The sequence below is a fragment of the Pleomorphomonas sp. JP5 genome, assembly GCF_023721815.1.
In the GTDB taxonomy this organism is placed as follows: domain Bacteria; phylum Pseudomonadota; class Alphaproteobacteria; order Rhizobiales; family Pleomorphomonadaceae; genus Pleomorphomonas.
Window position 1 is genome coordinate 56186 of sequence record NZ_JAMDLI010000001.1, and the last position, 57671, is coordinate 113856.

49 protein-coding genes and 1 pseudogene (1 of these 50 cut by a window edge) are annotated in these 57671 nt (G+C 61.8%); 25 read left to right on the plus strand and 25 right to left on the minus strand.

Going from position 1 to position 57671, the window contains the following annotated elements; all coding sequences use genetic code 11:
• Positions 1-630, plus strand: the end of a protein-coding gene (locus M4J40_RS00275; protein ID WP_251751629.1) for a ribonuclease J. 987 nt of this gene lie to the left of the window's left edge; 630 of the gene's 1617 nt are visible here — the last part of the coding sequence; its start codon lies off the left edge, out of view; the stop codon is at positions 628-630.
• Between the two features lie 246 nt (positions 631-876).
• Entirely contained in the window at positions 877-2169 is a 1293-nt protein-coding gene (locus M4J40_RS00280; RefSeq protein ID WP_251751173.1) for a TadE/TadG family type IV pilus assembly protein, read from the plus strand.
• Positions 2170-2389: 220 nt separating this feature from the next.
• On the opposite strand, the pseudogene M4J40_RS00285 reads toward M4J40_RS00280, so the two are convergent.
• Together M4J40_RS00285 and M4J40_RS00290 are read right to left on the minus strand one after the other, a co-directional pair.
• Positions 2390-2584: pseudogene (locus M4J40_RS00285) on the minus strand (helix-turn-helix domain-containing protein); the annotation flags it as partial.
• A 39-nt stretch (positions 2585-2623) separates the two neighbouring features.
• Positions 2624-3475: an AEC family transporter gene (locus M4J40_RS00290; protein WP_251751174.1), complete on the minus strand. Its 852-nt coding sequence runs from the start codon at positions 3473-3475 to the stop codon at positions 2624-2626.
• 170 nt (positions 3476-3645) lie between these two features.
• Between M4J40_RS00290 and M4J40_RS00295 the strand changes: the two genes are divergently transcribed.
• From M4J40_RS00295 to pncB, 6 genes are all read left to right on the plus strand, one after another.
• Positions 3646-4536, plus strand: coding sequence for a lysophospholipid acyltransferase family protein (locus tag M4J40_RS00295; RefSeq protein ID WP_251751175.1), 891 nt, complete (start codon positions 3646-3648; stop codon positions 4534-4536).
• Between the two features lie 805 nt (positions 4537-5341).
• Positions 5342-6442 (plus strand): OmpA family protein, encoded by a 1101-nt coding sequence (locus tag M4J40_RS00300; protein WP_251751177.1) that lies wholly within the window; start codon positions 5342-5344, stop codon positions 6440-6442.
• Positions 6443-6544: 102 nt separating this feature from the next.
• Positions 6545-7285 (plus strand): DUF2182 domain-containing protein, encoded by a 741-nt coding sequence (locus tag M4J40_RS00305; RefSeq protein WP_251751178.1) that lies wholly within the window; start codon positions 6545-6547, stop codon positions 7283-7285.
• A 140-nt stretch (positions 7286-7425) separates the two neighbouring features.
• Positions 7426-8160 carry a phosphatidylcholine/phosphatidylserine synthase gene (locus tag M4J40_RS00310; RefSeq protein WP_251751179.1) on the plus strand — a complete coding sequence of 245 codons (735 nt, stop codon included), beginning with the start codon at positions 7426-7428 and terminating at the stop codon, positions 8158-8160.
• 82 nt (positions 8161-8242) lie between these two features.
• The gene (locus M4J40_RS00315) at positions 8243-8965 is read left to right on the plus strand and encodes a TerC family protein (protein ID WP_251751180.1); all 723 of its coding nucleotides are present in this window, start codon (positions 8243-8245) and stop codon (positions 8963-8965) included.
• Between the two features lie 312 nt (positions 8966-9277).
• Positions 9278-10582 carry a nicotinate phosphoribosyltransferase gene (gene pncB, locus M4J40_RS00320; RefSeq protein WP_251751181.1) on the plus strand — a complete coding sequence of 435 codons (1305 nt, stop codon included), beginning with the start codon at positions 9278-9280 and terminating at the stop codon, positions 10580-10582.
• 71 nt (positions 10583-10653) lie between these two features.
• Here pncB and accC read toward each other — a convergent pair whose 3' ends face one another.
• From accC to M4J40_RS00345, 5 genes are all read right to left on the minus strand, one after another.
• Positions 10654-12006, minus strand: a complete 1353-nt coding sequence (gene accC / locus M4J40_RS00325) for an acetyl-CoA carboxylase biotin carboxylase subunit (RefSeq protein WP_251751182.1) — start codon at positions 12004-12006, stop codon at positions 10654-10656.
• 8 nt (positions 12007-12014) lie between these two features.
• The gene (gene accB / locus M4J40_RS00330) at positions 12015-12497 is read right to left on the minus strand and encodes an acetyl-CoA carboxylase biotin carboxyl carrier protein (protein ID WP_251751184.1); all 483 of its coding nucleotides are present in this window, start codon (positions 12495-12497) and stop codon (positions 12015-12017) included.
• 26 nt (positions 12498-12523) lie between these two features.
• Entirely contained in the window at positions 12524-12967 is a 444-nt protein-coding gene (aroQ, locus tag M4J40_RS00335) for a type II 3-dehydroquinate dehydratase (protein ID WP_251751185.1), read from the minus strand.
• Positions 12968-13125: 158 nt separating this feature from the next.
• Positions 13126-13890 (minus strand): DsbA family protein, encoded by a 765-nt coding sequence (locus M4J40_RS00340; protein ID WP_251751188.1) that lies wholly within the window; start codon positions 13888-13890, stop codon positions 13126-13128.
• A 35-nt stretch (positions 13891-13925) separates the two neighbouring features.
• Positions 13926-15284, minus strand: a complete 1359-nt coding sequence (locus M4J40_RS00345) for a M48 family metalloprotease (protein ID WP_251751190.1) — start codon at positions 15282-15284, stop codon at positions 13926-13928.
• A gap of 148 nt (positions 15285-15432) precedes the next feature.
• On the opposite strand from M4J40_RS00345, the gene M4J40_RS00350 reads away from it, so the two are divergent.
• Positions 15433-16581, plus strand: coding sequence for a pyridoxal phosphate-dependent aminotransferase (locus tag M4J40_RS00350; protein WP_251751191.1), 1149 nt, complete (start codon positions 15433-15435; stop codon positions 16579-16581).
• A gap of 219 nt (positions 16582-16800) precedes the next feature.
• Here the strand turns inward: M4J40_RS00350 and M4J40_RS00355 are convergent, their stop codons facing one another.
• On the minus strand, positions 16801-19437 hold the full coding sequence (locus tag M4J40_RS00355) for a ribonuclease E/G (protein WP_251751192.1): 2637 nt from the start codon (positions 19435-19437) through the stop codon (positions 16801-16803).
• A gap of 832 nt (positions 19438-20269) precedes the next feature.
• On the opposite strand from M4J40_RS00355, the gene M4J40_RS00360 reads away from it, so the two are divergent.
• The 3 genes from M4J40_RS00360 to prfB all read left to right on the plus strand — a co-directional run bounded on the left by M4J40_RS00360 (position 20270) and on the right by prfB (position 25511).
• Positions 20270-21505, plus strand: a complete 1236-nt coding sequence (locus M4J40_RS00360) for an N-acetylmuramoyl-L-alanine amidase (protein WP_251751193.1) — start codon at positions 20270-20272, stop codon at positions 21503-21505.
• 222 nt (positions 21506-21727) lie between these two features.
• Positions 21728-24205, plus strand: a complete 2478-nt coding sequence (locus M4J40_RS00365) for a penicillin-binding protein 1A (protein WP_251751195.1) — start codon at positions 21728-21730, stop codon at positions 24203-24205.
• 174 nt (positions 24206-24379) lie between these two features.
• Positions 24380-25511, plus strand: a protein-coding gene (prfB, locus tag M4J40_RS00370) for a peptide chain release factor 2 (protein WP_251751197.1) whose coding sequence is annotated in 2 segments (ribosomal slippage) — positions 24380-24448 and positions 24450-25511 — 1131 coding nt in all. Because the reading frame shifts where the segments join, the coding sequence is not laid out codon by codon here.
• Between the two features lie 90 nt (positions 25512-25601).
• Here prfB and M4J40_RS00375 read toward each other — a convergent pair.
• From M4J40_RS00375 to M4J40_RS00400, 6 genes are all read right to left on the minus strand, one after another.
• The gene (locus M4J40_RS00375) at positions 25602-26903 is read right to left on the minus strand and encodes a peptidoglycan DD-metalloendopeptidase family protein (RefSeq protein ID WP_251751198.1); all 1302 of its coding nucleotides are present in this window, start codon (positions 26901-26903) and stop codon (positions 25602-25604) included.
• A 129-nt stretch (positions 26904-27032) separates the two neighbouring features.
• Positions 27033-27494: a peroxiredoxin gene (locus tag M4J40_RS00380; RefSeq protein WP_251751199.1), complete on the minus strand. Its 462-nt coding sequence runs from the start codon at positions 27492-27494 to the stop codon at positions 27033-27035.
• Positions 27495-27660: 166 nt separating this feature from the next.
• Positions 27661-28065, minus strand: coding sequence for a hypothetical protein (locus tag M4J40_RS00385; RefSeq protein WP_251751200.1), 405 nt, complete (start codon positions 28063-28065; stop codon positions 27661-27663).
• 135 nt (positions 28066-28200) lie between these two features.
• Entirely contained in the window at positions 28201-29265 is a 1065-nt protein-coding gene (gene fba / locus M4J40_RS00390) for a class II fructose-bisphosphate aldolase (protein ID WP_251751202.1), read from the minus strand.
• Between the two features lie 217 nt (positions 29266-29482).
• Positions 29483-30439, minus strand: a complete 957-nt coding sequence (gene pfkB / locus M4J40_RS00395) for a 1-phosphofructokinase (protein ID WP_251751203.1) — start codon at positions 30437-30439, stop codon at positions 29483-29485.
• 105 nt (positions 30440-30544) lie between these two features.
• A complete protein-coding gene (locus M4J40_RS00400; protein WP_251751205.1) occupies positions 30545-30967 on the minus strand; it encodes a helix-turn-helix domain-containing protein in 423 nt (140 codons plus the stop codon).
• Between the two features lie 214 nt (positions 30968-31181).
• On the opposite strand from M4J40_RS00400, the gene M4J40_RS00405 reads away from it, so the two are divergent.
• The 5 genes from M4J40_RS00405 (at position 31182) to M4J40_RS00425 (ending at position 38813) form a co-directional block, all read left to right on the plus strand.
• Positions 31182-32447, plus strand: a complete 1266-nt coding sequence (locus M4J40_RS00405) for a TIGR03808 family TAT-translocated repetitive protein (RefSeq protein WP_251751206.1) — start codon at positions 31182-31184, stop codon at positions 32445-32447.
• Positions 32448-32752: 305 nt separating this feature from the next.
• Complete coding sequence (gene guaA, locus M4J40_RS00410) at positions 32753-34327, plus strand: glutamine-hydrolyzing GMP synthase (RefSeq protein ID WP_251751207.1); 1575 nt, start codon at positions 32753-32755, stop codon at positions 34325-34327.
• Between the two features lie 224 nt (positions 34328-34551).
• Positions 34552-36333, plus strand: coding sequence for an SLC13 family permease (locus M4J40_RS00415; RefSeq protein ID WP_251751208.1), 1782 nt, complete (start codon positions 34552-34554; stop codon positions 36331-36333).
• A 186-nt stretch (positions 36334-36519) separates the two neighbouring features.
• Positions 36520-38145: an ABC-F family ATP-binding cassette domain-containing protein gene (locus M4J40_RS00420; protein ID WP_251751209.1), complete on the plus strand. Its 1626-nt coding sequence runs from the start codon at positions 36520-36522 to the stop codon at positions 38143-38145.
• 155 nt (positions 38146-38300) lie between these two features.
• A complete protein-coding gene (locus M4J40_RS00425) occupies positions 38301-38813 on the plus strand; it encodes a GNAT family N-acetyltransferase (RefSeq protein WP_251751210.1) in 513 nt (170 codons plus the stop codon).
• Between the two features lie 113 nt (positions 38814-38926).
• Here M4J40_RS00425 and recQ read toward each other — a convergent pair whose 3' ends face one another.
• Complete coding sequence (gene recQ / locus M4J40_RS00430; RefSeq protein WP_251751211.1) at positions 38927-40729, minus strand: DNA helicase RecQ; 1803 nt, start codon at positions 40727-40729, stop codon at positions 38927-38929.
• Positions 40730-41030: 301 nt separating this feature from the next.
• Here recQ and M4J40_RS00435 point away from each other — a divergent pair, with 301 nt between their 5' ends.
• On the plus strand, positions 41031-42440 hold the full coding sequence (locus M4J40_RS00435; RefSeq protein ID WP_251751212.1) for a DUF2254 domain-containing protein: 1410 nt from the start codon (positions 41031-41033) through the stop codon (positions 42438-42440).
• A 197-nt stretch (positions 42441-42637) separates the two neighbouring features.
• Here M4J40_RS00435 and M4J40_RS00440 read toward each other — a convergent pair whose 3' ends face one another.
• A complete protein-coding gene (locus M4J40_RS00440; protein WP_251751213.1) occupies positions 42638-43093 on the minus strand; it encodes a MarR family winged helix-turn-helix transcriptional regulator in 456 nt (151 codons plus the stop codon).
• A 421-nt stretch (positions 43094-43514) separates the two neighbouring features.
• On the opposite strand from M4J40_RS00440, the gene M4J40_RS00445 reads away from it, so the two are divergent.
• The gene (locus M4J40_RS00445) at positions 43515-44534 is read left to right on the plus strand and encodes an MBL fold metallo-hydrolase (RefSeq protein ID WP_251751214.1); all 1020 of its coding nucleotides are present in this window, start codon (positions 43515-43517) and stop codon (positions 44532-44534) included.
• A 9-nt stretch (positions 44535-44543) separates the two neighbouring features.
• Here the strand turns inward: M4J40_RS00445 and M4J40_RS00450 are convergent, their stop codons facing one another.
• Both M4J40_RS00450 and M4J40_RS00455 read right to left on the minus strand, forming a co-directional pair.
• Positions 44544-44750: a hypothetical protein gene (locus M4J40_RS00450; RefSeq protein WP_251751216.1), complete on the minus strand. Its 207-nt coding sequence runs from the start codon at positions 44748-44750 to the stop codon at positions 44544-44546.
• Positions 44751-44822: 72 nt separating this feature from the next.
• Positions 44823-45080 carry a hypothetical protein gene (locus tag M4J40_RS00455; RefSeq protein ID WP_251751217.1) on the minus strand — a complete coding sequence of 86 codons (258 nt, stop codon included), beginning with the start codon at positions 45078-45080 and terminating at the stop codon, positions 44823-44825.
• Between M4J40_RS00455 and M4J40_RS00460 the strand changes: the two genes are divergently transcribed.
• On the plus strand, positions 45079-45291 hold the full coding sequence (locus M4J40_RS00460; RefSeq protein ID WP_251751219.1) for a hypothetical protein: 213 nt from the start codon (positions 45079-45081) through the stop codon (positions 45289-45291). The genes M4J40_RS00455 and M4J40_RS00460 overlap by 2 nt on opposite strands.
• Positions 45292-45329: 38 nt before the next feature.
• Here M4J40_RS00460 and M4J40_RS00465 read toward each other — a convergent pair whose 3' ends face one another.
• On the minus strand, positions 45330-46046 hold the full coding sequence (locus M4J40_RS00465; protein WP_251751220.1) for a DUF4396 domain-containing protein: 717 nt from the start codon (positions 46044-46046) through the stop codon (positions 45330-45332).
• A 179-nt stretch (positions 46047-46225) separates the two neighbouring features.
• Positions 46226-47140: a LysR family transcriptional regulator gene (locus tag M4J40_RS00470; protein ID WP_251751222.1), complete on the minus strand. Its 915-nt coding sequence runs from the start codon at positions 47138-47140 to the stop codon at positions 46226-46228.
• 93 nt (positions 47141-47233) lie between these two features.
• Between M4J40_RS00470 and M4J40_RS00475 the strand changes: the two genes are divergently transcribed.
• The gene (locus M4J40_RS00475; protein ID WP_251751223.1) at positions 47234-48076 is read left to right on the plus strand and encodes an NAD(P)H-dependent oxidoreductase; all 843 of its coding nucleotides are present in this window, start codon (positions 47234-47236) and stop codon (positions 48074-48076) included.
• A gap of 66 nt (positions 48077-48142) precedes the next feature.
• Here the strand turns inward: M4J40_RS00475 and M4J40_RS00480 are convergent, their stop codons facing one another.
• Entirely contained in the window at positions 48143-48925 is a 783-nt protein-coding gene (locus tag M4J40_RS00480; protein WP_251751225.1) for an SDR family oxidoreductase, read from the minus strand.
• Positions 48922-49245 carry a nuclear transport factor 2 family protein gene (locus tag M4J40_RS00485; RefSeq protein WP_257235000.1) on the minus strand — a complete coding sequence of 108 codons (324 nt, stop codon included), beginning with the start codon at positions 49243-49245 and terminating at the stop codon, positions 48922-48924. Before M4J40_RS00485 ends, M4J40_RS00480 begins: the two co-directional genes overlap by 4 nt.
• 74 nt (positions 49246-49319) lie before the next feature.
• Between M4J40_RS00485 and M4J40_RS00490 the strand changes: the two genes are divergently transcribed.
• Positions 49320-49715, plus strand: coding sequence for a helix-turn-helix domain-containing protein (locus M4J40_RS00490; RefSeq protein WP_251751226.1), 396 nt, complete (start codon positions 49320-49322; stop codon positions 49713-49715).
• Between the two features lie 69 nt (positions 49716-49784).
• On the opposite strand, the gene M4J40_RS00495 is transcribed toward M4J40_RS00490, so the two are convergent.
• Positions 49785-50492 carry a glutathione S-transferase gene (locus tag M4J40_RS00495; RefSeq protein WP_251751227.1) on the minus strand — a complete coding sequence of 236 codons (708 nt, stop codon included), beginning with the start codon at positions 50490-50492 and terminating at the stop codon, positions 49785-49787.
• A gap of 190 nt (positions 50493-50682) precedes the next feature.
• The gene (locus M4J40_RS00500) at positions 50683-51597 is read right to left on the minus strand and encodes a LysR family transcriptional regulator (RefSeq protein ID WP_251751229.1); all 915 of its coding nucleotides are present in this window, start codon (positions 51595-51597) and stop codon (positions 50683-50685) included.
• Between the two features lie 142 nt (positions 51598-51739).
• On the opposite strand from M4J40_RS00500, the gene M4J40_RS00505 reads away from it, so the two are divergent.
• Genes M4J40_RS00505 through M4J40_RS00515 form a run of 3 tightly spaced genes read left to right on the plus strand, consistent with a single transcriptional unit; the run spans position 51740 to position 55788 of the window.
• Entirely contained in the window at positions 51740-53260 is a 1521-nt protein-coding gene (locus M4J40_RS00505; protein ID WP_251751230.1) for an aldehyde dehydrogenase family protein, read from the plus strand.
• A gap of 4 nt (positions 53261-53264) precedes the next feature.
• Complete coding sequence (dapB, locus tag M4J40_RS00510; protein WP_251751232.1) at positions 53265-54062, plus strand: 4-hydroxy-tetrahydrodipicolinate reductase; 798 nt, start codon at positions 53265-53267, stop codon at positions 54060-54062.
• 58 nt (positions 54063-54120) lie between these two features.
• Complete coding sequence (locus M4J40_RS00515; protein ID WP_251751233.1) at positions 54121-55788, plus strand: thiamine pyrophosphate-binding protein; 1668 nt, start codon at positions 54121-54123, stop codon at positions 55786-55788.
• A gap of 60 nt (positions 55789-55848) precedes the next feature.
• Here the strand turns inward: M4J40_RS00515 and M4J40_RS00520 are convergent, their stop codons facing one another.
• On the minus strand, positions 55849-57519 hold the full coding sequence (locus tag M4J40_RS00520) for an MFS transporter (RefSeq protein WP_405030701.1): 1671 nt from the start codon (positions 57517-57519) through the stop codon (positions 55849-55851).
• Between the last annotated feature and the right edge of the window lie 152 nt (positions 57520-57671).

Genomic DNA, 57671 nt, shown 5'->3' on the forward strand with positions numbered 1-57671 from the left:
AAGTTGGTCGAGCAGGGCGTCGAAATCGTCACGGACGGAGATGCACTGGTCCACACTTCGGGCCACCCTCGCCGCGACGAAATGATGGAGCTCTATCGCCTCGTCAAGCCGAAGGTGGCTGTGCCGGTGCATGGCGAGGCTGTCCATCTTGCCGCGCACGAAAGGCTCGCCCGCGAGGCTGGCGTGCCGAGCGTCGCGCGCACCAGGAACGGCGAGATGCTGCGCCTCCTGCCCGGCGACGAGCCGAAGGCCATCGGCCACGTGCCTTTCGGCATTCTGGTCAAGGACGGAAATCTCGTCCGCGATCCCGAAGGCTCGGGTGTCGTCGAGCGGCGCAAGATGAGCTTTGCCGGCGTCGTGGTCTGCACCCTGCTGATGAGCGGGCGCGGCGATATTCTCGGTGAGTACGGTCTTAACTGCTTCGGCCTGCCGGAGACCGATAACAAGGGCGAGGATTTCGAGGACGTGCTGGCCGCCGCGGTTGACGGTTGCCTGGCTTCGATCCCCAAGGCGCGCCGCAAGGACGAAGATCTCGTCGCGGAGGCGGTGCGCCGCTCGATCCGCGCCGCCGCCAACGAACGCTGGGGCAAGAAGCCGATCACCGAGGTAACGGTCCTGAGGGTGGACTGAGCTGAGAGGGCGGGTGCGAACGATTGGGTCTTGTGACCGAGACATTCGCACCCGCCTGATACGAGCTTCGGTGTAAATGTCTCTGTCATGAGGATCACTGGTCGTTAGCGGTACTAGCGTCTGCTGTGGCGAGAAAAGCCGGCAAACGGTGGCGAACTTCTTCACATCGTCTTAAATGCTCACTACTCCCGCAACCTGCTGTTAGGGCAACCAGCGCTAACCTGTGGTCCTGGAGGGACCATGGGAATGCGTCGGTTTTTGGCCTGTCAGGACGGCAACGTAGCGATAATCTTCGCCGTCTGTCTGGTGCCGCTTCTGGTCGGTGTCGGGGCCGCGGTCGACTATGCGCGATTGGCCGACGCACGCGAGGCCATGCAGCATTCGCTCGACGCTACTGTTCTTGCCTTGTCATCCGAGGCGGCCGGTCTCACGAACTCCAACTTGCAGACCCGTGCGTTGGAGGTCTTCAACGTCAATTTTCCCAGCGGGAAGGCCGAGAATGTCGCCGTCTCGGCGACTTATACACGTTCGAAGGGGGCCAACATTTCGGCTACGGCGACCGGCACCGTTCCGATGACCTTCATGAACATCATAGGGGTGTCGTCGAAGACGATATCGGCAAGTTCGACTTCAAACTGGTCCACACAGCACCTGAGAGTTGCGCTCGTGCTCGATAATAGTGGATCAATGTACTACGATAACAAGATGCCGTCTTTGAAGGAGGCGACTAGGAATCTGTTGTCTACGCTGGAGTCCGTGGCTGTCGAAGATGGAGACGTGTATGTCTCCATAATCCCATTCAATAAAGACGTAAATATAGGCGGAGGTAATTACGGTTCTAGTTGGTTGGACTGGTCAGAGTGGGAAGCGGATGATGCCAATAAGACGACGATAGCCACGAAGACATGTACCGGCTATGGATGGTATAAGAAATGTACAACGGAATATACAACAACCGTCAATGATCATAATACATGGAACGGATGCGTAACGGACCGAAACAAGGACTATGACGTCGGGGTCGCTGCTCCGGCGACAAACGACAGCAAGTTCTATCCGGAACAGTACAACAGATGTCCTGCGGTTTTGACGCCACTCACATACAGCTGGGATACCTTGGACGCCGCCGTTACGGCCATGAACCCGGTTGGTGCAACCAACCAAACCATAGGGCTGGTCTGGGGCTGGCAGTCTCTGGTATCGACTTCGCCACTCAATGCGCCATCAAAGGACCCCAATATCGAGTACCTGGACGCCATCATCTTGCTGACAGATGGCGTCAACACGAGAAATCGTTGGGACGGGGATACAGAGACCCAGTCTCCGGAAGTCGATGCCAGAACCAGACTCGCTTGCGATGCCGCAAAAGCACAGGGGGTTTCCATATTCACGGTGCTTGTCATGAATGGAAACGCTGGTTTGTTGCAAAATTGCGCATCAAGCCCGGATCAGTACTTCAAGCTCACATCGGCGAACCAGATTATAACTACATTTAATACGATCGGAACCAAGCTATCGAAGTTGCGGATCGCGCAGTAGATCTGGATAATGCTTAACGAAGCATTGGTATCAAGCCGTGTGTGACCAGATATAGTGTCAGAGACACCGTCACGACGGAAACGATGGTGCCGATCAGAACTCCACTGGCCGATTGCTCGACATAGAGCCGGTATTTGTCCTCTTAAGCTTCTTGGCTGATGAATTTGCTGACGGTTTCCCATGGTCTTCTTCCCATGTTTCGGTATCCGAGATGGGGCCGCTCGGTGTTGGACTTGTGGATCGGAGGCAGGTCCTTCAGACCCGCGAGACCTTCGAGCTGGAACCGCCGCTTCCACTCGTAGAAGCTCGTCCGGTCCATGCCGCGGCGACGGCAAGCCTCGGCCGCATTACCCAGCTGCTCGGCCAGTTCCAGAACGCTCAGGCGCTGACGCGCCACTTTCTCCGGGGCATCCATGTTGCTTCCTCCCTATGCCAGTATCGCACGGAATGAAGCCTAAGAGGACACGGATTGCTGGGCGGCGGCATAGCAGGTCGCTGCCGGCGGCAGGCAGGCCATAAGAACCGCCGCATGGACCCAGACCGGCGGGAAACCACCAACGAGCGTGACCATCGTCCAGGCCATCAGCGGATGCACCAGGAGCTTGACGGCCACGAGGGCCGGCAGTTCGCGATGCAGCTGGCTGGCGGGTTGCAGCGCCACGGTCACTCCGATCGAGAATAGCGCGGCCGGCGCCGCCGAGGCGCGCAGCATGGAGATGGTGCTAGAGACTGCCTCGGGCACCTCTACACCGGACGCAGCGCCCAGAACGCCGGCAATACTGCCAAGGATGAAGGGGTGCGTGAGGATCCTGCGCAAGATGAGCATGGCGATTGCGCCAATTGGCCGCTTTTCCTCGCCGAAGATCGCCATGACCGTTGGCAGCAGAGAGAAGATTAATACGACATCGAAGCAGAAAATCAGCGCCGTTGGCGCGGCCGCCGCGCCGCCAAGCGCCGAGAGAGTCAGCGCCGGTCCCATATAGCCGACATTGGCATAGGAACCGACGAGGCCCTGAAGCGCGGCGACGCGCATGCCGGCGCCGGACAGCGCCCGGCCGACGAGAAGGGCGATCAGGAAAGTGAGGAATGTGGAGGTGGTCGTGGCAACCGCAAAGGGCCAGCGCAACAGTTCCTCGAGCGGCGTTCGTGACAGGATGTCGAAGAACAATGCCGGCAAGGCGACGTAGATCAGATAGAAGTCCAGCCACGCGAGACCGGCGCGCGGCAGGCGGGCGAGCTTTCCCGCCAGAAAGCCGATGAGGATGATGCCGAAGAACGGCATGGCCAGCGCCAGAACCTGGGTCATGAATAGTTGATCGCCGGGACGCCCGCCTCGCGGCGGCTACGGGGTGGAGGGAGCGCAAGAAATGGAGTAACAGCTCTTCGCACGATTCAGGCAGCGAACGTAGATGCGCCGCCCATTTCTCGTCTTGTCCGTAGAGAGGCTTAGACGCGTTGGATTATAGACAGGCCAGAATGCAAGCCGGCTTTTGGCTTGAATACGCGGTGCTGCGCGTGGTCGTGGCCTTGCTCGGTTTGCTCGGGGTCGACCGGGCGTCTGCCTTTATGGGGCGTCTCTGGAGATGGTTTGCTCGCTTCAATCCCCGCCATGCGAGGGCTGAGCGACATCTCACTTTCGCCATGCCGGATCTGACCTCTGTGCAGCGGACGGTCATCTTGCTGGACATGTGGGAGAACCTCGGACGAACGTTCGCCGAAGGACTTCTCCTGCCTGAGATTGTCGCTCATCCCGAGCGTATCGCCATGAGTGAACGACTGGCCGCCGAAATCAGGACCATAGGGGCAGGGGGCGCGGTTTTCTGTTCGCTTCATCAGGGCAACTGGGAGCTGCTCGCGGTGGGCAGCACCGGTTTGGGAAAACCGGTCGCCGGCATCTATCGCCCACTCAGAAACCCTCTTTCCGAGGCTTATTTCCGCTCTCGACGCGAGACGGCCTATCCGGGTGGGTTGGTCTCGGCCGGAACCGCGTCTGTCCTGCGTCTGCGCTCTCTCGCCCGCAGTGGTGTGGCTGTCGCCATGATGGCCGATTTGCCCGATAGGACCGGTATCGTGGCTTCCTTCTTCGGACACCCCGCGCCGGTGTCCAAGCTACCCGTCGCAATGGCCAGGCGTCTGGGCTTGCCTCTGGTCGTGGCGCACTGCCTGCGGACGGAGGGGGCGCAGTTCCGCATTGACGGAGAACGGTTGGATATGCCGCACACCGATGATCCCGAAACGGACATCGAGAAGGCAACGCTCGCGCTGCATGCGGTATTCGAGACCTGGATCAGACATGCTCCGGGGCAGTGGATGTGGGCAACCCGCAAGTGGCCGAAGCTGGAGTTGCCCTCTAGCCCGACGGAGTGATGCCGTTCATCCTGCATTCATGTCAAATCTTTGAATTGACACGCTTTCGCCTCCTTCCTTCAGATTGACGCCCCATTGGCCGGGCAAGCTTCGGAACCGAAGGCCGCCCCCATCGGTTTCTACGATTGACCTGGTCCGAAGCGCGACTTGGGCAGTGGTTCGGAGCTCGACGTCCGGGACGGCACAAGGAAGGCTGGAGGATTTTATGAATCGACTGAGAAAGCTTTTGCTGGCCTGTGCGATCGTGCCGCTGTCGCAGATCGCCTTGCAGGCTGCTGCTCGCGCCGAGGAGGGGCGACTCCTTCTGGCTCAGACCGAGCCCGCCTGTCAGCCCGGCGACCCAAACTGCGTGCCGCCCGAACAGGTTGCGCCAAAACAGCCTGAGACCCAACCGGAGGCCGAGCCGTCGCCCCCAGAGCCGGAGGCCACGCCGCCAGCCCCGGCGCCGGAGGCGGCTCCAGAGGCGCCGGCACCCATGCCCAAGGCTCAGCCTGAAGAGCCCGCTCCCCAACCTGAGGCGGACCGTCCAGAAACGGCTCCTGAAGCTGCTCCCGAGGTCGCTCCCAGCCCGCCGGAAGCCGAGCGTCCGACCACCGAGCCTGAGGCTGGACAAAAGTCGGCCGAGCCGGAGATGGCCCCAGCTGTTCCCGCGCCGGAGCTGGAGGCGGTTCCGTCCCCAAGTCCGGAAGCTCAGCCCACATCCCCCGCGCCCGAAGCTGAGCCAACTGCTCCGCAGCCGAAGGACGCTCCGGCGCCCGAACCGGAGGCCCAGCCCACGCTTCTGGCCCCACAGCAACCGGAGGGCATGCCTGAGCCTCCGAAGCCGCCAACGCCCGACGCGGCCACCCCACCACCTGCCCAGTCCGGCGAGATGCCTCCTCTGCCTCCGGAAAACACCGAGAAGCAAGCCCCGCCGCCGGCGTTGATTGAGAAGCTTGGCAATCCCGGAGCGGCTGCGGCCAAGGCTATCGACCAGAGCGTCGATGAGAAGGTCGGCAACATCCGTGACGTTCAGCGGGAACGCCGGGTGATCAGCAACGAGGATGGTGTTCGGGTGACCGTGGAACCAGGTGGTCGCGTCATCGTCCAGAGTGGCGAGCAGGCAGTGATCCGCCATGATGATAGGTCTCGTTTCGATCGCCAAGATCGAGACTACCGCGAACGGCGGACCCGCGACGGCGGCCGAGAGGTCATAGTGGACACACGGCACGGCGGCGAAGTGCGTACACTCTATGACCCCAACGGCATGATGATCCAGCGCGAGCGTCGGGACCGTGACGGTCGGGTCCATGTTCTCTTCGACAACCGGAGCTTTGGATCTGGCCCCGCCGATGAACCTACGTGGCAACGGGTCGTGCGCCTGCCGCCTCCGCCGGTCTATGACCTTCCGCGCGAGCGTTATCGCGTGGAGATGCGTTCGGCGCCACCGCGATATGTCGAAGAGGCTCTTACGGCTCCCCCGCTCGTCAAGGTGCGACCGGAGTACACGCTCGACCAGGTGATCTACAGCCCCGACCTGCGCGAACGGGTCAGATCGGTCGATCTCGATACCATCACCTTCTCCAGCGGTGCCTGGGCGATAGAGCGCAGCCAGGTGGCGAGCATCGAGGCGGTCGCGCGCGGTATTGAAGCCGCTCTTCGCCGTAACCCCAACGAGGTGTTCCTGGTCGAGGGGTATACGGACGCGGTCGGCTCGGTGGTGGACAACCTGTCTCTATCCGACCGTCGCGCCGAGGCGGTAGCCAACGTGCTGACGGACCACTACGGGATTCCGCCCGAGAAGCTCGTCACCCAAGGCTACGGCGAGAGCTACCTGAAGATCCCGACGGAGCGAGCGGAGCGCGCCAATCGACGCGTTGCGGTGCGTCGCATCACGCCGCTGCTCTCGACCAACGGCCAGCCGTAAGGCAATTGCTCCGCGGCCCCGTTCTCCGCTAAAAGAAAGCCCCGTCCATTGAGGATGGGGCTTTTCGCCTTGGGCCTTATGGCACCCGATCGGTAACTCATTTTGACGAATCGCTTCGCCTCCGCGCTCGGCAGTCATCCCCGTTGGCTTGCGCTGGCCGCCGTTGTGTTCATGGCCGCCAGCGGTTGGCTGTGGTTGATCGCTTCTGTTGTCAATGTCGGCTTGGCGGAAGCGTTGATGCCGGCGATGGAAGAGTATCTCAGCGTCAGTGGTCTTGCGCTTGGTCTTGCCATGTGGGTGGCCATGGTCTTTGCCATGATGCTGCCGACGGCCGCGCCCACGTTCAACGCCTACGCCAATACGGCGGGGGCCGGCACCATGGCGCTGATCGCCGGCTATACCGCGGTCTGGCTCTTGGCCTCGGTGGTGGCCATGACCATCCAGACCGGGCTTGTGCATCTTGGCGCCCTCGCGCCGCACATGGCGCCAGCTGGCATCGCGCTCTCTGCGTCCATACTGATTGCCGCTGGAGTATACCAGTTCACCCCCTTGAAGTGGGCCTGTCTCTTTCGCTGTCGCAACCCACGTGTCTCCGATGTAGAGGTCGGGGCAGGCGCCGCATTCCGCATCGGCGTCGAGGAAGGCCTGGCCTGTCTCGGCTGCTGCTGGGCCATGATGGCGGTGATGTTCGCCACAGGGCTCATGAATCTGGCCGCCATGGCCATCCTCGGCGCTCTCATGGGCGTGGAAAAGCTGATCAGCGGTGTCTGGCTGACGTATTTCCTCGGGGTTTTGTTCATTCTTGCCGGTGTCATCTTGGCGAGCGGCCTCGTCATCGGGTAGATTGTAGTCAGATGTAACCATCCGGCATGATCGGTAAGGTTTTGGGCGATGATATTTTGGGCTCCGTCGGGCGACGCGCTTCGTCCGTTCATGATGGCTCTCGGCCCGGCCGTCGGTTCGGACGAGAGGAGCGGCGCGCGATGACGGAACTGACACTTGTGGGCAGACATCAGAATGCGTTGATCGCCCTTGCCGTGCACGCTTTTACGGCGAGCGGCATCGTCCTGGCCATGCTGGCGGCTTTCGCTGCCTATAATCTGGACTGGACGACCTTCTTCATGTGGCTTGGCCTTGCGCTGGTCGTCGATGGCATCGACGGGCCGATTGCGCGCAAGGTGTCGGTGGAAAGTCGCTTGCCGACCTTCTCCGGCGCTGCCCTGGACTTCGTGGTTGACTATGTGACCTACGCCTTCCTGCCGGCGCTCGCAGTCGCAACGGCCGGGTTCACCTCGATACCCGTTGCCTTGGCTCTGGCCGGCATGATCGTCTTCACGTCGGCGATGTACTTCGGCGACACCCGCATGAAGATGAAAAACAACGCCTTCCGGGGCTTCCCCGTTGTCTGGAACGGCGTGGTCTTCCTTTATTTCGTCTTCGATCTCAACCAGTTCGCGGTCATCGGCATCACCGTTGCCCTGTCGATTCTGACATTTGCTCCGGTCGCTTTCGTACATCCGGTGCGAGTCGAGAAATGGCGGCCGTTGACGCTGGCGGTGACGTTGATCTGGTCTCTGTTCGCGGCTGCGGCGCTGGTTTGGGATTTGAATCCGCCTATCGGCGTCGAGATCGGTCTGGCGCTTTCCACGGCGTATCTGACGTTTGTCGCGGCCGTGCAGCAACTTATCGACAAGTTCTTTGGCGCCGGAAAAGCTTGAAGCCACGAAAGGCGACGAGTGCCTTTCGTACAATCGGCAAAATGAGCGACGCTGACGGCCATGTCTGGGAATGACCGCCTCCATGCTTGATCTTGTGTTCAACGCCAGCGCCTGGGCCAGCCTCCTGACCCTCACGGTCATGGAGATTGTCCTTGGGATCGACAATCTCGTTTTCATTTCCGTGTTGACCAGCCGGCTGCCGACTGAGGCGGCGCGAAAGGCGAGGGCGCTCGGCCTTTCGATGGCGCTCGTCTTCCGAATCCTGCTGCTTATCACCCTGTCCTGGTTGATCGGCCTGACGGCGCCGGTGTTTTCCCTGTTCGGCCACGGATTCTCGTGGCGCGATCTCATTCTCCTCGCCGGTGGTCTGTTCCTGCTCTACAAGGCGACCCACGAAATCCATGCCGGAATCGAAGGCGAGGAAGACGAGAGCGGCAACATCGTTCATGTCGCCTTTGGCGCTACCGTGGCTCAGATCATCGTCATCGATATCGTCTTTTCGATCGACAGCATCATCACGGCAATCGGCATGGCCGAGCATGTGCCGGTGATGATTCTCGCCGTCGTCATCGCCATGATGATCATGTTCGCGGCGTCCGAGCCGATCTCGAACTTCATTCACAAGCATCCGACGACAAAGATGCTGGCTCTATCCTTCCTTCTTCTGATCGGCGTCTCACTGGTCGCCGACGGCGTCGGCTTCCACGTGCCGCGTGCCTACATCTACTTCGCCATGGCCTTTTCGGCGGGCGTCGAGATGATCAACATCCTGGCCAGCCGCAAACATCGCAAGACCAAGGCCTGAGACCGAAGGAAGTCGAAGACGCGAGACAGGATGATGGATGTATCATCCGCTCTTTGCGAGCTATGTCTCCGGTCCCTAGGCTGGGACAGGCGCAAGGAACGCACTTTCAGAAGCGCTCGCCACCCGGTCCCTTTGTCGACGCATCGTTTTCGGTGCGGGCCCACCTAGCGACTCTCGATCGACCGCCTAGGCTTTTTTACGGATTTCGCTTGGGTTCTAGATCGTTTCAGGCTACCCCTCTGTCAGGTGGCGCCTCGTCGGCGTTTTTCGACGTTCATGGGTCGCCTCGCTTTGTTACGGGTATTCGGACCGATGAGCACCACCGATATCGCCAAGCGGGTTCACGACCACAACTGGAAACTCGACCCGATCATTCGCAGTCTGCTCGATACGGACATCTACAAGTTCCTGATGCAGCAGCTGATCTGGAAGCGTTACCGCGATGTCGACGTCACTTTCTCTCTGATCAACCGCACGAGCAGGATTCGTCTGGCCGACGACATCGACGAGGGCGAGCTTCGAGCCCAGCTCGACTATGCGCGCTCGTTGCGGATCGGCAAGAAGGAGTGGATCTGGCTCGCCGGCAACACCTTCTATGGCAAGCGCCAGATCTTCGCGCCTGAGTATCTGGAGTTCCTTCGCGATTTCCAGTTGCCGCCCTATGAGCTCAGGAAGGTTGACGGCCAGTACCATCTTGAGTTCCACGGCCCCTGGACCCACACGACCATGTGGGAAATCCCGGCATTGGCCATCATCAACGAGTTGCGCTCGCGCTCGGTGATGAAAACCATGCGGCGTTTCGAACTCGACGTTCTCTACGCGCGCGCCAAGGCCAAGCTGTGGAGCAAGGTGGAGCGGCTGCGCGCCTTCCCCGACATCAAGATTGCCGACTTCGGTAGCCGCCGACGCCATTCGCATCTCTGGCAGGACTGGTGCGTCAACGCGCTGAAGGAGGGGCTCGGCCCGTCCTTCATCGGCACGTCGAACGTTTTGCTGGCCATGAAGAGCGACCTCGAGGCTATCGGCACCAACGCTCATGAGCTGCCGATGGCCATGGCGGCGCTTGCCAACACCGAGGACGAACTGCGCCATTCGCCCTACCGGGTGTTGCGCGACTGGCAGGAGCTGTATGACGGCAATCTGCTGGTGGTTCTTCCGGATGCCTTTGGTACCGCGTCATTTCTGCGTGATGCGCCGGACTGGGTGGCCGACTGGAAGGGTTTTCGTCCCGATAGCGCCGATCCGGTCGAAGGCGGCGAGGAAATCGTCGCCTGGTGGAAATCGAAAGGGTGCGATCCTCGCGACAAGCTGATCGTCTTTTCCGATGGTCTCGACGTCGAGGAGATCGAGCGCGTCTACACCCACTTCCGCGGTCGCGTTCACATGAGCTTCGGCTGGGGAACCAACCTCACCAACGACTTCCAGGATTGTGCTCCGCAGCCGACCGATGACTTCGATGCGATATCGCTCGTTTGCAAGGTGACGCAGGTGAACGGCCGACCGGCCGTGAAGCTCTCCGACAACCCGGAGAAAGCGACGGGCGATCCGGCCGAGATTGCTCGCTATCTGCGGGTGTTCGGTGAAGCGGGGCGGGTCAAGCGACCTGTGCTAGTTTAGCGCTTGCGGAAACGTTAACGCCGCCCGTGAGGGCGGCGTTCTTGTATCTTCAGTGTCTGTCCGGCTTGAGATCAGGCCTCGAACGGCTTGGTGGCTAGCCATTTCTCCAGCCAGTGGATGTCGTAGGCGCCGTCGATGATGTCGGCGTTCTTCAACATGTTGTTGAAGAGCGGAATCGTCGAGTCGATGCCGTCGACCACGAACTCGTCCAGACAGCGACGCAGGCGCATCAGGCACTCGACGCGGTTGCGGCCGTGAACGATCAGTTTGCCGATCATGCTGTCGTAGTAGGGCGGGATCGTGTAGCCCTGATAGACGCCGCTATCGACACGCACTCCCAATCCTCCGGGAGGATGCCAATAGGTGATCTTGCCTGGCGACGGCGCAAACGTGGCGGCGTTCTCGGCATTGATGCGGCACTCGATGGCGTGACCGTTGAAATGGACGTCCGACTGGCGGAAGCTCAGCGCCTGACCGGAGGCCACCTTGATCTGCTCGTTGACGAGATCGATGCCGGTGATCATCTCCGTCACCGGATGTTCCACCTGGAGGCGGGTGTTCATCTCGATGAAGTAGAACTCGCCGTTCTCGTACAGGAACTCGATGGTGCCGGCGCCGGAATAGTTGAGCTCGGCCATAGCGTTCGCGACGATGTCGCCGATCCTGGCCCTTTCGTCCTCATTGAGAGCCGGTGAACGGGCCTCTTCCATGACCTTCTGATGGCGGCGCTGCAGCGAGCAATCGCGCTCGCCAAGATGAACCGCGTTGCCCTGGCCATCACCGAGAACCTGCAGTTCGATGTGACGTGGCTTCAGGAGATACTTCTCGATGTACACCGCGTCGTCGCCGAAGGCGTTTTTCGCCTCGGTCTTGGCGGCGGACATGGCTGAGGGTAGCTCCGCCTCGGTCATGGCGACACGCATACCGCGACCGCCGCCACCCGCCGATGCTTTCACCAGGACCGGATAGCCGATCTCGGCGGCAATGCGCAGTGCGTCTTCTTCAGACTCGACGGCGCCGTCGGAACCGGGCACCACGGGAATGCCGAGGCGCTTGGCGGTCGCCTTGGCCTCGATCTTGTCGCCCATGATGCGGATGTGATCGGCCGACGGTCCGATGAAGGCGACGTTGTGGGCAGCCAGGATATCGGCGAAGCGGGCATTCTCGCTGAGAAAGCCGTAGCCGGGGTGAACCGCCTCGGCTCCAGTGATCTCGCAGGCGGCGACGATGTTGGGAATGTTGAGGTAGCTTTCGCGCACCGGCGCCGGGCCGATACAGACGCTTTCGTCCGCGAGGCGGACGTGCATGGCATTGGCGTCGGCCGTCGAGTGGACGGCAACGGTGCCGATGCCGAGCTCCTTGCAGGCGCGCAGCACCCGAAGTGCGATTTCGCCGCGGTTGGCGATGAGGATCTTCTCGAACATGGGGCCGGTCACTCGATGATCAGCAGAGGCTCGCCGAACTCGACCGGCTGGCCGTTCTCGACGAAGATGGCCGTGACGCGGCCAGCGCGCGGGGCCGGAATGTGGTTGAGGTGCTTCATGGCCTCGATGATCATCACCGTCTGGCCTTCCTTCACCGTGTCGCCAACCTCGACGAAGGACCGCGCGCCTGGCTCGGGAGCCAGGTAGGCAGTACCAACCATCGGGGAGGGCACGGCGCCAGGATTGGCGGCGGGGTCAGCGGCCTTCGGCGCCTCGACGGCCACTGGGGCGGCGGCTCCAGCAGGGGCGGACATCGCGGGCATCGCGCTCGGCGGAGCCCATCCTCCGGCCTGGGTAATGGTGACCGGCGCCGCCGTTCGAGCCACGCGGATCTTCAGCTTCTCCTGCTCCACCTCGATCTCGGTGAGGTTCGTCTCGTCGAGGATGTTGGCAAGCTGGCGGATCAGTTCGTAGTCAAAGGTCTGGGGCATCGGTTCTCACCGGATTGGGACGGCGGTCACCCTTTCAGGAGACCGGCGAGGGCTTCGAGCGCGAGAGTATAGCCAAGAGGGCCAAGGCCGACGATCACTCCAGCCGCCACTGGCGACACGAAGGACCGATGCCGGAAACTCTCGCGGGCATGGACGTTTGAAATGTGAACTTCGATCAGGGGAACTCCGACTCCCTTGATCGCATCGTGGAGGGCGATTGACGTGTGCGTATAGGCGCCGGGGTTCATCACCACGCCGGCACCGCGCCGCCCCGCCTCCTGAATCCAGTCGACGAGAACGCCTTCATGGTTGGACTGACGAAACTCGACGGCTGAAAATCCCAGTGCGGCAGCCTTCTCTCGGCAATTCGCCTCGATATCGGCAAGGGTCAGCGATCCGTAGATGCCCGGTTCTCGCGTTCCGAGAAGATTGAGGTTCGGTCCGTTGAGGATGAACGCTTCAATGGGCAATCGGTTGGTTCCCTTTCAAGGCCGGAACAGGGGAGGCCGCAGCCCATCGGCGGGCATTGACCGGCTTCCTTATAGGCATATGCCGCTCCGAAAAAAAGAGGCAGCGCCGATTCATCCCCGTCTGTGGGGGGCGCACCGCATCGAGCTCTGCCCAGAAGTCAGCAGGCCGTCTTGCCGCAGGCGCGCATTGCCTCGATTCTGCGGTTCAGATCGGCAAAGCCTACGGCGCCATAGACCATCTCGTCGCCGATGATATAGGCGGGGGTCCCGTTGATGTTGAGCTTGCGCGCGAGATCGTAGGAGTGATTGATCGCCTCGGCGACCGCCTTCGTACCAGCGGTCTCCTTTACCTTCGCCTCGTCGAGGCCGGCCTTTACTGCCGCCGCGAGCGCGCGATCGCCGTCTGCCTGGCCCCGAATGCCCATCAGTTCGAAATGAAAGGCTTCGTAGGCCTTGGGGTCGAGGATGTTGACGGCGGCCGCCACCTTGGCGGCTTCGACGGATCCCTCGCTCAGGATGGGGAACTCCTTGAGGATGATCTTGACGTCCTTTTCCTTGTCCAGGATGGCGCGGGTATCGGAGAGGGCCTTCTTGCAATATCCGCAGTTGTAGTCGAAGAACTCTACCAGGGCGATTTTCGCATTCGGATCGCCCAGTACCGCCTGATAGGGCGACGAGAAGATCGCCTCGCGGTTGGTCTGGATCGCGTCGACCCGACCCTGTTCCTCGGCCGCCTTGTTGCGCGCGTCGAGCGCCTGCAGGGCCTCGGTGATCACTTCGGGATTCTCAAGCAGGTAGGATTTCACAACCTCGCCGATCGCCGCCTTCTGGCCGTCGGTGAACTCTTCCGCGGAAGCCGCGCAGGGAAGGAGAGTCGCGGCGACCAGAGTGGCCGACAGTACTTTCCGGAAATGGACAAACATGCGACTGCTCCTCGTTCCAGGCCGTGAGAACCCGGTTATCTTGGTATCTTGTAGGTGATGATGTCGTCGGCGCGCAGCCAGGCCGGCGAGCCGGTCTTCAGTTTCTCCTGCGCGCGGATGGCGTATTTCTTGGCCGTCTCTATGTCGCCCGAGGCGAAACTTCCTTGCGCTGAGGCAAGATCGGCCATGGCGATGTTGTCCTTGCGCGCATAGGCGATCGCAAGCTGCCGATAGCCGACTGGCTGGTCTGGGTCGTCGCCAATGCCCTTTGTAAGCGCAGCGATTGCCTCGTCGGTCAGTTTGCCGTCACCGGTGCCAACCAGCGCCTGCCCCAGCAGGACGCGGATGGGGCCGGCGTTCGGTGCCAGTGACACTGCTTTCCTGAGAGGAGCGAGGGCTTCCCTTGGCTTGCCGGTTTCCAGAAGGATCTGTCCCTTCAGCTCCCAGAAGTAAGGATTGTTGGGGGAACGCTTGATCAGGGCATCCATCCTGGAGATGGCCGCTTTCGGGTCCGCGAAGCGGTAAGCGATGATGGCGCGGGCGTAATCGGCGGCGAGGCTGGTGTCGGAGGGTGGATAGAGCCGCATCACGCTTTGGGCGTTGCGGGTGAAGGCGGCGAACTTGGCCCGGACAAGGTCGTGCCGTGCCTGGAGCGACGGACTGTCCACCTTGTCGAAGAACTTCGACTTGCGGGCCATCTCGTCAATCATGGCGATGCGATCCGCTGCCAGGGGGTGGCTCTGGATATAGGGATCGATGTGGGCGGACATGAACATCTGCTGATCGGCGAAACGCTTGAAGGTTTCCAGCATGCCCTTGGCCGACTGGCCGGTTTGGGCAAGGTACTTCAGCGCCAGCTGGTCGGCGGCGGTCTCGTTCTCGCGGGCATACATCAGAAGGCCGCGCTGGCCGAACTGCATTCCACCGGTGGCCAGGGCGCCCACCGCTCCACCTCCGCCACCCGCCGCGCCCGCCGCGACGCCGCCCAGCATGGCGAGCGCCGATAGAATCTGCATTCGACGGATCTCAGCGCGCAATTGGGAGAGATGGTTGGCGGCGAGGTGTCCGATCTCATGCGCCAACACGCCAATCAGTTGGTTGGGCGTCGTGGAGTCGATGATGGCCCCGGCGTTGACGAAAATATGCCGGCTGTCGGCAACGAAGGCATTGAAGGTATCGTCATTGACCAGCTTGACGCGGACGGTGGCTGCGCCGAGACCGGCCGCCTTCAGCAAGGGGCGCGTGTAGTCGGCGATCAGGGCTTCCGCTTCGGCGTCACGCAGCAACGATATGCTGCGGCTCCGCTCTACCGAGAGCGCGGGCAGAGTGGACGAGAGGGCGATCGTAGCCGCCGTGAGTATGGCGACGGAGGTACGGCAGAAGCTGATCATCATCGCGCGATTCACTATCGGAAGTCTCGTCAGGGTGTCCGTAGCCTGATAAAGGGCAGAACGTGTGCCGGGCGCAACGGAAAAATCCGAGCCGCCCAGCTGACGATACATTGCAATCCATCTCTGGCAAAATCTTGGAGGCGAGGGGAGAATGCGGGTTTCTCGGCGGAGTGATGTGGCTCCCTTTCTCGCCATGGATGTGCTGTCCGACGCCAATCGTCTTGCCCGCGAAGGCCGAAGCATCGTTCACATGGAGCTTGGCGAACCCGGTGCACCGGTGCCGGCCGCCGTTCGCGCCGCCGCCGAAGCGGCGCTCAGTCGCGGCCGCATCGGCTATACCGAAGCGCTTGGCATTCCCGAGCTGCGGTCCCGGATCGCCCGTCTTTACGCCGATCGCTACGGCATCGACGTGCCGGCCGAGCGGGTTGCGGTCACTGGAGGGTCGTCTGGCGCTTTCAATCTCGCATTCCTTGCCATGTTCGACGTTGGCGATCGCGTGGGGTTGCCGACCCCGGGCTATCCCGCCTATCGCAACATTCTGGCCGCGCTCGGTCTCGACGTCGTCGAGATCCCTACGACCGCCGATGCGCGCTGGCAGGCGAGCGCCGCTGCCATCGAAAAGGTGCATGCCGAACAACCGCTTGCCGGGGTCGTCGTGGCGAGCCCCAACAATCCTTCGGGCACCATGATGACGCGCGACGGCCTCAAGTCGCTGGTCGCCGCTTGTCGGGACATTAAGATCGCCCTCGTCATGGACGAGATCTACCACGGTCTCGTCTATGACGGCGACGAGGTGACGGCGCTCGAGTTTTCCGACGACGTTGTGGTCGTCAACTCATTCTCCAAGTATTTCTGCATGACGGGCTGGCGTGTTGGCTGGATGGTGCTGCCGGAACGCTTGGTGCGTCCGGTCGAGCGCATCGCCCAAAACCTCTTCATCTCGCCATCGGAGTTGTCGCAACGCGCCGCCCTCGGCGCTTTCGAGGCCAGGGAAGAACTCGAAGCGGTCAAGGCTGGTTACGAGGCCAGCCGCCAGCTGCTTCTGGCGCGTATGCCAAAGATTGGTCTCGATCGTTTCCTGCCGGTCGACGGTGCCTTCTACTTTTACGCCGACGTAAGTCGCTATACCAACGACAGCCTCGAGTTCTGTCGTCGCATGCTGCATGAGGCCGGCGTCGCAGCAACGCCTGGTCTCGACTTCGATACGGGGCGCGGCTCGTCCTATGTACGCTTTTCCTTTGCCGGACGTACGGATGAGGTCGCGGAGGCCTGCGAGCGACTCGGTGGCTGGCTGAAATAGCAGCGCACTCACTCACGTGTATTCAGGCTCCGGCGCTTTGCTTCACCATGAAGGGGGCTTTGACCTTTCGTGGCCGTCGGCGCCGATCGGTGCGTGACGAGCGAGAAAGGCGCGCCTTGTGAAGCGCCTCCGAGTCGGCAGACATGCCTTATCGGGGAGACAGATACAAAAAGGCCGCCCACGCACCGGGGCGGCCTTGATCGTTATTCCTGGCGCTTATCAGAAGAAGGAGCGGCGCTGCCACCAACCCGTCTTCTTCGGGTGATTGGCATCTGGTTCCGGCTCGGGCTCGGGTTCCGGCTCGGGTTGCCGCACCGGCTCGTTGGCCTCGATCGATTTCTCGACCAGTTCCGCGACGCTTTCCATCGACGTATGGGCAGGCGCGGTTGCTGCCGGCGCATCTTCCGGAGCCTCTTTCACCTCACTTGCCAGAGTCTCCACAGGCTCGTCGTTCACAACGCTCGGAGCGGCTTCTGCTTCTGCCTCACCAGCGTCCGCAACGGGCAAGACTTCAGCTTCGGTATCGTTTGCCACCGCCTCGGTAGCCACTGTCTCGCCATCCTGGGGGACTGTCGTGGCTTCGGATCCGGTGTCCTCCTCCAGCTGGTGCCGGCGGCGACCACCGCGGCGGCCACGGCGACGCGACCTGCGGCGCTGCTCGCCTTCGCTCTCGCCCTCGGCGCGCGCCTCGCCATCCTCCTCTTCGGAGCCTTCGTCGTCTCCCTCGGGTGACGGCAGTTCGGCGCCCTCTCCAGCGCTGTCCTGGCTGTCGCTGGTCGCAGCATCGCCGCCCTCGGCCCGCCGCCGACGCCGCCGACGGCGCTTGCGGCGGGCATCCCCATCTCCGCGCTCTTCGCGAGACGATTGGGACTTCTCGGTGTCGGACTCCTCGTCGTCCTCTTCCTCGATATCCTCTTCGATGTCCTCGTCATAGGGCTGTACGCTTTCAGGCGTCAGCGTCGGCGCGGGCGGCGGCGGAGCGGGGTTGAGGATGATCTCGCCACGCTCGACGGCGAAATGCTGCGAACCGAGGTGTTCATCGGCTGAAATGGTGATCGTCAGACCGAAGCGCGCCTCAAGGTCGGAAAGGTGCTTGCGCTTCTGATTGAGGATGTAGAGCGCCACCGCCGACCGGGTGCGAACGGTCAGGTGATGCGTCACGCCCTTGATCAACAGGTCTTCAAGCGAACGCAGAACGTGCAGCGCCACGCTCTCGGTGGAACGGACGATACCGGCGCCGAGGCAGTGCGGGCAGAGCTCGGTGGAGCCTTCGAGAACGCCGGTGCGGATGCGCTGGCGGCTCATCTCCATCAGGCCGAAGTGCGATATGCGACCCACCTGGATGCGGGCACGGTCGTTCTTCAGGCAGTCCTTGAGCTTGCGCTCGACCGCCTTGTTGTTCTTGGCCTCTTCCATGTCGATGAAGTCGATCACGATGAGGCCGGCAAGGTCGCGCAAACGGAGCTGACGAGCCACTTCCTCGGCAGCCTCGAGGTTTGTCGCGAGCGCGGTATCCTCGATGTTGTGCTCGCGTGTCGAGCGGCCAGAGTTGACGTCGATGGCGACGAGAGCTTCCGTCTGGTTGATGACGAGATAGCCACCGGACTTCAGCGTCACCTGCGGGGAGAACATCGCATCGAGCTGCGGCTCGACGCCGAAGCGGCCGAAGACGGGAATCGGATCGCGGTAGGGCTGAACGTTCTTGGCATGGCTCGGCATGAGCATGCGCATGAAGTCCTTGGCCTCGCGATAGGAGTCTTCGCCGGCCACCAGAACTTCGTCGATGTCCTTGTTGTAGAGGTCGCGAATCGACCGCTTGACCAGCGAGCCTTCCTCATAGACGAGGCTCGGCGCCGACGAGCGAAGCGTCAGCTCGCGGACGTTCTCCCAGAGGCGAAGGAGGTACTCGAAGTCGCGCTTGATCTCGGTCTTGGTCCGGGCGGCGCCGGCTGTCCTGAGAATGACGCCCATGCCCTCCGGCACGTCGAGCTCGTGGGCGATTTCCTTGAGGCGCTTGCGGTCCTGGACGTTGGTGATCTTGCGGGAAATGCCGCCACCTCGACCGGAGTTGGGCATCAGAACCGAATAGCGGCCGGCCAGAGAGAGATAGGTGGTCAGCGCGGCGCCCTTGGTGCCCCGCTCTTCCTTGACGACCTGGACCAGCAGCACCTGGCGCCGCTTGATGACTTCCTGAATGCGATACTGGCGCGCACGGCGAACACGGCGCTCCGGCACCTCTTCCAGCGCATCTTCGGCCCCGACGCTCTCGACGTGCTCTTCCTCCTCGTCGCCCGTCCGTTCCTCGCCATCGTCGTTGATGGTTTCGACAGACTGGTCGTCATGAATGTCGATGACCCCGCCAGTCTCGAGCGTCGGCACTTCATCGTCGGATGGCTCGATGACGGGCGTTGCCTCGATGGCGTTCGTCTCTTCGGCCAGCTGCGGCTCGCCCTCCTCGGCGGGGAGCTCGCTCACGGTCTCGACGGGACGGGCCGCGGCTTTCGCCGCCAGGGCACGCGCCTGCCGGTCACGATGCATCCGGGCGCGCCGCTCGGCCTCTTCGCGCTCTTCGGCCTCTTCGGCCTCGATCAGAGCCTGACGATCGGCCTGCGGGATTTGGTAGTAGTCCGGGTGAATCTCGGAGAAAGCCAAAAAGCCGTGGCGATTGCCGCCATACTCGACGAACGCCGCCTGCAGCGACGGTTCGACGCGCGTCACCTTGGCGAGATAGATATTGCCTCTGAGCTGCTTTCTGGTCGCCGACTCGAAATCGAATTCCTCAACGCGGTGTCCACGCACCACAACCACCCGGGTCTCCTCCGGGTGGGTGGCATCTATCAGCATCTTGTTTGCCATTAAGACTGACTCCCGGCCGTGTGCGCCCTCGGCACCGCCGCGACACCGCTGGAAGACTCCTGAGAGCCGTTCCTGGCATCGCCGCGCGCTGGAAGGAGCCGCACCGGCCGTCGATAAGGGGGAAGGGAATAGGGAAAAGCGCCGGACCGACCGAGGCCGCAAATCGGGAAGCGGCAGATGCATTACGCCATCCTGCCTTTTCGACGATTTGCTTTGGCCTCACGACTTTCACGTCCGGCACGTTCTTTCTTTTCAACACCGTCGCTCCTGAAAAACCCGCTCGGCAAAGCCAATACGGGGGAACGACGACGAATGCCTTGTTGGGCGGCCTGCGTGGCCGTGCACCGAAGCGCCGATCTTTCCGGTTGATCTACGGGCGTCCTCATATGCTTCCCGCAACGCGGCGCACGGCCGGGCGAAACACAACGAGCGAAGGACCGGGTTCCGCGCATTTACCGGAAAACCAACCGGCGGCTGCGTTGACCTCTCGGACCTCCGACTGCCGGTCGCATTCCCTCTGCATTTCAAGCAGAAGGTGAACCGGCTGGACGCTCTCAAGTACCGAGAGCAAGGATTCGGGCTCCGATCCCTTATTACTTGCGTGAAGTCCCATATGCAAGGCGATCAAATAGGCCGCCAATCAATTCCTCGCAATGTGAAGTGTTCGCGACTGCGATCGGTGGGGGGCTGGAAATGGTTAACCAAATTGGCCTAGGTACTATCCAAGGAAATGCTGCCGATCCGAGGAAGAAGCGTCCGCGCGGAGAGGGGAGTTGCCATCTCGTCGGTCTGTGGCAGTTTGGGCCGCTCATGGGATCGTTGGAGCGATCATTTGACGACCAGTGCAAACCGCTTCGCAGTCTTTCTCAGTGTCGTCCTCCTGACGGTGGCGACGCTGGCCTGTCTGACGGCTCGCGCGCTTGCCGGTGATCCGCCGGTGGCAACCGACGGCCGTGTCGTTGGGGACGAGAGTCGCACGCGCTTCGTGCTCGATATTTCGGGAGAGATCGACCTCAGCGCCTTCACCCTTGCCGATCCTTACCGTGTCGTCATCGACCTGCCTGAGGTCGACTTCCGTCTGCCGGCGGGCACCGGCACCACAGGGCGTGGCCTTGTAAGCGATTGGCGCTACGGACAGTTCGCGGCGGGGCGGTCGCGCATCGTGCTGGACGTCACCGGTCCGGTGAGGATCGACAAGGCTTTTGTGTTGCCAGCGGTCGAGAACCAACCGGCTCGCATGGTGCTTGATCTTCTGAAGACGACAGCTGCTGCCTTTGACGAAGAGTTGCGGAAGAGCCAACTCGCGCGCGACAGTGCCAATCAACCAGTTCAAAAAGCCGACCAACTGCCTCCTCCCGATCGCAGCAAGCGGGAAAAGCCGTTGATCGTCATCGATGCCGGGCATGGCGGCGTCGACGCCGGAACCGTCTCCGCCTCAGGAGTTCTCGAAAAGGACATCGTCCTGGCTTTTGCCAAGAAGCTGCAGGAGAATCTCGAACGAACGGGAAAGGTGGCTGTCCTTCTGACGCGGACCGATGACACGTTCCTGCCCCTCGGCGCTCGTGTTCAGTTTGCCCGTGACCACGCCGCCGACCTGTTCCTGTCCGTCCACGCTGATTCCGAGCATGAAGGCTCGGTTCGCGGCGCGACGGTCTATACGTTGTCCGACAGGGCATCCGACCGTGAGGCCGCTGCCCTCGCGGCCAAGGAAAACGCGTCCGACCTCATCGCCGGTCTCGATCTGCAACAGGAGGCCGACGAGGTGACAGACATCCTGGTCGACCTCACTCGACGGGAGACGAGGAATTTTTCGGCCGCCTTTGCGAACGGCCTCGTGGGCGATCTCGCCACGGCGACCCGGATGATCAAGAATCCGCACCGATCCGCCGGGTTCCAGGTGTTACGGGCCCACGACGTGCCGTCGGTTCTTGTGGAAATCGGCTATCTCTCCAACGATCAGGACGAAAAGCTGCTCACTTCGGATGAGTGGCGGTCTCGTGTCGCGGGAGCCATCACACAGGCGGTTCTTCGGTTTTTCAGCCAGAAATACGCCTACCTCGGCAAATAGTGGAAGCGGACTGTTGCCATGAGGCAACGCCACGGCCCCGCCTTCGCCACAAAGAGCGACGAACGTCCGCACTCACGGAAACATTCGCATTCTGCGGCGTTTTAAGGTATCGGCTGGCCCAAAAGCCGCCGTATGGCGACCGGACGAACCGGTTTTCGCCATGCCGCCGAGACGGACAGGTACGCCGGCGCGGCTGGTGTCGACGGGAATGATGGACGGAATATGATCTTCGTAAGATTCTTCGGCTGGGTCTTCTCGATCGCGGCGATGATGTTCCTGGTGGCGGCCGGCGGCGTCGCCATCTACATCCATTCCCTCAGCTCCGATCTGCCCGACACAAATCAGTTGCGCAACTACCAGCCACCGGTGGTGACGCGCGTTCATGCCGCCGACGGCGAGCTGGCCTCAGAGTATGCCCACGAGCGCCGCCTGTTCATGCCGATCCAGATGATTCCCGATCGGGTCAAGCAGGCCTTCGTTTCGGCCGAAGACAAGGATTTTTACACTCACCCCGGCATCGACCTGGTCAGTCTGGCCGGAGCGGCGGTCAAGAATATCGACACCATCATTTCCGGTTCGAACAAGCGCATGGTTGGCGCTTCGACGATCACCCAACAAGTTGCCAAGGTCTTCCTGCTGACCAATGAGCGCACCATCGATCGCAAGATACGCGAAGCGATGCTGACCCTGAAGATCGAGCAGGCCTACACCAAGGATCAGATCCTCGAACTCTATCTGAACGAGATCTATCTCGGCTTCCGCTCCTACGGCGTTGCCGCCGCTTCGCTGGCCTACTTCGACAAGCCTCTGGCTGACCTCAAGCTGGAGGAAGTGGCCTACCTGGCGGCCCTGCCGAAAGCGCCGGAGAACTACAATCCCTACCGCAGCCGTCAGGCTGCCATCGAGCGCCGCAACTACGTCATCCAGCAGATGGTGGAAAACGGGTATGCGACGCGCGAGGAGGGCGATGCGGCCATGAAGGCGCCGCTCGTCATTGCCGAGCGCAACCAGTCGGCCAAGGTGTTCGCTTCCGAGTATTTCATCGAAGAAGTGCGTCGATCGCTGCTGGCCATGTATGGCGAGAAGGGGCTTTACGAGGGGGGGCTGTCCGTTCGCACGACCCTCGACCCGAAAATGCAGGTGATTGCCCGCAGCACGCTCCAGCGCGCGCTGCTGCGCTATGACGAAGCCCATGGCTGGCGCGGCGCCAAGAGGCAGATCGACGTTTCGAGCGACTGGGGCATTCCGCTCGCAGCCGAGGCTGGTCTGTCCGATGTGCCGGAGTGGAACCTTGCCGTCGTGCTCGGCTTCGACGGCGATTCTGCTCGAATCGGCCTGCAGCCTTCAAAGGGACCAACCGGCAAGGTGAATGACGAGCGCATCGAGGGCATCATTCCGCTCGATCAGTTGAAATGGGCGAAATGGGAGAGCGGCCCCAAGCGGGGGGCGGCGGTGAAGGCTGCTTCGGATGTGCTGTCGGTCGGTGATGTCATCTACGTCGAGAAGACCGGATCTGCTGTCGGCACGCTGGAGGCCTACCGTCTTCGTCAGTTCCCTGGCATCTCCGGCGCCCTGGTAGCCATGGACTCGACCACCGGTCGCGTGCGGGCCCTGGTTGGCGGGTTCTCCTTCGCCGAAAGCGAGTTCAACCGGGCAACCCAGGCCAAGCGCCAACCCGGCTCGTCCTTCAAGCCCTTCGTCTACTCGGCCGCCCTCGACAACGGCTACACCCCCGCGTCGGTCATTCTTGATGGCCCGATCGAGATAGATCAGGGGCCGGGCCTCGGCATGTGGCGGCCGCAGAACTATGGCGGCGGTTACGCTGGGCCGTCCACGCTCCGCACCGGCATCGAGAAGTCGCGAAATCTGATGACCGTGCGCCTCGCGCAGGACATGGGCATGCCACTGGTCGCGGAGTACGCCAAGCGCTTCGGCATCTACGACAACATGCAGCCGGTCTTGGCCATGTCGCTCGGCGCCGGCGAGACGACGGTGATGCGGCTCGTCAATGCTTACGCCATCATTGCCAACGGCGGGCGCCGCGTGCAGCCGACCCTGATCGATCGTGTGCAGGATCGTTTCGGACGTACCATCTACCGGCACGACCAGCGCGTCTGCGAGGGGTGCAACGCCGAGGACTGGAAGGGGCAGGACGAGCCGCAGCTTATTGATGAGCGCGAGCAGGTGCTTGATCCGATGACCGCCTACCAGATCACGTCCATGATGGAAGGCGTCGTGCAGCGCGGTACGGCAACGGCGGTCAAGAGCCTCAATCGTCCGATCGCCGGCAAGACCGGGACCACCAACGACGAGAAGGACGCCTGGTTCGTCGGGTTCACGCCCGAGCTGACCGTCGGCATCTTTCTCGGTTTCGATACGCCGAAGCCCATGGGGCACGGCGCGACCGGCGGCACGATGGCCGCGCCCGTCTTCCGCGACTTCATGGCGCAGGCTCTGGCCGGTCAGCCCCCCCAGGAGTTCAAGGTGCCCGAGGGCATGGTGCTGATCCCGATCGATCGCAAGACCGGCATGCGCGCCTATGAGGGTGAGAGCGCGATCATCGAGGCCTTCAAGCCCGGCACCGGCCCGTCCGATGTCTACTCGGTCATCGGTGGTGACGGCATGGCCTGGGGCGTGCCGACCGAGGTCAATTCGGAAGCCGACAAGGCGGCGGTGTCTGGGACGGGCGGCCTCTATTGACGACAGGCCCCTGAGACCACATCTCCGAGGCAGCCAAAAGGCTGAATGGAACTCGGTGGGTTTACATCGACGATATCCGTTCCTATGGTCCGCCGCGCCCGTGATCGACGACGGGCGCCCGCCGCCGGCTTTCGCCTCGGCGCCAACTCAACCTCATGACCGGAGCTCACGCACATGCGAGCCGAAATCGAGGCCATCGTCGACGAGATCAAGCAGGGTATGGCCCTGCTGAGGAGGCATCTTTGACTGGGATGCCTCTCAGCAGCGTCTGGCCGAACTGAATGGCTTCGTCGAAGATCCGACACTCTGGAACGATCCTGAGCGCGCGCAGAAAATCATGCGCGAGCGGACCGATCTTGAGAGCCGAATCAATGGTTATCTCAAGCTTGACCGCGATCTCAAGGACAGCATCGAGCTGATCGAGCTCGGCGAGATGGAGGACGACGCCACCGTCGTCACCGACGCCGAGAACACGTTGCGCGGCCTCAAGGACGAGATCGCCCGCCAGCAGGTGGAATCCATGCTGTCCGGCGAGGCCGATGCCAACGACACCTATATCGAAGTGAACTCCGGCGCCGGCGGTACAGAGAGCCAGGACTGGACCAACATGCTCCTGCGCATGTACACGCGCTGGGCCGAGAAACGTGGCTACAAGGTCGAACTGCTGGAAGTCCATGACGGCGAAGAAGCCGGCATCAAGAGCGCCACGGTGCTTATCAAGGGCCACAACGCCTATGGCTGGATGAAGACCGAGTCGGGCGTGCATCGCCTCGTCCGCATCTCTCCGTTCGACAGTCAGGCGCGGCGGCACACGTCGTTCTCTTCGGTCTGGGTCTATCCGGTCATCGACGACAAGATCGAGATCGAGATCAACGAAAGCGACTGCCGTATCGATACCTACCGGGCTCAGGGCGCCGGTGGCCAGCACATCAACACGACCGACTCGGCCGTGCGCATCACGCACCATCCCTCAGGTATCGTGGTGTCTTGTCAGGCCGAGCGTTCTCAGCACAAGAACCGGGCCACGGCCTGGAACATGCTGCGCGCGCGTCTCTACGAAGCGGAGCTGAAGAAGCGCGAGGAAAAGGCCAACGCCGAGCAGGCGGGCAAGACCGACATCGGCTGGGGACATCAAATCCGCTCTTACGTCCTGCAGCCCTACCAGTTGGTCAAGGATCTCCGCACCGGAGTCGAAAGCACGTCGCCGTCCGACGTGCTCAACGGCGATCTCGACGGTTTCATGGAAGCTGCGCTGGCCCAGCGTGCCTTCGGCAAGCAGCCGGCCGAGATTTCTGACATCGACTGACGCGCCGCACCTGAGATTGCAGGTCTTGAATGACGAAAGGCGGGATGCCGATGCATCCCGCCTTTTTCATACTACCGATGCTCAATGCCTTCACGGCAGCAGGTTGGCCAGCTTCTTTCCCGCATTGATGTAGTTGACGGGATTGATCGGTGCACCGTTGACGCGCGTTTCGTAGTGGAGGTGCGGGCCGGTGGAGCGCCCGGTGGAGCCCACCTCTCCGATCACGGTGTCCCGTGTCACGCGGTCGCCTACACGGGCGGTGATGCGCGACATGTGCCCGTAGCGCGTGGTGACACCATTGCCGTGATCGATCTCGACGAGGTTGCCATAGCCACCGGACCAGCCGGCCACCGTGACGACACCGGGTGCCGTCGGCTTGATGTCGGTGCCGGTGGGCGAGCGGAAGTCGATTCCGGCATGGAACGCCAGCGAACCAAGGAAGGGATCGCGACGCGAACCGAAGTTCGAAGTCATGCCACCGCCGGGGAGGGGGCGGATAAGCGGCAGGCGGGCCGCGGCCGCCTTTACCTGCGCCATGCGGTTAAAGGCCTGGTCGGCTTCCTGCATTGCGGTGGCGAGTGCCTGGGCGCCACCGATGGGAATATAGGGACCGCCGACAGCTTCTTCGGAGTCGGATGGTCCTTCCGGGACGTTCACGCGCAGGCCGGCATCGGAGATGATCTCGACGGCGGCGTCTACGCGGGAGTTGGCGGCTTCGGCAATGGCTTCCACGGCTTTCGCCTGCTCTGCGTCAACGGAGGCGAGATGCTTGGAGATCGCCTTGAAGTCGGGCTTGCCGTCCGCCGTGCGCAGATCGATCTTTGGAACGACCGCGGTTCCCGCCGCCGAGGTCAACGCATCGAACTGGCGGTCGATCAAGCTGGCTCGTCCGGCGTCGGCATAGGCGTTTATAGAACCGGTCACGTCGGCCGGGTCGAGCGCTGCCTGTCTGTCTGCTGGAACCGCCGTGTTGTTGTCGTCTATGAGGCCGATGCTTCGCGCCTTGTCGATCAGTTCGCCGACAGCGCGTTGACGGTCCGCGATTCCCCGCTGGGCGGACATGATCTTCTCGACCTTCTCGTCCATCGCCACGCTGTCGAGAATCTGCCGGCTGGAGATGCGGTCTATTTCCGAGCGCAGGCGTGCGATGCGATCCTCATAGGCCTGCTGCATGTTGGCGTTACGCTCGCGCACCAGATCGAACAGATCGTCGCGAAACACGAGGTAGGTTGTCGCTGCCAAAAAGCCCAGCGAAACGGCAAGGAACAGCGTCAGGCCGCCGAACAGAGCCAGTGGGCTGAACGTATAGGTGCGTGTGTTGTCCCGGCTGATGATGACAATGCGTCTCGCCGAGCTCTGGCTGCGGTATCGATCTGCGGCTTGTGGTCTCATCAACGCAACGCTCCAGGCGAAAACCAACCGCACCGACGCATGCGACGGGCGGAACTCCTTGGGAGCGATTAGAGACTGTTAGGGTTAATGAAGGCTTGAAGCGGACAAAATCCGCCGAAAGGCTTTGATTTACAAAGCGTTGACAGCAGCCAGAACGTCCTCTGCGTGCCCCTCGACCTTAACTTTCGGCCAGACTCTTGCCACGATCCCATCGGGACCGATCAGGAATGTCGAGCGAATGATTCCAAGGTACTTCTTGCCGTAAAGCGACTTCTCACCCCAGGCGCCATAGCTTTCGGCGACCCTGTGGTCGGGGTCGGAACCGAGCGCCACCGTCAGTTTGTGTTTGACGCGGAACTTGCCGTGCTTGTCCACCGTGTCCGGCGAGATTCCGATCACCGTTGCACCGGCTTTTGCAAACTCTTCGGCGAGAGACGAAAAGCCGATCGCCTCGCGCGTACAGCCCGATGTGTCGTCCTTGGGGTAGAAGTAGACGACCAAGGGGCGTCCTTTGAGCGCGGCCAGCGACAGCTCGCCCTGGTCCGTAGGCAGGGTGAAATCTGGGGCAGGGGATCCTACGGCAACAGTCATCGGTGGCCTCCGGCTTTCTGTCTAGATTTTATCGTCTGCGCTGGGCGCCGGGCAAGGGCCCATTCCAAAGCCGCCGGATGGAGAATGCCGCCAACGACCGCCTGTCGTCTCTGGGGCGGGGAACCTGTCCCCAAAAGACCATGGCTTCTCCAAACCCGCAAGCCGCTCAGAACAGAGCGCAGTTCCCGGCAAGATATTCCGACCAAAAATTGTTCTTCGCAAACGAGAGGATATAAGCAATTATACCTTTGTTTCTAGAACAAGTCTCAATTTTGAGCCATTTTGCACGAGCATGAAGCCTCGTGTCCTCCATTCTTTCGAGGGAGGAGTGATCGTGGTTACGGCGTCCATTCAGGGGTTTAGCACTCTTCTTGAGGTTGAGGGACGGCCGCCCATTCCAGTCGTCTGTCGCCTCAACGCCGGATTCCGGAGCGACGGAAGCCTGTCTGTAGATGGAGAGGCTGATGTCGAAGAGGACTTTACCTGTTTCATTGGGATTTGCGGACGTATCAGCGTTGGCTCTGGACGCCGCAAGGTCGGCGTACGGATTGCTGCTGCCGATGTCGAGCATGGCCTCGTTCGCTTTCTGATCCGAGATCCGGCATTTGACACGGTCGCATAGCGCGCCGGCTCCGATGAGGTCATTCCCCCCAAAGCAAACGGGGCGCCGAAGCGCCCCGTTCCTCAAACACTCAAAAAAAGCCGATCAGGCGATCTTGGGGTCGAGCTCGCCCGAAGCATAGCGCTTGGCCATGTCGGCAAGCGGGATCGGCTTGATCTTCGAACCGTTACCGGCTGCGCCGAACTCTTCGTAGCGCTGCTTGCAGACCTTCTGCATGGCGGCCATGGCCGGCTTCATGAAGGAGCGCGGATCGAACTCGGCCGGCTTCTCGGCAAAGAACTTGCGGATGGCGCCGGTGATGGCCATGCGGCAGTCGGTGTCGATGTTCACCTTGCGCACGCCGTGCTTGATGCCGTTGACGATTTCCTCGACCGGCACGCCGAAGGTCTGGGGCATCTTGCCGCCGTAGGCGTTGATGATGTCGAGAAGGTCCTGCGGAACAGACGACGAGCCGTGCATGACGAGATGCACGTTCGGCATACGCTCATGGATCTCCTTGATGCGGTAGATAGCGAGCACGTCGCCGTCCGGCTTGCGGGAGAACTTGTAGGCGCCGTGGCTGGTGCCCATGGCGATGGCCAGAGCGTCGACCTTGGTGCGCTTGACGAACTTCACGGCTTCGTCCGGGTCGGTCAGCAGCTGTTCCTTGCTGAGTACGCCCTCGGCGCCATGGCCGTCTTCCTTGTCGCCCATGCCGGTCTCGAGCGAACCGAGAACGCCGAGCTCGCCTTCCGTCGAGGCGCCAACGAAGTGGGCCATCTCGGCAACGCGGCCGGTGACGTTGGCGTTATAGTCGAAGTCGGCGGGGGTCTTGCCGTCGGCCTTGAGCGAGCCGTCCATCATGACCGACGAGAAGCCGTTGGTGATGGCCGAAAGGCAGGTCGATTCCGAGTTGCCATGGTCCTGATGCATGCAGACCGGAACGTCGGGATAGAGCTCGATGGCGGCCTTGATCAGGTGGCTGAGCACGATGTCGTTGGCAAACGCGCGGGCGCCGCGGCTAGCCTGCATGATCACCGGGCTGTCAGTCTCCTTGGCCGCGGCCATGACGGACAGCATCTGCTCCATGTTGTTGATGTTGAAGGCCGGCATGCCATAGCCATGTTCGGCCGCATGATCGAGCAGCTGCCGCAGTGAAACCAGCGCCATAAGGGAACTCCTTCGCGAATTCTTCTGTGGTCCCGAGCCCTTCCCGCCTATCGCGTGCGACTGGCGAAACAGACTGGCTCATATCTACGACTTTAGCACAATTTACCAGAGCCGAGTTCATTCAAGACCGCTGGTTGCGCCAAAAAATCGTGAACGCAATTGATAGTTCGGCTGAATATTCGTGCTTTCCTCCATGGGCAAAATACTGCCCTGGCGGTCAGCTGGCAAGCACGGCGACGTCGACCCGGCGCGCCAACTGACGCACGTCGTCGGGTGAGGGAAGGTGCGGTCCGATTCGACCGAGCTTGGCGGTAGCGAAGGCCACGGCGCGGCGGGCCAGCGCTTCCAGGCCGAGGTTGTCGGCAAGCGAAGAGGCGATTCCTGCCACCATGGCGTCGCCGGCGCCCACGGTGGACAAGGCGTTGACGACCGGCAGTCGGGCAGACAGGGCGGTGTTTCCGCGAACGAAAATGGCGCCTTGTTCGCCGCGCGAAATGACGACCAGTTCGATGCCCAGCGACTGGATGTCACGGGCGGCGGCAACGATGTCGGACACTTCCTTGAGCGGACGGTCGGCCCAGGCCTCCAGCTCCACTCGGTTTGGCTTGACGGCGAATGGCAGGCTTTCGCGTGGCGCCGACAGGGACGCCGCGAGCGGCGCGCCAGAGGTGTCCAGCACGACGCGGCAGCGAAGCAGGCAGAGATCGGCGGTGAGCCGCGCCCATACGCTGGCCGGCTGGCCAAGCGGCAGAGATCCCGCCAGAACCACCAGCGCTCCCTCGACCACCTCGCGTCGCAACACGTCGAGCACCATGTCGTAGGTTTCGTCGTCAAAGGTGAGGCCGGGCAGGTTGATGTCCGTCGTGGTGCCGGTCACAACGTCGGCGATCTTGATGTTGGTACGGGTGTCGCCGACGGTGCGCACGAAGCGATCCTGAATGCCCTTGTCCTTGAAGAAGTCTGTAAACGTCGCGTCGTTGCCGCGGCCGAGTACGCCAGTCGCAATCACGGGTATGCCCCAGTCGGCGATGCAGCCGGCAACGTTGATGCCCTTGCCACCGACGTTGGATTGCGCCGCACGGGCGCGGTGGACCTTGCCGGGCGTCAGATCATCAAGCGTGACGGTGAGGTCGATCGCCGGATTGAGCGTAACGGTGATGATGGGCGAGGTCATTGTCGGCTCCAGAGCGGAAACGTCTTAGGAATACACTATATAGCGGTTTCGCAGGATGGTGACGTTTCGGCAAGCCCTTCCGCCAGGAAATGGCCAACGGTCCGCTCAATGCTCGGCGTGCAGGCACTTGTGATGATCGGCCAGCACTTCGATCACCCTGCATTCGCCGACGCAGCGATGACCGCAACCGCCGACCATCGCCTCCAGTTCCTCTTTCAGAGCCATCAGGCTTTCGATACGGGCGTTGACCTCGGCAAGCTTGTCGCGAGCGATGCTGTCGGCTTCCTCGCACGGCTGGGTCGGGTTGTCCTGCAAGGTCAACAGGGTTCTGATGGCATCGATCTCGAAGCCGAGATCGCGGGCATGTCGTATGAAGGAAAGGCGCCTTAGATCGCGCGTGCCATAAAGACGGCGATTCCCTTCGCTTCGCGGTGGCGCCGGCAGTAGGCCGATCTGCTCGTAATAGCGGATGGTGGGCACCTTCACCTGGCTGAGCCGGGAGATTTCGCCGATCGGCATGTCCGTCATGCTGCCTACTCACTCCTATAGTGGCTGGAGGAGGGTGCGTCCTCCGGGCGGCAAAAGCAAGCCGATCGACAATCTCGGCAATCAAGGATTCGCGATGACCGGGAGAGCCTTGCATCCTGCTTCGCTTGCCCCGGGGCGGCTGCAACGCGTTGGCCCGGCGGGGGTGGAATGGAGCTTGCTGTGTGGATGCCATGTCAGTCCGTTGGAGGCGTTCATGAACCGCCGTACGTTCCTGTTCGGGACTATTGCGAGCCTCGCTCTGCCAGCGGTGGCCCGTTCCGGCACGCTCGGCATCGATCTTCCCGAACTGCGCGGCAGCCTTTCCGTGCCTCAGGCGCGAACTGTCGCCCGGAGGACGGGCGACCGTAGCGTTGAGCTACAAAGCGCCATAAACCGTGCCGCCGCCGCCGGCCGTCCGCTCCGCATTCCGTCCGGCCGTTATGAGGTCTCCAACATTCGCCTGCCCGATCGCGCCCGTCTCGTTGGCGTTCCCGGGGAAACGCACCTCGTCTACTCGGGTGGCGGCCGCTTCCTTTACTCGGAAGACGCACGCTCGCTTTCGCTTGAAGGGCTGACCCTTGATGGGGCCAATCGCACGTTGTCCGACGAGGACGACGGTCTCCTGTCGTTGGCCTTCGCCGAAGATGTTGACCTCGCTCACCTCACAGTTCAAGGCAGCGTCGGACACGGCATCGCGTTGACGCGAGCGGGGGGCAGCCTCCGGGATTGTCGCATCTCCGGCGCCAACGGTGCCGGTATCATGTCGACCGAGGGCAAGGCGTTGGAGATCTCCGGCAATGCCGTGAGCGACTGCGTTGGTGGCGGCGTCCATCTCCGGCGTTGGGTGGTCGGAGACGACGGCTCGACGGTGCGCGATAATCGTATTCGCGGAACGGGCGGCGCCGGTATCCGTCTGTCCTCGGCCGGTGGCGTTCGGATCTCCGGCAACGATCTCCAAGCTACCGAGGGACCGGCCATTGTGGCCGATGCCGCGTCGGCGGGAACTTCGGTCAGCAACAATACCATTGATGGAGCAGCGCTCGGCGTCGCACTGCTTGGTGGTCGCGACGATCGGTTGTCGCTCGTTTCGGGAAACATTGTCCGCAATGTAACCTCCGCCTCGGAGTTAGTGTCCGCCGGCAGGCGGAGAGGTGGTGTCGGCATACATGTCGAAACGCACGGCTCGGTGACGGGCAACGTCGTGGAGGCCACGCCGCATCTCGGCCTGTCCCTTGGTTGGGGGGCTACGCTCGGCAATGTCGTCGCCTCCGGCAACGTCGTTCGGCGGGCCGGTACCGGCATCGGCGTGTCGGTGCTGGCTTCGGAGTCGGCAACGATTGTCGCCGGCAACCTCTTGGTCGATGTTCCCGGTGGAGCCGTTCGCGGCATGCGTTACGCAGAGTACGCCACCGATGATCTGACGCGGGTTGGCGTTGCCGCTTGGCCTGGCCTCACGGTTGGGGAAAACCGTGTTGCCTGACTGTGGATGGGGTGTGGAAACGATGGGGAGAAACTGTGGGCACCAGCTGAAAGCCTGTGTATCGCAGCCGTGATAAACTGTGCGCCAGTTGTCCGTAGCCTGTGGGCAAGATGTGGATAAGCTCTCCCCGCGCCAGCTCGAAGCAGGGCTTCGAAGTGGTCTCATGCCCTCAGTGGCGATTGCCCGAGGGTCGATAAGGAACAGAAGCCGCCGATATCCGCGACTTTCCGCTTGCCCGGCGATCGGATTCGGCTTAGCGGAACCGCTTGATCCTTCTGGCCCCTTACCGGAAAGAGTCCTTCTCCATGGAAAAGCCCGCCCACGATAGCCTGCTGATCATTGATTTCGGCAGTCAGGTGACCCAGCTCATCGCCCGCCGGGTGCGAGAAGCTGGCGTCTACTGCGAGATTCATCCCTATCAGTCGGCGGCGACGGCCTTCGATAAGCTTCGGCCGAAAGGCGTGATCTTTTCTGGTGGTCCCGATTCCGTGACTCGCGACGGCAGCCCGCGCGCGCCGCAGGCGGTCTTCGACAGCGGCGTGCCGATCCTTGCCATCTGCTACGGCCAGCAAACCATGGCCATCCAGCTCGGCGGCAGCGTCGAGGGTGGGCATCCCGCCGAGTTTGGCCGCGCCGATGTCGAGATTCTCAAGTCGTCGCCGTTGTTCGAGGGGCTGTGGGAAGTCGGCAAACGCTATCCGGTGTGGATGAGCCACGGCGACCGTGTGACGCGGGCACCCGAAGGCTTCGAGGTGATCGGCATCTCCGAGAACGCTCCCTTTGCCATCGCCGTCGATGAGCGGCGGCGCTACTACACCACCATGTTCCATCCAGAGGTGGTGCACACCCCTGACGGCGCCAAGCTTCTTGCCAACTTCGTGCACCGGATTGTCGGCATGAAGTCCGACTGGACAATGTCGGCCTATCGCGCCGAGATGATCGCCAAGATCCGCGAGCAGGTCGGCAAGGAGCGCGTTCTGTGCGCTCTTTCAGGCGGTGTCGACAGTTCGGTGGCGGCCGTGCTGATCCACGAGGCGATCGGCGATCAGCTCACCTGCGTCTATGTCGACCATGGATTGATGCGTCAAGGCGAGTCCGAGCAGGTGGTCGGCATGTTCAGGGACCACTACAACATTCCGCTCGTGCACGTTGATGCGTCGGATCTTTTCATCGGCCAGCTCGAAGGCGAGGCCGATCCGGAGAAAAAGCGGAAGACCATCGGTCGTCTCTTCATCGAGGTGTTCGAGGCTGAGGCGAAGAAGATCGCTGCTGACGGTCGCGGCGCGCCGACCTTCCTGGCCCAGGGCACGCTTTACCCCGACGTGATCGAGAGCGTCAGCTTCTCCGGCGGTCCTTCCGTCACCATCAAGAGCCATCACAACGTTGGCGGTTTGCCGGACCGCATGAACATGAAGCTCGTCGAGCCGCTGCGCGAGCTGTTCAAGGACGAGGTCCGTGCGCTCGGCCGCGAGCTTGGCCTGCCCGACAGCTTCATCGGCCGGCATCCGTTCCCCGGACCCGGTCTCGCCATCCGTCTGCCGGGCGGCGTGACGCGCGAGAAGCTGGATATCCTGAGGAAGGCCGACGCCATCTATCTCGACGAGATTCGCAAGGCCGGCCTCTACGACAAGATCTGGCAGGCCTTCTCGGTGCTCTTGCCGGTGCAGACCGTTGGCGTCATGGGCGACGGCCGCACCTACGACCGCGTTCTGGCCCTGCGCGCGGTCACGTCGGTCGACGGCATGACCGCCGACTTCTTCCCCTTCGACATGGGCTTTCTCGGTCGCGCCGCCACTCGTATCATCAACGAGGTGAAGGGCGTCAATCGCGTCGTCTACGACGTGACCAGCAAGCCGCCGGGAACCATCGAGTGGGAATGACGGGTCGGAAATGGCGGCGGTTTTCTGATATTGGCGATGATCCCCCCATCGCCAACTGCTATTGTCATATGCCTTTTCCTAGACCCAACCGTCCTGCCCGAGTGTGGTGTCGCAGCAGTAGACGTCTGCAAGCCGTAGAGCGTCGACCGCCGAGACGCCTTAGCCGTGAACCGGTGCTTTGGTCCTGCGTTTAGCTCGTGAGCAATAGGGGGCACCGTGAAGTGATGATGGAGCTTCTTGCGAACTATCAGGCCGAAGTCGCGCTTGGGTTGGTGATCGCGCTGTTTGCGATGTTCGTTTGGGAGAAGTATCCGACTGACGTCACGGCGGCCGGAGGGGCTGCCATCTTCATCGTGCTTGGCTTGGTGCCGTCCGCCAAAGCGTTGTCGGTGTTTTCCAACTCGGCGCCTCTGACCATCGGGGCGATGTTTGTTCTCACGGGCGCATTGGTGCGCACCGGTGTTCTGGAGAGCGTGGCCGGCTTTGTGCTCGACCACTCCAAGAAACGCCCAAAGCTGGCGCTCGCGGTGTTTTTGCTGACGGCGCTGCTGGCTTCGGCCTTCATGAACAACACGCCCGTGGTCCTGGTGTTGATTCCAATCGTCATTCGGCTGGCAACCGCGCTCGATCTGGCTGCGACGAAGCTTCTCATTCCGGTCTCCTACGCGGCTATCCTTGGCGGCACCCTGACGTTGATCGGCACGTCCACCAATCTACTCGTCGATGGCGTCGCGCGTACGCATGGTCTTGAACCCTTTTCGCTTTTCGAGATCACGCCGGTCGGTATGGTCACAGCCTTGACCGGCATCCTGACCATGCTCGTGCTCGGAAAGTTCCTTTTGCCGGACCGGGGAGACGAGACCAGCGATTTGGACAATCAGGACGAGGCCGAGTTTCTGTCCGAGCTGACCGTGCTTGCGGATGGGCCCTATACCGAGAAGCCCGTCGGCGAAGTTGCCGATCTCAAGCAGACGGGCCTGCGTATCGTCGGCGTTCGCTCGGACGGCAAGGTCCTGCGCAAGAACTTCCAGGACATCACTCTGAAGAAGGGGGACGGGCTGATCGTCCTTGCCAAGTCGGCTGAGCTTCTGACGCTGAACGATCGGGAAGGATTGCGCGTGGGCCAACGACGAGGCGTCACGGGCAACGGTGAGAGAGTCATTGTCGAAGCCGTCGTTGCGCCAGGGCGATTGAGCCACGGGGCACTTCTTTCCAACCTTGCCCTTGGTCGTCGCTTTGGTGTGCGCGTCATCGCCGCCCATCGACACCGGCACGTACCTGGTCCGGATCTCGGTAACGTGAGGTTGCGGCCGGCAGACAAGCTCCTGATCGAAGGCACGGCCGAGGCGCTCGACGAGCTCTCGAACCAGAGCGAACTGGTGTCGGTCACGCGGTCCACGGCACGCGCCTTTCGACCCACCAAGGCGCCGCTGGCGCTTCTGGCGCTGGGGCTCGTCGTGATACTCGCATCCTTGAATGTGATGGATATCGGCATCCTGGCCATGATCGCAGTGCCGGCCATCCTCGTCTTGCGTTGCATAGACGCGGATGAGGCATGGGGATCAATCGACGGTGGGATCCTGATCCTCATCTTCTCGATGCTTATCGTTGGGCAGGGGCTGCAGGAGACAGGCGCGGTAAGCCTCGTTGTCAACACGGTTCTGCCGACCATGTCGAAAGTCTCGCCCTTCGTCGTCTTGCTCCTCGTCTATGCGCTCTCCTCGGTTCTGACCGAGTGCGTGACCAACAACGCCGTCGCGGTGATTTTCACGCCCATCGCCATTGGCCTTGGTCCGCAACTGGGTATCGAACCGCGGGCGTTGGTTGTTGCCGTGATGTTCGGTGCGAGCGCCAGTTTCGCAACGCCCATCGGCTACCAGACGAACACGCTGGTATATGGCGCCGGCAACTACCGTTTCAGTGACTTCGTCAAGATTGGGCTGCCGATGAACGTCATCGTTGGGCTGGCGACATGCTACGCGATCTATTTGTACTATGGCGTTTGAAACCGTGGTCAGCTCAGCGGTGTCTTCTGGTACCCGCCCGCTAAACATCATCTCTTTGGGCTCGAGGCTTTCGCTTTTTTGAGAGTATCTGTCTTTGGCGGCCATCGACGCGCTTGATGGATTGCCTTATTGGGCAACTACCACAGCCGTCACACTCCGCTTCCCCTCCCAATCAACACGGGCTTCATGATTCGTCTCGATAGCGTCAGCAAGCAACACGGCCATCAGATCCTGTTCATCGAAGCGTCGATGAACATCCAAAAGGGCGAGAAGGTCGGGCTGGTCGGACCGAACGGCGCCGGCAAGACCACTCTGTTCCGAATGATCGTCGGTGACGATCGGCCTGATGATGGCCTTGTGTCGATCGATGCCGGCATGACGATCGGCTATTTCAGCCAGGATGTCGGTGAGATGTCTGGCCAGAGCGCCGTCGCGGCGGTGATGGATGGCGTGGGGCCGGTGAGCGCACTTGCCGCCGAAATGGCCGAGCTCGAGGCCGCGATGGTCGATCCGGACCAGGCCGACGACATGGATGCCATCATCGAGCGCTATGGCGAGGTGCAGGGGCGTTTCGAGGAGCTGGACGGCTATGCGCTGGATGCGCGGGCGCGAGAAGTGCTCGCGGGCTTGAGCTTCAGCCAGGAGCGCATGGACGGCGACGTCGGCCTCTTGTCCGGTGGCTGGAAGATGCGCGTGGCGCTCGCCCGCATCCTGCTGATGCGACCGGATGGCATGCTGCTCGACGAGCCCAGCAACCATCTCGATCTTGAAAGCCTGATCTGGTTGGAGAGTTTCCTCAAAGGCTATGATGGCGCTTTGCTGATGACCTCGCATGATCGCGCCTTCATGAACCGCATCGTCGGCAAGGTTGTGGAGATCGACGGTGGATCGCTCACGACCTATTCGGGCAACTTCGATTTCTACGAACAGCAGCGGGCGCTTGGCGAAAAACAGCGCGAGGCGCAGTTCGAGCGCCAGCAGGCGATGCTCGCCAAGGAGATCAAGTTCATCGAGCGCTTCAAGGCGCGGGCCTCTCATGCGGCGCAGGTTCAGAGCCGGGTGAAGAAGCTGGACAAGATCGAACGGGTCGAACCGCCACGGCGACGACAGTCGATTCAGTTCGATTTTCGCATCCCGCCACGCTCCGGCGAGGATGTGGCGAGCTTCAAGAACGTGCACAAGGGCTACGGCGGCAAGCCAATCTATGAAGGGTTCGATTTCCAGCTGCGGCGCAAGGAACGCTGGTGCGTGCTGGGCGCCAACGGCGCAGGGAAATCCACGCTGCTGAAACTGGTGGCTGGCGCGACCGAGCCGGATCGGGGCACCGTGACAATCGGCAGCAGCGTCAAGATGGGTTACTTCGCCCAGCATTCCATGGATCTTCTGGACGGCGACGAGACGGTGTTCGAGTCGCTGGACGGCTCCTTCCCGCAGGCGGGACAAGGTGCGCTACGCACCCTTGCCGGTTGCTTCGGCTTCTCCGGCGACGATGTCGAGAAGCCCTGCCGCGTGCTCTCCGGTGGCGAGAAGGCGCGTCTGGTCATGGCCAAGATGCTGTTCGATCCGCCGAACTTCCTGGTGCTCGACGAGCCGACCAACCATCTGGACATGGGGACGAAGGAAATGCTGGTCGCAGCCCTCTCGACGTTTGAGGGCACCATGCTGTTCGTGTCGCATGACCGCCACTTCCTGGCGGCGCTCTCCAACCGCGTCCTCGAGTTGACGCCTGAGGGCGTCCATCAGTTCGGCGGCGGTTACACCGAATACGTCACGAGCACGGGCCAGGAAGCACCGGGCCTTCACCCAGGCTGAGAAGAAGAGGCGGGCACTCGCATCGTCAACGAGCTGGAGGGCGTTCCACGTCATCCAGGGCGTGGCCGACGAGCGGCCGGGCCGGCTCTCCGTCGCAATGATGCTCGGGCCTGTGTTATGTGGCGGGGAACGACGATATTCCTGGACTTTGGCCGATGATTTCCATCCGAGCGGCATCCGAGCGGGATGCAGATGACCTTCCAGACGTTGAGCGGAGTTCAGGCGCGATTTTTCGCGAGTGGCCGGGGCTGGAGTGGATTGCCGAAGACACCGTGCAGTCGGCGGATCAACATCGGGCCTTGATTGCTCAAGGCGTTGCCCTGGTCGCCGAGGACGAGGAGGCGGGCGCGGTCGGTTTCCTGAACGGGGAGTTGACGTCGGATGGCCTACACATCTGGCAGATCGCGGTGCATCGCGATTGGCAGGGGCAGGGCATCGGGCGAAGGTTGATCGCGGCAGGACGTCAGATCGCTGAAGAGAGAGGCGCAAAGGCTCTGCTCTTGACGACGTTTAGGGACGTGCCGTGGAACGAGCCTTATTATCAGCGCCTTGGCTTTCACACCTTGGCGGAGGGCGCAATAACCCCGCGACTGCTCAAGGTTCTCGAGAACGAGGGCAAAGCCGGTATTCCGGTGGAGCTGCGGTGCGCCATGGTGATGCCGCTATAGCGCGGACGAGGCTAGAGCAGTTCCAGCAAAAGTGGGCACCGGTTTTGCGTCCGGAACTGCGTCTTAACGAGGAGATAGAGTTTTCCGGCGAACCCGAGTTCACCGGAAAAACTCTAGTGGTCGTGTTCGGCGACCACCGCGAGAAAGACGTCTCCGTAGCGATCCAGCTTGGCCGCCCCGACGCCGGGGATCTTCGCCATCTGCAACCGAGAACCGGGACGCGCGGCAGCCAGTTCGATCAGCGTCTTGTCGTGGAAGATAACGTAGGGCGGGACGTTCTGGGCGCGGGCGATCTCTGTGCGCTTTTCCCGCAGGGCCTGGAACAGGCTCTGGTCGGCCACGGACAGCATGGCCGGCAATGCCTTGTGATCGCCTTTCGTCCTTGCGGTCTTTGGCCTTGTCGGCACGCGCAGCATCAGCGTGGGGCGTTCGCGCAGAAACCGACGACCTGCCTCCGAGATCGACAACCCGCCATGACCGTCCAGGTCGACATCGACGAGGCGAAGCGCGATCAGCTGGCGCAGGATGGCGCGCCAAGTCCGGTCGTCGTGCTCCTTGCCGATGCCATAGGTCGAGATCCGATCGTGCCCGAACTGCGTGATGCGTTCGTTCGATCCGCCGAGCAGCACCTCGGCGATGTAGGCCTGTCCGAAGCGTTCGCCTGTCTTGTAGATGCACGACAGAGCTTTCAGCGCAGCGACGGTCCCATCGAAAAGGTCTGGCGGTTCCGAGCAGGTGTCGCAGTTGCCGCAAGGCTCGGACTGGTCGCCGAAATAGGACAGGAGCGCCTGGCGCCGACAGCCCGCCGTCTCGGCGAGACCCAGGAGGGCATCGAGTTTCTGTCGCTCGATGAGCTTGCGCTGCTCCGGAGCGTCGGAGTCCTCGATGAAGCGGCGGCGTAGGACGATGTCCTCATAGCCGTAGAGCATCAGTGTGTCCGATGGCAGGCCGTCACGGCCGGCGCGTCCGGTCTCCTGATAGTAGGCCTCGATACTGCCGGGCAGATCGAGATGGGCGACGAAGCGCACGTCGGGCTTGTCGATGCCCATGCCGAAAGCGATGGTCGCCACCATGATGATGGCTTCCTCGCGCTGAAAGCGCGTCTGGTTCGTCTGGCGGTCCACCTTGTCCATGCCACCGTGGTAGGGCAGAGCGGTATAGCCCTGCTCACACAGCCATGCCGCCGTCTCCTCCGTCTTGCGCTTCGACAGGCAGTAGACGATGCCGCTTTCGCCGTCGTGCTCCTTCAGGAAGCGTTTCAACTGCGCCCTGGGATTGTCCTTCTCTGCGATGGCGTAGCGAATGTTGGGGCGGTCGAAGCCCGCGATGAACGCATCGCTTTCGGATATCTGGAGATGCGACAGGATCTCGAGGCGCGTCGGTGCATCGGCCGTCGCCGTCAGCGCCATTCGCGGGGTCCTTGGGAACTCCGACACGAGAGAGTTGAGCTGACGGTAGGACGGGCGGAAGTCGTGCCCCCATTGCGACAGGCAGTGCGCCTCGTCGATGGCGATCAGCGACAGTGGCGTGCGGTGCAAAAGGTCCAGGATGTCGGACTTCAGCAACGTTTCGGGGGCGACATAGAGGAGATCGAGCCCGCCACTCGATATGTCCCGCCACAAGGCAAGACGTTCTTCCCCTTGCAGGTCGGAGTTGAGCGCGGCCGCCTTGACGCCTGCCTGGCGCAGCGCTGCCACCTGATCGGCCATGAGGGCGATCAACGGGGAGACGATGAGCCCCATGCCCGGCCGGGCCAGTGCCGGTATCTGATAGCAGAGGGACTTGCCTCCGCCGGTCGGCATGAGCACGAAGGCATTGTTGCCGGCCATCACATGATCGACGATTTGGGCCTGAGGACCGCGAAAGGCGTCGTATCCGTAGACGGTTCTCAGAATATGCAGGGGATCTGCGGCCACGGCGACTCGCGAGAAAAGCAAAGGACGGGATCACATAACAGGTCCATCGCCTGATCGCTCGGCCCTTGGTCAACTCGGTGTTCCGAGCTCGCTCGAGTGAAGATCCGTGTTGTTTCTGGCGCGGTCCTCGAACAAGGCGGGACCGGGCTTCATGGCAGTTGCGCACTCTTCGTGAAAACGGAGCGGTTCAGCAGGCCGCTACGATCACAATGTCGGAATCTGGGGAACTGAGCGCATAGCTCAGTCATTTCGTCTTTGGCTCTAGCGCGGACAGTCGTCCGATCCGGGCCAGGGAGTATCCATGAGGGCGCAATTTCTTCGACTGGCCGACCATCTTCGCGAAAGCTATTGGTTCGTTCCCACACTCATGGCTTTTGCGGCGATTTTGCTGGCTGGCGGGATGATCGCACTCGACAGCTACGAAGGCGCGGGCTGGATGGATCGGTTCGCTTGGCTTCAAGCGTCGCGCCCCGATGGCGCGCGACAAGTCTTGTCTTCGATCGGCGGGTCGATGATTACCGTTGCCGGTACTGTTTTCTCGGTCACGATCGCAGCGGTCGTCTACGCGTCTGGCCAGTACGGGCCACGCCTTCTCAGCAACTTCATGTCCGATCGCGGCAACCAGGTGACCCTGGGGACGTTCATTGCGACCTTTCTGTACTGTCTGCTGGTGTTGCGCACGATCCGCTCTCCCGAAGAATCCGACGCCGCCAGCTTCGTGCCGAACATGGCGCTGCTGGTCGGTGTGTTGCTGGCGCTTTGTTCGCTGGCGGTTCTGATCTTTTTCATCCACCACGTCCCGAGCAAGCTGCACATCAACAACGTGATCGAGGAGGTCGGTGGCCGTCTGCTTCATGAAATCGAGCGGCGATTCCCGAGCTTCATTGGCGATGGTGCTGGCGCTGACGATCCCGACGCCGAAACTGACGTGCCAATCGCTTTTCGTGCCAATGCGACAGTCGAGGAAGCCGCCGATCGAGCGCAGGTTTCAGCTCCTAAAACCGGCTACATCCAGATGATCGATAACAACACGCTCATGGAGCTTGCCCGCAAGCATGAGCTGGTCTTGCGCCTGCAGTATCAACCCGGTGATTTTGTGCACGCCGGCCGAACGCTGGTGGAGGCTTGGCCCCCGGCGCGGTGCGGTGAAGACCTTTCAAAGGCTGTTCAGGACCTGTTTGGCATCGGAGCGAAGAGATCGGCGCTCCAGGATCTTCGCTTTCTGTTCGATGAACTGGTCGAGATTGCCGCTCGCGCGATGTCGCCGGGAGTCAACGACCCGTTCACGGCGGTCACGTGTCTGGACTGGCTGGGAGCGGCTCTGTCCGAGCTTTCGAGGCGAGAGCTGCCATCGCATCTGCGGGTGGATGAAGAGCGCAGGTTGCGTGTTATCGCCCATCCCGAAACCTTCGATAGGTTCCTCGGACAATCGTTGGGCTCGCTGATGCAATACTGCGCGAGGGACGTGACGACTGCCCTGCGATTCATCCATGTGCTTGCTCAGATCTGCATCGACTGCAGCGATCCGGGAAGGATTGCCGCGCTGGGTGCCTCTGCCGCGAAACTGGAAGCATTGTCCCGACAGGCGTTGGGCGGCTCGAACTTCGAGCCGATCGCTCAGCGTTGCGGCGAGTTTCGTCGCATCCTGGCCGAGCCGGACTATAAGCGGCGTCTGCGCGATCAGTCCGCATGGCTCGGAGGGGCTGCGTGAACGAGAGTCGATATCTCGAGCCGAGCGGTCATGGTCGCGTGTTGCAGAACTTAAGCCCCCCAACGGTGAGGTCGTGAGCCTTGGCTACCCGTCGTTCAAAGATAGTAATCTCTGCCGCTCTCGCCGGTAATTTCGCCACTTCTTGGAAAACCGCCCTTTCACTCGAAGATCAGATCGCCACTATGAAGGCGGAGAGCTCAACGTGACGCTACCGCGGTTTGATCAGCCACACGCTCAGTAAACCTTGCCCGCCATTTCTCTATAAACGTGTTTACGCTCTCTAGTTCCGTACTTGCAAACTCGCTGAGCATAGCCTCAAGAAGCATCGTTCTACGTTTCCGAACGGATGTATGCAGTGCCCTTCCATCCGTCGTGAGATAAAGCCTGGAAACACGTCTGTCTTTTGAATCAGGTACACGTTGAATGAGGCCCTTCTCGCCCATCGCCTTGATTAGGCGGGCAATCTGGGCTTTGTCACGATTGGTCCGGATGATCAGGTGTTGCTGTGTAATACCAGGCGCTTGCTCGATCATCGCAAGCAATCTGGCTTCAAATGGAGCAGTGTGACTGTCTTGAAAGACTGCATCGGCTCGTAGTCTTGCATAGAAGTCGAAGACAACATCGCTCAATCCGTCAATAATGTCGGTGTCCAAAGCAGGCTCCTTTCGGGCTGACCTGAGTCAGGCAACGCCCATCTTCCGGCCAGAGTCCAGTGCCTCCATAGTTGATGGTTCAAAATCTGGCGGGCGCCGGCGCGGGCTTTCGGATTGCTTATCCGAGATGAAGTCCAACCTCCAGCGTTCGCCTGGAGCGGGTGAAACTGCCAACGGGACTGATCCCATGCCGACGGCACACCTCCCCGGAGGCCATCCCGATTCCTGCTCCGCCGTGCCGACCAGCTCCGCCCCTCGGTGAACCAGCGATTTCACATGTCCGCCACCTTGATGGCGGGCTCTCTTCAAGCGAGGAACCGGCCCGCGACCAGTTTGGGTTGACTTTATCAACTATCTTCTCATAGTCGTCACACAACGGCGGTTACCTGTCCGCCGCCAGCCTGACTTGAAGGACACCCTCATGAATCGCATTGGCATTGAATCGCTCGCCAAGCTCTCGACGAGATTGGCGCTTGTCGCCTGCCTCGCTGCTGTACCAACGATCACGTATGCAGGCGATCCGCCGGCCGGACTCGCATCGGATAGCGAGGCCATTTTCGTCACGCTCGGGACAAATGGTGGGCCTTTGGCCCAGGCCGACCGATCAGAACCGTCCAATCTGCTGAAAGCCGGAAGTTCATATTCGCTCGTGGACGTAGGCGATGGGTTCACAAGTAGACTGGCCGCTGTAAACGTTTCACTGCGGGACATCGACAACGTGTTTATTAGTCATCTTCATTTCGATCATACCGGAGGCCTTTGGGCTGCGCTTGGGCTGCGCTTTCAGCTCAATGCCGGGAAGCCGCTTCAGGTTTACGGCCCTCCGGGGATTGAGGAAACGGTAGCAGGAATTCTGAAAGGCATGAAACCCGCCATGGAGGCCGCATATGGGGTGCCAGGCGAGGAAAGTATTTCGACTGACGAGCTTGTTCAGGTCCATGAAATAGAAGACGGTGATGTCGTAGAGCTAGATGATTTTACTTTGAAGGTCGCTAAAAATACACACTATTCATTTGATGATGGAAGCCCGGAAGATAGAAAATACCAATCCCTGTCGTTCCGTTTCGAAACTAAGGATCGCGTCATCGTCTACACGGGAGATACGGGGCCAAGCGCCAATGTCGTCAAACTCGCTAACGGGGCCGACTTGCTGGTCACTGAGCTCATTGATCTCGACGAAGCACTTGGGCGGCTGAAGAAACCGGGTAGCGCTGCTGCTGCTTCTAGACAAGAGCAGATCAAAGAGCATTTTTTAGCGCATCATCTGACCACTTCCGAGATTGCCAAAATGGCGCGTGAAGCAAATGTGAAGGAGGTTGTAACAACTCATCTAGTTGGTGGGCTAACGATTTCGGGCAAAAATACTGAGAAGTGGAAAGAGGAAATATCTAGGGGTTACGATGGTCAGGTCTTTATTGCTAAAGACCTAGACAGATTCTAGCACCCAGGCTCATAGTCGGCGGCTGGCTGACTCGGTTCTCAGCCATCCGCCGAAAGCCCGGACGAGCCGCGAGCGGACACTGGCTTCCGGATCGACGAACCAGCAGGCTTGGCCGGCACCCAGCGGACGTTCTGTGAGCAGCAAAAGCCTGCTCGATGAAAGCTCCGCCTCGCTCAAAGCCACGCCCATGTCGGCGACGGCGGCCTCGGCGATCATCGAGAACTGGTCGAAGCGAGATCCCCAATACGAACCCGCGGTCGGCAAACCGCCCGCGGCGAACCTGTCGGCTCAGGCGGTCGGTCGGCTCGACTGATGAAGAAGCGGTGCTTGAGCAATGGCGGCGGCATCGTCGAGGCCAAACCGGTCGCGTGTTGCCGGGGGCGCGACCGGATAGACTTCCTCCTTGCAGAGAAATTCGCACACAGCGCCGGGCCATGTGGGGGCGCCGAAATGGATGGCGGCGTCGAGTGTGGAGGTGCTTGCCTCGGTGCTGACCACTTTGGAAAGCGACGGCAGGATCCAGCGGATCGAAGAGATCTTCAGCATGCACCTTGGACTCTCCGACATCCTCCTGGGCATTTCGCTCGACTTCGACGACGACATGACGAGCGAGGAGATCGAGGCCGCCATTCATGACCTCGGCGAGACGCTTCGAGCCAGCCAGTCGTCGGTCGCAAGGGTTTTCGTCCGCCCGGTCCAGTTGGCGAAGAACAAGGAACCTGCCGGGAGCGACATCGGCGCGGGCTCAGCCGATTAGTGACGTACGACGCATGGCGCCGTGCAGTCGGCCTCGGCTCACATGCGTTCCTTGATGCCAGTGCTGATAAGCCACCAGTTCACGGGATAGCTGGTGATGAAGCCGAAGATCATCGCGATCTGCATCATGAACCAGAACTCGGGTGAGGCGACCTCAAGCGGAACGCCGAAAAGACCGCGGAAGATTTGAAATTGCGCGAAAGCCATGAAGGCATACATGCCGATCTGCCAGGCGCAGAGTGACAGTGCGTCTGCTTTGACCGCTTGGACCAGACCTTGCCGGACACTCAACTGCCGCATGGGCTTTATCGTGAAGTATTGGAATGCAACTCCGATGGCGAAGGCGAGCAGGAGGTCCAGAATCCAGATGGCAAACATCTTCTCTTCGAAAAGAGTGCGCCATCCCAACCAGACGGCGATCGTTGGGATCGAGAACGCCAACCACTCGGCAATGAGATCGCCAATCGTGCAGCCGCTTCCGCAATGGGAGGCGCCTTTTGCGACCATTATGGGGAAGGGTATTTCTTCCGTCTCTCTCTCGTCGTCGCCCTCCTGATCGTTCGAAGATTGCCGACCATAGAGATGGTAGCCAACGAGTGTGATGAAGGTGCCGAACAACGCTGTTATGGGCCAGACCAGATTCATGATCCACATCCGCTGCGGATGGCGCCATTCATCAAGGCTGATCCACAAAGCGATCGCGAAACCCGCTGCGAGCGACAACAGCGCAGTCGTGTGAAGCCAAGCGGGAACCATGGGATCTCCGTTCCGTCTGTCTCGTTCTCACTCCAGATGATGGGAACGACGGGTCGTCAGGCTGCTTTCTGGAAAACCGCCCTTCCACTCGAAGGTTCCATTGAAATGAAACAGATTGCCTGTGGCGCCAATCAGCTCCAAGGTCGGCCTGTCTCGGAATGTCGGGTGAGTACGGGCGCTTAGCTCATGCCCGGCAATCGCCTGATCTCTTCGACAAGGTAGTCGATCATCAGGCGGACGCGTCCCACCCTCGCGCGTTCGGGCACCATCAGCATGTTGAGCGGGGTGGTGGGAAGAGAGTGATCGGGGAGCAACACCTCGAGCTCGCCAGTCGCCAGCAAGTCGTCTACCAGCCAGCGGTGCGCAGCCCCTATGCCGCGCCCGCTTTTGAAAGCTTCGCGCGCGGCGAGGCCATGATCGACCCTCAGGTCGCCCCCGACAGAGACGGCTTCATGGCTTCCGTCCGGTCCGTCGAGCGTGATTGTCTCGCTGCCGGCCACGTTCGACATGCGGATGACGTTATGCGTCGCAAGGTCCGTCGGTTTGATGGGCCTGCCACGCAGATCGAGGTAGCCGGGCGCGGCGACCAGAAGCCGCGTGCTCTCCGCCAGATGGTGCTGCTTCATCGAGCTGTCCGCGAGTGGTCCCAGACGGAGGGCAATGTCGACGCCCTCCTTCACGAGGTCGATGCGCTCGTCGGTCAGGCTGAGATCGACGTTGATGCCGGGATGGCTCTCCTGGAAGGCGAAAATGAGCCGCGCGATGTGCTGTACGCCGAGCGCTGCCGTACAAGACAGACGAACGGTACCAGAGAGTGCCTCGTGCGTGTTGCGAACGCCATCGGCGGCCTGTTCGACTAGGCGGAGAATGTGGATGCACTGCTCGTAATAGCGACCGCCTTCCTCGGTCAGCGCGACACGACGGGTCGTCCTGCTGAGCAGAGATGCGCCGACTGCTTCCTCAAGTTCGCGCAAATGCCGGGTAACGGTCGATTGTCCGCTTCCCAGTTCACGGGCGACGGCCGACAGGTTTCCGCGTTCGGCGACGCGCACGAAGGTGCGCATCCGCTCCAGTGTAATGTCCGATTTATCCATATTTCGGCAATATCATATCCGGACAACAGACGTATCAGAATAATCAGGGCGGAAATACCTTGCGGTCGAAATCATCAGCCGGAGGGTCCTCCCGTGAACGTTCTTCTCGTCTTTGCCCATCCCGAACCGCTGTCGCTTGCAGCATCCTTGCGTGACGTGGCGATCGGCGAACTTCAGGCGGAAGGGCATGAGGTGCGAGTGTCGGACCTCTACGCAATGCGCTGGAAGCCCGAGGCCGATCGGTCCGATTTTCCCCTGCTTGCCCCGGAGCAACGGTTGAAAGTTGCTGCTGCATCCGGCCAAGGCTTCGCAGCTGGCGCGATGACCGACGACGTAAAGACCGAGCAGGACAAGCTAGACTGGGCCGACGCCGTCATTCTCCAGTTTCCGCTCTGGTGGTATTCCATGCCGGCCATCCTCAAGGGCTGGATCGATCGCGTCTACGCCTATGGCTTTGCCTACGGGGTCGGTGAACACAGCGACCGACATTGGGGCGATCGCTTCGGCGAAGGCAGGTTCGTCGGCAAGAGGGCAATGCTCATCGTGACGGCAGGAGGTTGGAAAGAGCATTACTCGGCACGGGGGATCAACGGGCCAATCGATGACCTGCTGTTTCCGATCAATCACGGCATTCTCTACTATCCCGGGTTCGACGTGCTGCCGCCTTTCGTTGCCTATCGGGTCGATCGGCTCGACGATCGGGGATTTGCAACATTGGGTGACGCTCTGAAGGAAAGGATGCGGACACTCGGCACCACGGACCCGATTGCCTATCGTCGACAGAACGGCGGCGACTATGAGATTCCGAGCCTCATGCTGCGTCCCGAGCTCGCCTCTGAAGGCGCATCCGGCTTCGGGCTGCATTTGCGCGATGGCGGGCCGGCAGCGAGTTTCCCATTTGAAGGCGCTTCGCTCAAAAGTTCGTCGAACTCTTGAGTGGTGGAGCCAAGCCAAAACAGTTAGTTCGGCTTGGCAGCCGTTTGGGTATCACCGGCGCTTGCATCAGGCCGTCGGGACCGTGCCGCCGTCGATGGTGAACTCGGTCCCGGTAATGGCGCTGGCTCTTGGTGATACGAGAAAGGCGATGAGGTCGGCAACCTCTTGCGGTCTCGCCGGTCGTCCGAGAGGAATGCCGCCGAGCGCCTTCATGATGATCTGCTTGCCGCCCTCATGATCGGTGCCGGCATTGGTCGCCACACGATCGACCAGCGCCCCGGCAGCTTCCGTCTCGACCCACCCCGGCGAGACGCGCACGACGCGAATACCCTTGGGTGTCACTTCCTTGGAGAGGCTCTTGCTATAGGTTGAGAGGGCCGCCTTCGCTGCGGCGTAGGCGGTGGTGGAGTCCGGCAATGGCAGTTCATGCTGGATCGACGTGACGTGGATGATGACGCCGGATCCCTGATCGATCATCGACGGCAAAAGCGCTCGGTCGAGACGTACGGCCGGCATGAGGTTGAGATCGAGCTCTCTCGCCCAGATGTCGTCGGTCAGTTTGGCAAAGCCGCCCGGAGGCGCCGAGGAGCCTCCCAACACGTTGACGATGATATCGAGGCCGCCGAGGTGCCTGAGGGCTGTTTCGGCGACAGTGGCGCAACCGTCGGCAGTCGACATGTCGGCCGCGACGTAGCGGACGCCATCAGAGGCGCCCTTCGGTATGGTCCGCGCCGTGCTGACGACCTTGGCGCTGGCCGCCACAAGAGTGGAGACGACGGCCGCGCCGACGCCTTTCGTTCCGGCCGTAACCAGCGCGCGATGGCCCGCAAGCTGAAGATCGAAGCTCATGGCTTGATCTCCAGCTCGGCGATCTTGTTGCCGTCGAGGTGGAAGAAGAAGCGAAGGTCCACCGGGCTGCCCGGGAAGTTGCCGGTGAGACGGCTGGTAACGACGGTTCTGTCGCCATCCTGGGCGACGGAGTGGGGTTCGCTGACATAGCTGTATTTTGTTGAGGCCTCGCGTCTCCAGGCTCGAATTGCCTCGCGCCCCTCGTGGGTTTGCCCTTCGTCCTTGACGACCGCCGTATTGGTGAAGCACTTCGCCATGGCATCGCCATCCGTCTTGTCGGCTTCGAAGTAGTCTGAGATCGGAGCTGGAAGGTTGATCATGATGTATCCTTGGGTTGGCGCTTCCAGCTGGCCAGCGGATTGCGTAAGACGGAAAATGGCTCTAGTCTTACCAAATGACAAGAACGCACGAAAAAGTTAGGTACTTACCTAAAAGTAAGCCGCATGCCCACACGCAGGAAACGGCGGCGGAGGGCGTTGAGCAGGCGCTGAAACTGTTGGAGGGCAGGTGGAAACTGGTGATTCTGTTTCACCTCTTCGGTGGCCGGATCATGCGCTTCTCCGACCTAGAACGCGCCATTCCCGGCATTTCCCAGAAAATGCTGATCCAGCAGCTTCGACAGATGGAGGGCGACGGGATCGTCCGCCGGATCGTCCATCACCAGGTTCCGCCCAAGGTTGAATATGCGCTGACAGGCTGGGGACAAGCCTTGTGCCCAGCTCTCGACGCGTTGCTCACGTGGGCCGCCAATCGTCCGGAAGCAGACGCCTCTGACGACCCGCAAGCTTGATTTCGCGTCCGAACCACCGCCGCGGGGTCGACTGATGCCTCGAGCCGGCTGGCCAAGCGGCCGGCATACTCAGGTCTGCGCGTTCAGAACCTTGCGAAGAGACATCTCGATCCGGCCACCGCAGTAAGCCTCGCCATAGTCTTGCCGGGCTTTGGCGGCCAGTTTCGCCAAGGGAGGTAGCGCGGCAACCCGTCGCGTCAAGGCGGCGGTCTTGGGGGCGCTCTCGTCAAGGATCGTACCGATCACGGGGAACCGGTCGACCATCGTCGACCACAAGGTCGCGGTGACCACGTCGGCGATACCAGGCTGTTCACCGCCGAGCAGATAGCCGGAGTCGAACTTCAGGCCATGACGCTCGCCGGTTTCTTCCCAAAGCGCCATCCACTTCCTGAAGCGCGGCACGAAGTCCTGCCACCGCTTATCTGTCCACATTTCCCGACCGCCATCCAGCGTGATCTCGTCGATCACGTCATTGGCGTCGTTGACGATTTTCATTGTCATGGCACGAAGCGTCGGCGTTTTGGGCAGCAAGTTCAGTGTCTCACCCAGATAGAAAATGATGGCCGGCATTTCGGCGATGGCAAAGTCAGCCTTCTTGTCGATGAGCAAGGGTGGCCCCATGAATGGAACCGGCATTCGCTTCACGGGGGCGCCCATGAGATCCGAGATCGCCACATCGCCGGCTTCGTTCCAGCTTGCTCCGGCGTGGGCGAGAACGGCACGGACGAACTGGCCCCTGAATGGAACGGACCAGTAGTAGAGTTCGTAGTCGGACATGGTCGGGTTCTCCCCATCGAAAGACGGCCATCTGGCCGATCTGGGTTCTGAACACGGTTCTACAGCGACCTGGGCGGGCGTCGCCGACGAGAGTTTACCTCGTTTTGGACGGACAAGCCCGTAATCGTTCGCGTGTCCCGCAGAGGCGCGATTGTGATCCTGATGGAAAGGCGTCGATTGGGGAGAAGGCTCAGCTGGTTGCGAACGGCACCGACGGCGCGGCTGTTTCGGCTTTCAACCATTCGCCGAATGCCCGAACGAGCCGCGAGCGAACCCTGGCCTCCGGATAGACGAACCAATAGGCCTTGCCTGCGCCTAGCGGCCGTTCCGTGAGCAACACAAGCCGGCCGGATGCGAGCTCTGCCTCGATCATGAAGCGAGGCATCAATGCGACCCCCATATCGGCAACCGCAGCCTCGGCGATCATCGAGAACTGATCGAAGCGAGATCCCCGATACGCGCCTGCGCTTGGCAGGCCACCGGCTGCGAACCAGTCGGCCCAGGCGGTCGGCCGGCTTGCCTGATGAAGAAGCGGCGCATGAGCGATGGCAGCGGCATCGTGAAGGCCAAAACGGTCGCGTATCGCAGGAGAGGCGACCGGATAGACTTCCTCGGCGCAGAGAAACTCGCATACCGCGCCAGGCCACGTTGGCTCGCCGAAATGGATCGCGGCATCGAGTGGCGCGTCGGCGAAGGAAAAGGGTTCGTTGCGCACCGTGAAGTTGACGGTGGTCGGTGGATGATCTGCCAGAAACTTCGGCAACCTGGGAACCAGCCAACGCGCCGCAAAGGTGGGCAGAACGGCAAGATTGAGCACCTCGGCGCCGCCGGCGCTGGCCATGGTGCGCTCGGTGGCGGTGGAGAGGTTGGTGAGGATACGCGTCACTTCCAGGCGGTAGGCTTCGCCGGCGTCGGTCAGGAAAACGCGCTGGCTGATGCGCTCGAACAGCGGCACCCCCAGCCGTGTTTCCAGTTCGCGAACCTGCCGGCTGATGGCGCCTTGCGTCAAATGGAGCTCGGCGGCGGCGCGCGAGAAGCTGAGATGGCGCGCGGCACTTTCGAAGGCAACCAGCGCGCCGATCGACGGCAGGAGATCGCGGGCCATTTGTGCGTCCAGTTATGAGTTTTCCTCATGACCCTACCAGAAATGATCGTTTGCAGGGTAGGGGGCTCGGGACAATAACTTACGGTCATTCTGCCCCATCCCCCGCCGCGCCGCTGGCCGGCGGCGCCGACGAGAGTGCCCGATGTCTGCTTCCAGTCTTGTTCAGGAAACCGCCGACCTGCTCGCCCGCCTTGGTGTACAAGAAAGTGCATACACGGGCGGCAGCCTCGTCGTTACGTCGCCGATTACCGGCGAGCGGATCGCCGAGGTTCGTGAAACCGATGCTGCCGATTGCGATGGCGCGATCGCGGCCGCGCAAGAGGCTTTCCGATCCTGGCGTCTCGTGCCGGCGCCCAAGCGCGGCGAGCTGATCCGTCTGTTTGGTCTGGAACTGAGGGCGGCCAAGGCCGACCTCGGCCGGCTCGTGACCATCGAGGCCGGCAAGATCATCTCCGAAGGTTTGGGCGAAGTGCAGGAGATGATCGACATCTGCGATTTCGCGGTAGGTCTCTCCCGCCAGCTTTATGGGCTCACCATCGCCACCGAGCGGCCGAGCCACCGCATGATGGAGACCTGGCACCCGCTCGGCGTCGTCGGCGTCATCTCAGCCTTCAATTTCCCGGTCGCGGTATGGTCGTGGAACGCCGCCATCGCGTTGGTCTGTGGCGATACCGTCATCTGGAAGCCTTCGGAGAAGACGCCGCTGACCGCGCTTGCTACCCAGGCGCTGTTCGAGAAGGCGGCGGCCAAGGCAGGAGCGCCGGCGGGGCTTTCCGCCGTCGTTGTCGGCGGACGCGCGATCGGCGAGGCCCTGGTCGATGATACCAGGGTTGCCGCCGTGTCGGCGACCGGTTCCACGGCCATGGGCCGCGCCGTGGCGCCACGTCTCGCCGCCCGCTTCGCTCGTGCCATTCTTGAGCTTGGCGGCAACAACGGCGCCATCGTCGCCCCCAGCGCCGATCTGGATCTGGTGGTTCGCGGTGTTGCCTTCGCGGCGATCGGCACGGCCGGCCAACGCTGTACGACGTTGCGGCGCTTGTTCGTCCATGACAGCGTCTATGACAGCCTGCTGCCGCGTCTCAGGAAGGCCTACGATTCGGTGACGATCGGCGATCCGCGCGAGGCCGATACACTGGTCGGGCCGCTGATCGACAAGGCGTCCTACGACCGTATGCAGGAGACCCTCGGAAAGGCACGGGCCGATGGAGCAACCGTTCATGGCGGCGAGCGCACCCGCGAAGAACTGGGCGGCAACGCCTTTTATGCCCATCCGGCTCTCGTCGAGATGCCGGCACAGACGGATGTGGTCATGACGGAGACCTTCGCCCCCATTCTGTATGTGATGCGCTACTCGGACTTCGATGCCGTGCTTGAGGCGCACAATGCCGTGCCGCAGGGGCTCTCGTCGTCGATCTTCACCAACGACCTGCGGGAAGCGGAGACGTTCCTGTCGGCCCGAGGGTCGGATTGCGGCATCGTCAATGTCAACATCGGTCCGTCGGGTGCGGAGATCGGCGGCGCCTTCGGTGGCGAGAAAGAGACCGGCGGTGGCCGCGAGGCCGGCTCCGACGCCTGGAAGGCCTACATGCGCAGGGCCACCAACACCATCAACTACGGTCGTGACCTGCCGCTTGCGCAGGGCGTCAGCTTCGACGTGGAGTGACCCCATGCCGATCCGTGTCATCGTGGCCGGAGCGACCGGCTGGACAGGCAGCGCGGTGGCGAAAGCTGTGCTGGCCGCCGACGATCTGGTGCTCGTCGGCGCCGTAGCCCGCTCGGCCGCGGGGCGTGACCTTGGCGAGGCGCTGGGTGGCGTTGCCGTCGGCGTGCCGGTGGTCGCCTGCGTCGAGGAGGCGCTGAAGGTCGACGCCGACGTGCTCGTCGACTACACCGCGTCAGAGGCGGTCAAAACCCACGCGCTTCAAGCCGTCTCGGCGGGCGTTGCCGTGGTAATCGGTACGTCCGGTCTTTCGGCCGACGACTATGCCGACATCGACGCGGTGGCGCGGGCGAAGTCCGTTGGCGTGTTCGCGGCCGGCAACTACTCCATGACCGCCACTCTGATGACCAAGTTCGCGCTGATGGCCGCGAAGTATGTCGCCGATGTGGAGGTGATCGACTGCGCCTCGGCCGGTAAGCCCGATACGCCGTCCGGTACGGCGCGCGAACTGGCCGAGCGGCTTTCCGCGGTGCGAAGACCGGCCACGTCGAAGCCGGTGAACGAACTGGGTGGCATCCGGGAAACGCGTGGTGGCACCGTCGGCGCCGTGCAGGTCCATTCGCTGCGCATGCCGGGTTACGTCCTGTCCTGCGAGGCTCAGTTCGGCTCGCCGGGCGAACGCCTCCTCATTCGCCACGATGCCGGCTCCGATGCCGCGCCCTATGTGGCCGGAACGCTGCTCGCCGTGCGGCGGGTGCGGGAACAGGCCGGGCTCCGGCGCGGACTTGACCTGCTGATCGACTGACCGTCTCGATAATCTCGACATTCCGGTTGCGCACCGGTCGTTTTGGGAGTTCTGAATCTTGTCCTCGTCCATCCCCTCCCGCACCGGCGGTCAGATTCTGGTCGATCAACTCGTTCGACAAGGCGTCGAGCGGCTTACCTGTGTACCCGGCGAGTCCTATCTCGCCGCGCTCGATGCACTATACGACAGCCCGATCGACGTTCTAGTCTGCCGGAACGAGGCCGGCGCAACCATGATGGCCGATGCCTACGGCAAGCTCACCGGCAAACCCGGTGTCTGCTTCGTGACGCGAGCGCCGGGCGCCACCAACGCGGCGCCTGGGCTGCACATTGCCGAGCATGACTCGACGCCGCTGATCCTGTTCGTCGGCCAGGCCGAGCGCCGCATGCTGGAGCGCGGTTGTTTCCAGGAGATGGACTACAAGGCGGTGTTCGGCTCCATGGCCAAATGGGTCGTCGAGATCGACGATCCCGCGCGCATACCCGAGTTGGTGGCCCGCGCGTTCCGCGTCGCCATGCAAGGCCGGCCGGGGCCGGTGGTCGTGTCGTTGCCCGAGGATATGCTGACCGAGATGGCCGAAGTGGCCGATGCGCCGGTTGTGGAGCCGGTTGAGATCTGGCCGGGACTTGCCGATCTCGCACGGTTGCAAAAGCTGATCTGGGAGGCCAAACGGCCTCTTGTCGTTCTGGGAGGCTCCCGCTGGAGCGAACGGGCGCGTCGTGAGGTGGTCCGGTTTGCCGAGCGCTTCGATCTGCCGGTTGCCACCAGTTTCCGCCGCGCCTCGCTGTTTCCCGCCGATCATCCGAACTATGCCGGTGACCTCGGTCTCGGCCCCAACCCAAAACTTGCAGCGCGCATTCGCGAGGCAGACGTGCTCTTGGTCATTGGCGGCCGTCTGTCGGAGTCGCCGTCGTCCTCCTACACGCTCATCGACATACCCCAGCCGAAGCAGACGCTGATCCACGTCTATCCCGATCCCGAGGAGATCGGACGCGTCTATCAGCCGGCGCTTGGCATCGTCGCCAGTCCGCATGCCTTCGCTTCGGCGCTATCCACCGTGCATCCGCCGGTCGAGATCCCCTGGTCGGCCGAGACGAAGGCGGCGCGCGCCGATTTTCTGGCTTGGACGGACAAACCCACCCAACTGCCCGGTGAGTTCCAGTATGGCGAAGCCATGGTCTGGCTGCGTGAACATCTGCCGCCTGAGACCATCATCGCCAACGGGGCCGGCAACTATGCCATCTGGGTTCACCGCTATTGGCGCTATCGCAGTTTCACCGGCCAGTTGGCGCCGACCTCGGGATCGGTCGGCTATTCCGTGCCGGCCGGCGTCATGGCCAAGCGACAGTTTCCCGAGCGGCCGGTCGTCGTGTTTGCCGGTGATGGCTGCTTCCTGATGAATGGTCAGGAGTTCGCGACCGCCGTGCAGTACGACATTCCGGTCGTTGTCGTCGTCATCGACAACGCCATGTACGGCACCATCCGCATGCATCAAGAGCGGGAATACCCCGGTCGGGTGTCGGCCACGTCGTTGAAGAACCCGGATTTCGCCGCCTTGGCGCGCGCCTACGGCGGTCACGGCGAGACCGTTCGGACAACGGCCGAGTTCGCGCCCGCCTTCGAGCGGGCAATGGCTTCCGGCAAGCCGGCGATCGTCCATTGTTTCCTCGATCCGCAGGCGGTTACTCCGGCAAAGACGCTGGACCAGTTTGCCGGCCGCGGTTGATCCGAAACAGCAAGGCCCAGCCATCATGTGGCCGGGCCCAGCTCTGACGTTTCTCGTGGGTCAGTAGTCGGCGTGGATGTCGTTGTCCTTGGTTTCCCGGACGAACAGCATGCCGATCACCAGCGTGGCCGCTGCCACCACGATCGGATACCAAAGGCCATAGTAGATGTCGCCGGTGGCCGCCACCATGGCGAAGGCCGTCGTCGGCAGGAAGCCGCCGAACCAGCCGTTGCCGATGTGATAGGGCAGCGACATCGAACTATAGCGGATGCGTGTCGGGAACATTTCCACCAGGATGGCGGCGATCGGGCCGTAGACCATGGTGACATAGAGCACCAGCACGAAGAGCAGCAACGTCACCATGACGATGTTGATCTGCGCCGGATCGGCCTTCGCCGGATAGCCGGCCGTGTTGACGGCTTCGGCCAGCGACTTGCTGAAGACCTGGGCCGGGGTGGAGCCGTCGGCTCCGGCCTCGGTTCCAAAAGTAACGGTTGTCGCACCGATCTTCACGGTGGCCGGGGTCCCCGCCGGCGCGGTTTCATTGTGATATGGCACACCGGCCTTGACCAGAGCCGCCTTTGCAATGTCGCAGGAGCTGGTGAACTTCGACGTGCCCACCGGATTGAACTGGAATGAGCACTCGTTCGGGTCAGCGGTGACGGTTACCGGCGCACCGGCAATCGCCTGCTCCAATGCCGGATTGGCAAAGTGGGTTATTCCCTTGAAGATCGGAAAGTAGGTGAGGCAGGCAAGCAGCAAGCCGACCATGATGATGGGCTTGCGGCCGATCCGGTCGGACAGCGACCCGAAGATTACGAAGAAAGGCGTGGCGAGCAGAAGCGAAGCCGCGATCAGAAGGTTGGCCGTCTGGGCCTCGACTTTGAGCGTCTGCGTGAGGAAGAACAGCGCATAGAATTGGCCAGTGTACCAGACCACCGCCTGGCCCGCGACAAGACCGAACAGTGCCAGCAGGACGACCTTGAGGTTCTTCCAGCGGCCGAAGGCCTCGGTGAGCGGCGCCTTGGAGGTCTTGCCCTCTTCCTGCATCCGGCGGAAGGCCGGGCTCTCGTTAAGCTTGAGGCGGATCCAGACGGACACGGCCAGCAGCAGGATCGACACGAGGAATGGAATGCGCCAGCCCCAGGCGTTGAAATCTTCGGACGACATAGTCGCTCGGCATCCGAGAATGACCAGAAGCGACATGAACAGCCCGAGCGTGGCCGTGGTCTGGATCCAGGACGTGTAAGCGCCGCGTCTATGGTCTGGAGCATGTTCTGCGACGTAGGTTGCCGCGCCACCATATTCTCCGCCGAGCGCCAGGCCTTGCAGGAGGCGAAGCAGGATCAGAACAACCGGCGCGACAATGCCGATTGACGCATAGTTGGGCAAGACGCCGACGATGAAGGTCGAGGCTCCCATGATCAGAATGGTGACGAGGAACGTATACTTGCGTCCGATCATGTCGCCGAGCCGGCCGAACACCAGTGCGCCGAACGGGCGGACTGCGAAACCAGCCGCGAAAGCGAGCAGGGCGAAGATAAACGCCGCCGTCGGATTGACGCCGGAGAAAAACTGGGCGGCGATGACCGCTGACAGGGATCCATAGAGATAGAAATCATACCATTCGAAGACGGTTCCGAGCGACGAGGCGAAGATGACGCGCCGCTCCTCTTTCGTCATTGTGGTCGAGCCGGGCAACTTCGTCGGGTCGACGGTGACTGCTGTCATCGGTAGTCCTCCCAAATCGTGACGCTGCTCCCAGATCTGTCAGACGGTCGGAAGCGACCGCTGGCTCCACCCAGACTCGGGAACGAGGCGTAATACTACGTATGCGGGAGTTGTGCGTGAAGATACCTATGTGGAATCTTTAGTCTACCAAC

Excerpts from the sequence above, each read along its gene's own strand:
- M4J40_RS00280 (WP_251751173.1), top strand. The coding sequence starts at position 877 with ATGCGTCGGTTTTTGGCCTGTCAGGACGGCAACGTAGCGATAATCTTC.
- M4J40_RS00290 (WP_251751174.1), bottom strand. The coding sequence starts at position 3,475 with ATGACCCAGGTTCTGGCGCTGGCCATGCCGTTCTTCGGCATCATCCTC.
- M4J40_RS00295 (WP_251751175.1), top strand. The coding sequence starts at position 3,646 with ATGCAAGCCGGCTTTTGGCTTGAATACGCGGTGCTGCGCGTGGTCGTG.
- M4J40_RS00300 (WP_251751177.1), top strand. The coding sequence starts at position 5,342 with ATGCCTGAGCCTCCGAAGCCGCCAACGCCCGACGCGGCCACCCCACCA.
- M4J40_RS00310 (WP_251751179.1), top strand. The coding sequence starts at position 7,426 with ATGACGGAACTGACACTTGTGGGCAGACATCAGAATGCGTTGATCGCC.
- M4J40_RS00315 (WP_251751180.1), top strand. The coding sequence starts at position 8,243 with ATGCTTGATCTTGTGTTCAACGCCAGCGCCTGGGCCAGCCTCCTGACC.
- pncB (WP_251751181.1), top strand. The coding sequence starts at position 9,278 with ATGAGCACCACCGATATCGCCAAGCGGGTTCACGACCACAACTGGAAA.
- accC (WP_251751182.1), bottom strand. The coding sequence starts at position 12,006 with ATGTTCGAGAAGATCCTCATCGCCAACCGCGGCGAAATCGCACTTCGG.
- accB (WP_251751184.1), bottom strand. The coding sequence starts at position 12,497 with ATGCCCCAGACCTTTGACTACGAACTGATCCGCCAGCTTGCCAACATC.
- M4J40_RS00340 (WP_251751188.1), bottom strand. The coding sequence starts at position 13,890 with ATGTTTGTCCATTTCCGGAAAGTACTGTCGGCCACTCTGGTCGCCGCG.
- M4J40_RS00345 (WP_251751190.1), bottom strand. The coding sequence starts at position 15,284 with ATGATGATCAGCTTCTGCCGTACCTCCGTCGCCATACTCACGGCGGCT.
- M4J40_RS00350 (WP_251751191.1), top strand. The coding sequence starts at position 15,433 with ATGCGGGTTTCTCGGCGGAGTGATGTGGCTCCCTTTCTCGCCATGGAT.
- M4J40_RS00355 (WP_251751192.1), bottom strand. The coding sequence starts at position 19,437 with ATGGCAAACAAGATGCTGATAGATGCCACCCACCCGGAGGAGACCCGG.
- M4J40_RS00365 (WP_251751195.1), top strand. The coding sequence starts at position 21,728 with ATGATCTTCGTAAGATTCTTCGGCTGGGTCTTCTCGATCGCGGCGATG.
- M4J40_RS00375 (WP_251751198.1), bottom strand. The coding sequence starts at position 26,903 with ATGAGACCACAAGCCGCAGATCGATACCGCAGCCAGAGCTCGGCGAGA.
- M4J40_RS00380 (WP_251751199.1), bottom strand. The coding sequence starts at position 27,494 with ATGACTGTTGCCGTAGGATCCCCTGCCCCAGATTTCACCCTGCCTACG.
- M4J40_RS00385 (WP_251751200.1), bottom strand. The coding sequence starts at position 28,065 with ATGCTCGACATCGGCAGCAGCAATCCGTACGCCGACCTTGCGGCGTCC.
- fba (WP_251751202.1), bottom strand. The coding sequence starts at position 29,265 with ATGGCGCTGGTTTCACTGCGGCAGCTGCTCGATCATGCGGCCGAACAT.
- pfkB (WP_251751203.1), bottom strand. The coding sequence starts at position 30,439 with ATGACCTCGCCCATCATCACCGTTACGCTCAATCCGGCGATCGACCTC.
- M4J40_RS00400 (WP_251751205.1), bottom strand. The coding sequence starts at position 30,967 with ATGACGGACATGCCGATCGGCGAAATCTCCCGGCTCAGCCAGGTGAAG.
- M4J40_RS00405 (WP_251751206.1), top strand. The coding sequence starts at position 31,182 with ATGAACCGCCGTACGTTCCTGTTCGGGACTATTGCGAGCCTCGCTCTG.
- guaA (WP_251751207.1), top strand. The coding sequence starts at position 32,753 with ATGGAAAAGCCCGCCCACGATAGCCTGCTGATCATTGATTTCGGCAGT.
- M4J40_RS00415 (WP_251751208.1), top strand. The coding sequence starts at position 34,552 with ATGATGGAGCTTCTTGCGAACTATCAGGCCGAAGTCGCGCTTGGGTTG.
- M4J40_RS00420 (WP_251751209.1), top strand. The coding sequence starts at position 36,520 with ATGATTCGTCTCGATAGCGTCAGCAAGCAACACGGCCATCAGATCCTG.
- M4J40_RS00425 (WP_251751210.1), top strand. The coding sequence starts at position 38,301 with ATGATTTCCATCCGAGCGGCATCCGAGCGGGATGCAGATGACCTTCCA.
- M4J40_RS00435 (WP_251751212.1), top strand. The coding sequence starts at position 41,031 with ATGAGGGCGCAATTTCTTCGACTGGCCGACCATCTTCGCGAAAGCTAT.
- M4J40_RS00445 (WP_251751214.1), top strand. The coding sequence starts at position 43,515 with ATGAATCGCATTGGCATTGAATCGCTCGCCAAGCTCTCGACGAGATTG.
- M4J40_RS00450 (WP_251751216.1), bottom strand. The coding sequence starts at position 44,750 with ATGATCGCCGAGGCCGCCGTCGCCGACATGGGCGTGGCTTTGAGCGAG.
- M4J40_RS00460 (WP_251751219.1), top strand. The coding sequence starts at position 45,079 with ATGCACCTTGGACTCTCCGACATCCTCCTGGGCATTTCGCTCGACTTC.
- M4J40_RS00455 (WP_251751217.1), bottom strand. The coding sequence starts at position 45,080 with ATGCTGAAGATCTCTTCGATCCGCTGGATCCTGCCGTCGCTTTCCAAA.
- M4J40_RS00465 (WP_251751220.1), bottom strand. The coding sequence starts at position 46,046 with ATGGTTCCCGCTTGGCTTCACACGACTGCGCTGTTGTCGCTCGCAGCG.
- M4J40_RS00470 (WP_251751222.1), bottom strand. The coding sequence starts at position 47,140 with ATGGATAAATCGGACATTACACTGGAGCGGATGCGCACCTTCGTGCGC.
- M4J40_RS00480 (WP_251751225.1), bottom strand. The coding sequence starts at position 48,925 with ATGAGCTTCGATCTTCAGCTTGCGGGCCATCGCGCGCTGGTTACGGCC.
- M4J40_RS00485 (WP_257235000.1), bottom strand. The coding sequence starts at position 49,245 with ATGATCAACCTTCCAGCTCCGATCTCAGACTACTTCGAAGCCGACAAG.
- M4J40_RS00490 (WP_251751226.1), top strand. The coding sequence starts at position 49,320 with ATGACAAGAACGCACGAAAAAGTTAGGTACTTACCTAAAAGTAAGCCG.
- M4J40_RS00495 (WP_251751227.1), bottom strand. The coding sequence starts at position 50,492 with ATGTCCGACTACGAACTCTACTACTGGTCCGTTCCATTCAGGGGCCAG.
- M4J40_RS00500 (WP_251751229.1), bottom strand. The coding sequence starts at position 51,597 with ATGGCCCGCGATCTCCTGCCGTCGATCGGCGCGCTGGTTGCCTTCGAA.
- M4J40_RS00505 (WP_251751230.1), top strand. The coding sequence starts at position 51,740 with ATGTCTGCTTCCAGTCTTGTTCAGGAAACCGCCGACCTGCTCGCCCGC.
- dapB (WP_251751232.1), top strand. The coding sequence starts at position 53,265 with ATGCCGATCCGTGTCATCGTGGCCGGAGCGACCGGCTGGACAGGCAGC.
- M4J40_RS00520 (WP_405030701.1), bottom strand. The coding sequence starts at position 57,519 with ATGACAGCAGTCACCGTCGACCCGACGAAGTTGCCCGGCTCGACCACA.